The organism is Rhodanobacter sp. BL-MT-08 (assembly GCF_054161255.1).
Map to the genome: position 1 here is coordinate 965,668 of NZ_CP167872.1, position 57,671 is coordinate 1,023,338.

General features: G+C 58.9%; 44 protein-coding genes and 1 pseudogene (2 of these 45 only partly in view). 27 read left to right on the forward strand and 18 right to left on the reverse strand.

The window, feature by feature from the left end; all coding sequences use genetic code 11:
* The 3 genes from pyk to ACDK93_RS04070 all read left to right on the forward strand — a co-directional run.
* Positions 1–857, forward strand: the 3' portion of a protein-coding gene (gene pyk, locus ACDK93_RS04060; protein WP_458071311.1) for a pyruvate kinase. It extends 622 nt beyond the left edge of the window; only the last 857 of its 1,479 coding nucleotides appear in the window; the start codon falls outside the window, past its left edge; its stop codon occupies positions 855–857.
* 103 nt (positions 858–960) lie between these two features.
* Entirely contained in the window at positions 961–1,401 is a 441-nt protein-coding gene (locus ACDK93_RS04065) for an energy transducer TonB (protein ID WP_458071312.1), read from the forward strand.
* A 167-nt stretch (positions 1,402–1,568) separates the two neighbouring features.
* Complete coding sequence (locus ACDK93_RS04070) at positions 1,569–2,576, forward strand: class I fructose-bisphosphate aldolase (protein WP_458071313.1); 1,008 nt, start codon at positions 1,569–1,571, stop codon at positions 2,574–2,576.
* Positions 2,577–2,690: 114 nt separating this feature from the next.
* Here the strand turns inward: ACDK93_RS04070 and ACDK93_RS04075 are convergent, their stop codons facing one another.
* The gene (locus tag ACDK93_RS04075) at positions 2,691–3,371 is read right to left on the reverse strand and encodes an outer membrane protein (protein ID WP_458071314.1); all 681 of its coding nucleotides are present in this window, start codon (positions 3,369–3,371) and stop codon (positions 2,691–2,693) included.
* Positions 3,372–3,703: 332 nt separating this feature from the next.
* Entirely contained in the window at positions 3,704–4,426 is a 723-nt protein-coding gene (locus ACDK93_RS04080) for an outer membrane protein (protein ID WP_458071315.1), read from the reverse strand.
* A gap of 331 nt (positions 4,427–4,757) precedes the next feature.
* Here ACDK93_RS04080 and tkt point away from each other — a divergent pair, with 331 nt between their 5' ends.
* Together tkt and ACDK93_RS04090 are read left to right on the forward strand one after the other, a co-directional pair.
* A complete protein-coding gene (gene tkt / locus ACDK93_RS04085) occupies positions 4,758–6,752 on the forward strand; it encodes a transketolase (RefSeq protein ID WP_458071316.1) in 1,995 nt (664 codons plus the stop codon).
* A 5-nt stretch (positions 6,753–6,757) separates the two neighbouring features.
* Positions 6,758–7,924, forward strand: coding sequence for a DegT/DnrJ/EryC1/StrS family aminotransferase (locus tag ACDK93_RS04090; RefSeq protein WP_458071317.1), 1,167 nt, complete (start codon positions 6,758–6,760; stop codon positions 7,922–7,924).
* 82 nt (positions 7,925–8,006) lie between these two features.
* Here the strand turns inward: ACDK93_RS04090 and ACDK93_RS04095 are convergent, their stop codons facing one another.
* On the reverse strand, positions 8,007–9,185 hold the full coding sequence (locus ACDK93_RS04095) for a phosphoglycerate kinase (RefSeq protein ID WP_458071318.1): 1,179 nt from the start codon (positions 9,183–9,185) through the stop codon (positions 8,007–8,009).
* Positions 9,186–9,365: 180 nt separating this feature from the next.
* Here ACDK93_RS04095 and maiA point away from each other — a divergent pair, with 180 nt between their 5' ends.
* Positions 9,366–10,040, forward strand: a complete 675-nt coding sequence (gene maiA / locus ACDK93_RS04100; RefSeq protein ID WP_458071319.1) for a maleylacetoacetate isomerase — start codon at positions 9,366–9,368, stop codon at positions 10,038–10,040.
* Between the two features lie 75 nt (positions 10,041–10,115).
* On the opposite strand, the gene ACDK93_RS04105 is transcribed toward maiA, so the two are convergent.
* On the reverse strand, positions 10,116–11,228 hold the full coding sequence (locus tag ACDK93_RS04105; protein ID WP_458071320.1) for a PilT/PilU family type 4a pilus ATPase: 1,113 nt from the start codon (positions 11,226–11,228) through the stop codon (positions 10,116–10,118).
* Positions 11,229–11,529: 301 nt separating this feature from the next.
* Here ACDK93_RS04105 and ACDK93_RS04110 point away from each other — a divergent pair, with 301 nt between their 5' ends.
* The 6 genes from ACDK93_RS04110 to ACDK93_RS04135 all read left to right on the forward strand — a co-directional run bounded on the left by ACDK93_RS04110 (position 11,530) and on the right by ACDK93_RS04135 (position 17,795).
* Positions 11,530–12,108 carry a DUF4398 domain-containing protein gene (locus ACDK93_RS04110; RefSeq protein WP_458071321.1) on the forward strand — a complete coding sequence of 193 codons (579 nt, stop codon included), beginning with the start codon at positions 11,530–11,532 and terminating at the stop codon, positions 12,106–12,108.
* Positions 12,105–12,770, forward strand: a complete 666-nt coding sequence (locus ACDK93_RS04115; RefSeq protein ID WP_458071322.1) for a hypothetical protein — start codon at positions 12,105–12,107, stop codon at positions 12,768–12,770. The genes ACDK93_RS04110 and ACDK93_RS04115 overlap by 4 nt, the downstream gene beginning before the upstream one ends.
* Before the next feature lie 349 nt (positions 12,771–13,119).
* A complete protein-coding gene (locus ACDK93_RS04120; protein ID WP_458071323.1) occupies positions 13,120–13,347 on the forward strand; it encodes a YdcH family protein in 228 nt (75 codons plus the stop codon).
* Positions 13,348–13,531: 184 nt separating this feature from the next.
* Positions 13,532–14,902 carry a pyridoxal-phosphate dependent enzyme gene (locus ACDK93_RS04125; protein ID WP_458071324.1) on the forward strand — a complete coding sequence of 457 codons (1,371 nt, stop codon included), beginning with the start codon at positions 13,532–13,534 and terminating at the stop codon, positions 14,900–14,902.
* 105 nt (positions 14,903–15,007) lie between these two features.
* Positions 15,008–16,840, forward strand: a complete 1,833-nt coding sequence (gene glmS, locus ACDK93_RS04130; RefSeq protein ID WP_458071325.1) for a glutamine--fructose-6-phosphate transaminase (isomerizing) — start codon at positions 15,008–15,010, stop codon at positions 16,838–16,840.
* Positions 16,841–16,940: 100 nt separating this feature from the next.
* A complete protein-coding gene (locus tag ACDK93_RS04135) occupies positions 16,941–17,795 on the forward strand; it encodes a class I SAM-dependent methyltransferase (RefSeq protein ID WP_458071326.1) in 855 nt (284 codons plus the stop codon).
* A 54-nt stretch (positions 17,796–17,849) separates the two neighbouring features.
* Here the strand turns inward: ACDK93_RS04135 and ACDK93_RS04140 are convergent, their stop codons facing one another.
* The 5 genes from ACDK93_RS04140 to rfbB are packed head-to-tail and all read right to left on the reverse strand — an operon-like array spanning position 17,850 to position 22,706.
* Complete coding sequence (locus ACDK93_RS04140) at positions 17,850–19,262, reverse strand: mannose-1-phosphate guanylyltransferase/mannose-6-phosphate isomerase (protein ID WP_458071327.1); 1,413 nt, start codon at positions 19,260–19,262, stop codon at positions 17,850–17,852.
* 15 nt (positions 19,263–19,277) lie between these two features.
* Positions 19,278–20,204 (reverse strand): dTDP-4-dehydrorhamnose reductase, encoded by a 927-nt coding sequence (rfbD, locus tag ACDK93_RS04145; RefSeq protein WP_458071328.1) that lies wholly within the window; start codon positions 20,202–20,204, stop codon positions 19,278–19,280.
* Positions 20,201–20,758, reverse strand: coding sequence for a dTDP-4-dehydrorhamnose 3,5-epimerase (gene rfbC / locus ACDK93_RS04150; RefSeq protein WP_458071329.1), 558 nt, complete (start codon positions 20,756–20,758; stop codon positions 20,201–20,203). Before rfbC ends, rfbD begins: the two co-directional genes overlap by 4 nt.
* Positions 20,755–21,660, reverse strand: coding sequence for a glucose-1-phosphate thymidylyltransferase RfbA (rfbA, locus tag ACDK93_RS04155; protein ID WP_458071330.1), 906 nt, complete (start codon positions 21,658–21,660; stop codon positions 20,755–20,757). Before rfbA ends, rfbC begins: the two co-directional genes overlap by 4 nt.
* Positions 21,657–22,706 carry a dTDP-glucose 4,6-dehydratase gene (gene rfbB, locus ACDK93_RS04160; RefSeq protein WP_458072335.1) on the reverse strand — a complete coding sequence of 350 codons (1,050 nt, stop codon included), beginning with the start codon at positions 22,704–22,706 and terminating at the stop codon, positions 21,657–21,659. The genes rfbA and rfbB overlap by 4 nt, the downstream gene beginning before the upstream one ends.
* A gap of 227 nt (positions 22,707–22,933) precedes the next feature.
* Between rfbB and ACDK93_RS04165 the strand changes: the two genes are divergently transcribed.
* The 5 genes from ACDK93_RS04165 (at position 22,934) to ACDK93_RS04185 (ending at position 30,744) form a co-directional block, all read left to right on the forward strand.
* Positions 22,934–24,304 (forward strand): glycosyltransferase family 4 protein, encoded by a 1,371-nt coding sequence (locus tag ACDK93_RS04165; RefSeq protein WP_458071332.1) that lies wholly within the window; start codon positions 22,934–22,936, stop codon positions 24,302–24,304.
* A gap of 109 nt (positions 24,305–24,413) precedes the next feature.
* Complete coding sequence (locus ACDK93_RS04170) at positions 24,414–24,878, forward strand: hypothetical protein (protein WP_458071333.1); 465 nt, start codon at positions 24,414–24,416, stop codon at positions 24,876–24,878.
* A 21-nt stretch (positions 24,879–24,899) separates the two neighbouring features.
* Positions 24,900–28,700: a glycosyltransferase gene (locus ACDK93_RS04175; RefSeq protein WP_458071334.1), complete on the forward strand. Its 3,801-nt coding sequence runs from the start codon at positions 24,900–24,902 to the stop codon at positions 28,698–28,700.
* A gap of 105 nt (positions 28,701–28,805) precedes the next feature.
* Entirely contained in the window at positions 28,806–29,840 is a 1,035-nt protein-coding gene (gene gmd, locus ACDK93_RS04180; protein WP_458071335.1) for a GDP-mannose 4,6-dehydratase, read from the forward strand.
* A complete protein-coding gene (locus tag ACDK93_RS04185; protein WP_458071336.1) occupies positions 29,824–30,744 on the forward strand; it encodes a GDP-mannose 4,6-dehydratase in 921 nt (306 codons plus the stop codon). Before gmd ends, ACDK93_RS04185 begins: the two co-directional genes overlap by 17 nt.
* Here the strand turns inward: ACDK93_RS04185 and ACDK93_RS04190 are convergent.
* The 5 genes from ACDK93_RS04190 to ACDK93_RS04210 form a co-directional block, all read right to left on the reverse strand.
* Positions 30,698–31,954: an ABC transporter ATP-binding protein gene (locus tag ACDK93_RS04190; protein ID WP_458071337.1), complete on the reverse strand. Its 1,257-nt coding sequence runs from the start codon at positions 31,952–31,954 to the stop codon at positions 30,698–30,700. The genes ACDK93_RS04185 and ACDK93_RS04190 overlap by 47 nt on opposite strands.
* Positions 31,954–32,751, reverse strand: coding sequence for an ABC transporter permease (locus tag ACDK93_RS04195; RefSeq protein ID WP_458071338.1), 798 nt, complete (start codon positions 32,749–32,751; stop codon positions 31,954–31,956). Before ACDK93_RS04195 ends, ACDK93_RS04190 begins: the two co-directional genes overlap by 1 nt.
* A gap of 106 nt (positions 32,752–32,857) precedes the next feature.
* Positions 32,858–34,030, reverse strand: a complete 1,173-nt coding sequence (locus tag ACDK93_RS04200; protein ID WP_458071339.1) for an acyltransferase family protein — start codon at positions 34,028–34,030, stop codon at positions 32,858–32,860.
* Entirely contained in the window at positions 34,027–35,340 is a 1,314-nt protein-coding gene (locus tag ACDK93_RS04205; RefSeq protein ID WP_458071340.1) for a glycosyltransferase, read from the reverse strand. The genes ACDK93_RS04200 and ACDK93_RS04205 overlap by 4 nt, the downstream gene beginning before the upstream one ends.
* Positions 35,337–36,707 carry a glycosyltransferase gene (locus ACDK93_RS04210; protein WP_458071341.1) on the reverse strand — a complete coding sequence of 457 codons (1,371 nt, stop codon included), beginning with the start codon at positions 36,705–36,707 and terminating at the stop codon, positions 35,337–35,339. Before ACDK93_RS04210 ends, ACDK93_RS04205 begins: the two co-directional genes overlap by 4 nt.
* 254 nt (positions 36,708–36,961) lie before the next feature.
* Between ACDK93_RS04210 and ACDK93_RS04215 the strand changes: the two genes are divergently transcribed.
* The 8 genes from ACDK93_RS04215 to ACDK93_RS04250 all read left to right on the forward strand — a co-directional run bounded on the left by ACDK93_RS04215 (position 36,962) and on the right by ACDK93_RS04250 (position 50,076).
* Positions 36,962–38,671, forward strand: coding sequence for a DUF6311 domain-containing protein (locus ACDK93_RS04215; protein ID WP_458071342.1), 1,710 nt, complete (start codon positions 36,962–36,964; stop codon positions 38,669–38,671).
* A gap of 105 nt (positions 38,672–38,776) precedes the next feature.
* Positions 38,777–39,865, forward strand: coding sequence for an acyltransferase family protein (locus ACDK93_RS04220; RefSeq protein WP_458071343.1), 1,089 nt, complete (start codon positions 38,777–38,779; stop codon positions 39,863–39,865).
* Positions 39,866–40,109: 244 nt separating this feature from the next.
* Positions 40,110–41,276: a trans-sulfuration enzyme family protein gene (locus tag ACDK93_RS04225; protein WP_458071344.1), complete on the forward strand. Its 1,167-nt coding sequence runs from the start codon at positions 40,110–40,112 to the stop codon at positions 41,274–41,276.
* A 41-nt stretch (positions 41,277–41,317) separates the two neighbouring features.
* Positions 41,318–42,130 (forward strand): ABC transporter permease, encoded by an 813-nt coding sequence (locus ACDK93_RS04230; protein ID WP_458072336.1) that lies wholly within the window; start codon positions 41,318–41,320, stop codon positions 42,128–42,130.
* A complete protein-coding gene (locus ACDK93_RS04235; RefSeq protein WP_458071345.1) occupies positions 42,120–43,505 on the forward strand; it encodes an ABC transporter ATP-binding protein in 1,386 nt (461 codons plus the stop codon). The genes ACDK93_RS04230 and ACDK93_RS04235 overlap by 11 nt, the downstream gene beginning before the upstream one ends.
* The gene (locus tag ACDK93_RS04240; protein ID WP_458071346.1) at positions 43,502–47,410 is read left to right on the forward strand and encodes a glycosyltransferase; all 3,909 of its coding nucleotides are present in this window, start codon (positions 43,502–43,504) and stop codon (positions 47,408–47,410) included. The genes ACDK93_RS04235 and ACDK93_RS04240 overlap by 4 nt, the downstream gene beginning before the upstream one ends.
* Before the next feature lie 38 nt (positions 47,411–47,448).
* Positions 47,449–49,227 carry an HAD family hydrolase gene (locus tag ACDK93_RS04245; protein WP_458071347.1) on the forward strand — a complete coding sequence of 593 codons (1,779 nt, stop codon included), beginning with the start codon at positions 47,449–47,451 and terminating at the stop codon, positions 49,225–49,227.
* A 285-nt stretch (positions 49,228–49,512) separates the two neighbouring features.
* Complete coding sequence (locus ACDK93_RS04250) at positions 49,513–50,076, forward strand: hypothetical protein (protein WP_458071348.1); 564 nt, start codon at positions 49,513–49,515, stop codon at positions 50,074–50,076.
* Between the two features lie 573 nt (positions 50,077–50,649).
* Here ACDK93_RS04250 and ACDK93_RS04255 read toward each other — a convergent pair.
* The 4 genes and pseudogenes from ACDK93_RS04255 to ACDK93_RS04270 form a co-directional block, all read right to left on the reverse strand.
* Positions 50,650–51,786 carry an acyltransferase family protein gene (locus ACDK93_RS04255; protein WP_458071349.1) on the reverse strand — a complete coding sequence of 379 codons (1,137 nt, stop codon included), beginning with the start codon at positions 51,784–51,786 and terminating at the stop codon, positions 50,650–50,652.
* Between the two features lie 231 nt (positions 51,787–52,017).
* A complete protein-coding gene (locus ACDK93_RS04260) occupies positions 52,018–53,082 on the reverse strand; it encodes an NAD-dependent epimerase/dehydratase family protein (protein WP_458071350.1) in 1,065 nt (354 codons plus the stop codon).
* Positions 53,083–53,315: 233 nt separating this feature from the next.
* Positions 53,316–55,250, reverse strand: coding sequence for a rhamnan synthesis F family protein (locus tag ACDK93_RS04265; RefSeq protein ID WP_458071351.1), 1,935 nt, complete (start codon positions 55,248–55,250; stop codon positions 53,316–53,318).
* 206 nt (positions 55,251–55,456) lie between these two features.
* Positions 55,457–55,648: pseudogene (locus ACDK93_RS04270) on the reverse strand (IS3 family transposase); the annotation flags it as partial.
* A gap of 101 nt (positions 55,649–55,749) precedes the next feature.
* On the opposite strand from ACDK93_RS04270, the gene ACDK93_RS04275 reads away from it, so the two are divergent.
* Both ACDK93_RS04275 and ACDK93_RS04280 read left to right on the forward strand, forming a co-directional pair.
* Positions 55,750–56,703, forward strand: coding sequence for an IS481 family transposase (locus tag ACDK93_RS04275; protein WP_458071352.1), 954 nt, complete (start codon positions 55,750–55,752; stop codon positions 56,701–56,703).
* A gap of 438 nt (positions 56,704–57,141) precedes the next feature.
* On the forward strand, positions 57,142–57,671 hold the 5' portion of the coding sequence (locus ACDK93_RS04280) for an ABC transporter permease (protein WP_458071353.1). It continues 289 nt past the right edge of the window; only the first 530 of its 819 coding nucleotides appear in the window; its start codon is at positions 57,142–57,144; its stop codon lies off the right edge, out of view.

A 57,671-nucleotide genomic window follows, 5' to 3' on the forward strand; every position in this document is an offset into this window, starting at 1 on the left:
ATCAGGCCCGTCAGCTGCTGCATGAAGCTGGCGGTAACGCTGCCCTAGTGGCAAAAATCGAGCGGGCCGACGCGATTCCCGTGCTCGGCGAAATCATCGACGCCTCCGATGTGGTGATGGTGGCGCGCGGCGATCTGGGCGTGGAAATCGGCGATGCCGAGTTGCCCGGTCTGCAGAAAAAAATCATTCGTGAATCGGTGGAGCGCAATCGTGCGGTGATCACGGCCACGCAGATGCTGCAATCGATGGTGCGTTCGCCGATCCCCACGCGTGCCGAGGTGCTCGACGTGGCCAACGCGGTCATCGACGGTACCGACGCCGTGATGCTGTCGGAGGAGACGGCCGCGGGCGCGCATCCGGACAAGGCCGTGGCGGCCATGCGCCGCATCTGCCTCGGTGCCGAACGCCAGTTCGAGCCGAAAGACGACCTGACCGATCGCCAGCATCGCCAGATCGAGCGCACCGATCAGGCGATCGCCCTGGCGGCAATGCTGCTGGCCAGCGAGCTGGGCGTGCGCGCCATCGTGGCGCTGACCGAAACCGGCGCGACGGCGCAGTGGCTGTCGCGCTACCGCAGCGCGGTGCCGATCTACGCGCTGTCGCCGTTCGATGACGCGCGCCGCCGCATGCTGATGCTGCGCGACGTGCAGCCCGTCGCGTTCAACCATGTCGGTCTCACCAGCGCTTCGGCGGCGCGCGCCGCCGTGCAGCAGCTGTTCGTCGAGGGCAAGCTCAGCGAGGGCGATCGGGTGGTGCTTACCCATGGCGACCACGTCGGTCGTGGCGGCGGTACCAACACGCTGAAGCTGCTCTCGGTGGGTGCCGAGGGCATGGTGGAGAGCCTGCGCGATCTTTGATGAATGGTGCGTGCGATCTGTTTTCGGCGGCTGCGCCAGCCGTCGAAGACGCGACTACACTTCTGACATACGCTTGCCTTGCGCCCAATCAGGAGAGATCGCCATGAAATCGATAGTCCGCCCCTTTTGCCAGGCTCTTTTGTTGGCGCTTGCGATCGGCTGCGTCGCACCCGCGATGGCGCAGGCGCGCAGGCTGGATCCGGATCACCTCGCGCACGACTGGATTCTGCTCAACACCAACGTGCAGATGAATACGCCCAACAGCGGCCTGAATCTGGACAAGCCAGGCTGCGTCGCGGTGACCTACACCGTCGGTTCGGGTGGCGTGCCGATGAATGTGAAGGTGGCCAAGGTCGTGCCGAAGAGCGACCTCGGTCCGGCAGCAGCCAGCGCGGTGACCAATTTCCGCTACGGCCCGTCGCTGACCAACCGCCAGGGCGATCCGGTCGATACCTACTATGTCGTGGCGTTCAATTCGCCCGAGGACAAGGCCAAGCGCCAGGCCCTGACGGACGCCTGCAAGCTGCCCGGTTACGGCCAGTAATCGACCCATCGGTCTGCCCGAGAGCCGTTCCCGGCGCTGCGGACGGGCCGTCGCCGGCCCGTTTCGCCAATCTGGCCTATAATTGACGTTTTGAATCACGCCGCTTCGATTCCGAGGCGGCTGTCTTTTTTTGCGGTCCCGCATCGCCTTCGCACTACGGAGTCAGCATGAGTATTGAAGATCTCGAAAGCATCGCCCTGGCAATGGTCGCGCCCGGCAAGGGCATTATCGCCATCGACGAGTCGACCAACACGATCGCCAAACGCTTCGACGCCGTGGGCATCGAAAATACTGAGGAAAATCGTCGCGCTTACCGCGAGCTTCTGCTCACCACGCCCGGCCTTTCCGAGCATATTTCCGGCGCGATCCTGTACGACGAAACGATCCGCCAGTCGACCAAGGACGGCGTGCCGTTCACCCAGATCATGAAGAAGGCCGGCATCATTCCCGGCATCAAGGTCGACAAGGGCCCGCAGCCGCTGGCCGGTTTCCCGGGTGATGTGGTGACCGAAGGCATCGATGGCCTGCGCGAGCGCCTGCAGGAATACGCCAAGCTGGGCGCGCAGTTTGCCAAGTGGCGCGCCGTGATCAACATCAGCGAAGACAACCCCAGCTCCACCGCGATCGAGGCCAACTGCCACGTGCTGGCGCGCTACGCGGCGCTGTGCCAGGAAGCCGGCATCGTGCCGATGGTCGAGCCCGAAGTGATCATGGATGGCGACCACAGCATCGAAGTGAGCTACGAAGTGCACGAGGCGGTGCTGCGTAGCCTGTTCAACGCGCTGTACGAGCAGAACGTGATGCTGGAAGGCACCATTCTGAAAGTCAGCATGGTCATCCCGGGCAAGGCATCGGACGAGCAGGTCGATGTCGAGGAAGTGGCCGAAGCCACCGTGCGCGTGCTGAAAACCACCGTGCCAGCCTCGCTGCCGGGCATCGTGTTTCTCTCCGGCGGTCAGACCGACGAGCAGTCTACGGCGCACCTCAATGCGATGAACCGCATCGGTCCGCACCCGTGGCCGCTGTCGTTCTCGTACGGTCGCGCCATGCAGCAGGCGGCGCTGAAGCTGTGGGCCAAGGACATGAAGGCGAATTACGCCGAAGCGCAGAAGACCGTGCATGCACGTGCGCGCGATAACGGCCAGGCCGCGCTGGGCCAGTGGCACGCCAGGTAAGGGCGGTTTCTTGTAGAACGGCACAAAAAACGGGCGCCCTGGGCGCCCGTTTTTCTTTACTGCCCTATCGAAAAGCGCGTCGACGGATATTCGACGCGCAGCTGCGGGGTTTCTTCAGAAACGATACTCGGCACTCGCCGTCAGCGTGTTGGTGTCTAGGCCTACGCGCGTGCCGGCGAACTGGCCATGGGTCAGGCTGGGATCGCGGTTGACGCCGTAGTAGGTGTAGTTGACGCCTACCGACCAGTGCTGGTTGATGTCCCAGCCCGTGCCTAGGCCGGCGTAGTAGCCGATGTTGTTGGAAAAGCTGCGACGTACCGGGAACTGCGTATCTTCCGACAACGCCGAACCGTGCGCGTCGAACACGCCGCCACGAAGGTTGATGTACCACGCCTGCGTGAGGTTCAGACGCATCGCGCCACCCAGCGTGGCGCCACGCAGGTTGGAGCGCGCGTCACCGATGCTGCCACCGTTGGCCAGATAGTTCTGGTTGACGCCGGACTTGGCGTCGAACTTGCCGAGATACACATAGCCCAGTTCGGCACCGATCGACATGTCGGGGCTCACGGCCCAGCGATAGCCGCCGGTCAGTGCGCCCGCATAATTGGCCTTGCGGTAAGTCTGATTGTCGTTGGCGCGACTGGCGCCGAGGTCACCGTCGATATACCAGCCGGAATGCGACTTCCAGCCAGCCTGTGTGCTGCTGCTGTCGGTGGAAGCGTCTTGTGCAAAGGCGGCAGGGATGGCGAGAACGCCGGCTGTGGCGAGTGCAATAGCAAACAGTGTTTTTTTCATGGGGGCGTACTCCTAACTTTTTTTAGTTCATCTGCGATGCCGGGGGTTCGGTTGAGCACAGACGTCGCACCTGCTCGGGGCGGTGCTGGTGCATTAGATGGGAATGCACCAGATGAGTTTCAATACCGTTAAGTACAGAATTAAGCAGGCGTTAATGTCAATATTTTTTAAGGCCTTGCCACGCCTTTTTTGTGTGCCCTGTGTGGTGTGTCAAAACCGGGCCAGCCCTGTGCACGGGCCTGCTTCGCCATGACGGGCCCCGGCAAAACCGGGCCAAAAAAACGGGCGCCAGAGGCGCCCGTTGTGTCGTTCCGTCGATTTAGACGTGCAGATCAGAATCGGTATTCAGCATCCAGCGACACGATGCCGGTGCTGCGACGGACCGCGAAATCCGAGTTGGTTGGCGTATCGTGAACGTTGCCGGCCGACACGTGGTAATAGTCATACTTCACGCCAATACCGAAGTGCTCGTTGACATCCCAGCCCGTGCCCAGACCAGCGTAGAAGCCGCCGCGGTCGCCGCCATGGAAAAGATCCTGGCTGACCGTGTCGTTATAGGCGCCGCCGTCGTTGTTGGCATGGAAGTAACCGCCATGAGCGCTGATGTACCACTGCGGCAGCAAGTTGATGCGACCGTTTGCGCCAACCAGCCAACCACGCAGCGCATTTTCGCGGTGGCTCTGGTTGACCGCACCATTGTTGTCGCCGATGTTGCTCAGCTTGTAATTGCCCAGATCGGTGTAGCCGGCTTCCAGGCCCAGACCGAGGTCCGGTCCAACCTTCCAGCGGTAACCGCCAAGCGCGCCGTAACCGGTGCGGCGACCGTTCTTGTTGCTGAACAGGCTGCCCGAGCCGTTGCTGAAGCCGCTGCCGAAGTCGCTGTTCTTGCTGTAGCCATCGGTGCGACCGGCGCTGAGGTCGATGAACCAGTTGCCGGTGCCGACTGCCTGGCTTGACTGGTAGTTGCCGGTAGCCGGTGCGGCGTCCTGTGCAAAGGCCGGAGCAGCAACCATGCCGGTCGTAACGAGGGCGAGGGCGAGTAGGGTCTTTTTCATGGGGAACTCCTTTCTTGAATTCTTATATTTGGTTTTGGGCAACAGTCCGTCGGGCGCCTGGGGATGCGATCGACAGCGGTGCGCGGGAATCGCACAACACGCATTTAACACTTGGAAGTCTGAAGCCAAGCGGTATTCGATTTTGAGAAATTAAGGGCGAGTTAATTCGCGGATTTTTTGCTGTTACGCAACAATGGCGTTGTGCAGCGGGCGTGACGAGGGGATTGGGGCGCCTTCAAAACGAGGAAACTCCCCGGCGGAGGGGGTTGGCGACAGCGAATGGCTGATCGGCGACAATTCGTTTTTTGCCGAGCCCTCTGGAGACCTGCCGATGACTACCCGACGCGAACTGGCCAATGCCGTGCGTGCCCTTGCCATGGATGCCGTGGAGGCCGCCAATTCCGGCCATCCAGGTATGCCGATGGGTATGGCCGATATCGCCGAGGTGCTCTGGAACGATTTCCTGCAGTTCAATCCCGGCAACCCGAAGTGGGCCAATCGCGATCGCTTCGTGCTCTCCAACGGCCATGGCTCGATGTTGCAGTACGCGCTCCTGCACCTGACCGGGTTCGATCTGCCGATCGATCAGCTCAAGCGGTTTCGTCAGCTGCATTCGCACACGGCTGGTCATCCCGAGTACAACGAGACACCCGGCGTGGAAACCACGACCGGGCCGCTCGGACAGGGCCTGGCCAACGCGGTGGGTTTCGCCCTGGCGGAGAAAGCGCTGGCCGCGCACTTCAACCGTCCGGAGCATCCGGTCGTTGACCATCACACCTATGTGTTCCTCGGCGATGGCTGCCTGATGGAAGGTATTTCCCACGAGGCGGCATCTCTGGCCGGCACCTGGAAACTCGGCAAGCTGGTGGCGGTGTATGACGACAACGGCATCTCGATCGATGGCGAGGTGCACGGCTGGTTTACTGACGACACGGCGGCGCGCTTCGAGTCCTATGGCTGGAACGTGATCCGCCACGTCGATGGTCACGACGCCGAGGCGATCAGGCAAGCGCTGGCCCAGGCCACCGCCCAGCACGACAAGCCCACCCTGATCTGCTGCAAGACGATCATCGGCTTCGGCGCCCCGAACAAACAGGGCAAGGAAGAGAGCCACGGCGCCGCGCTGGGCAAGAGCGAGATCGCCGCGGCCCGCGAGCAGCTCGACTGGCATTACGCGCCGTTCGAGATTCCCGCCGACATTTATGCCGGCTGGAACGCGAAAGAGGCTGGCGCCAAGCGCGAGCAGGAATGGAGCGCGATGTTCGACGCCTATGCCGCGGCGTATCCCGAGCTGGCCACCGAGCTGAAACGCCGCCTCGCCGGCACGCTGCCAGCCGACTGGGCAAAAAAATCGACGGCCTATGTCGCCAAGATGCAGAGCGAAGGCCCGGAAGTTGCCTCGCGCAAGGCCTCGCAGATGGCGCTGGATGCGTTCGGTCCGCTGCTGCCGGAGCTGCTTGGCGGTTCGGCCGACCTGGCCGGCTCCAACCTGACCAAGTGGAAGGGCAGCATCGACATCAGCGAAAAGGACGGCAACTACGTGCACTATGGCGTGCGCGAGTTCGGCATGACGGCGATCGCCAACGGCGTGGCGCTGCACGGCGGCTTCATTCCGTACGACGCCACGTTCCTGGTGTTTTCCGACTATGCGCGCAACGCCGTGCGCATGAGCGCGCTGATTCCGGCGCACAACATCCATGTCTACACGCACGACTCGATCGGTTTGGGTGAAGACGGCCCGACCCATCAGCCGATCGAGCACATGGCCAGCCTGCGCTACATCCCCAACAACCACCTGTGGCGCCCTTGCGACGCGGTGGAATCGGCGATGTGCTGGAAGCTGGCGATCGAGCGCGCCGGTGCGCCGAGCTGCCTAGTTTTTTCGCGGCAGACGCTCAAGCATCAGCAGCGCAGCGAGCAGCAGGTCGCCGACATTGCGCGCGGCGGCTATGTGCTGTCCGATCCGCTGGATACCAAGTTCAAGGCGATCATCATCGCCACGGGTTCCGAGGTGGAGCTGGCGATGGAAGCGATGCGCTCGCTGGCGCAGCAGGGCGTGCCCGTGCGCGTGGTGTCGATGCCGTGCGCCGAAGTCTTCGACGCACAGCCGCTGGAATACCGCGAAGGCGTGCTGCCCGGCTGGTGCCGCGCGCGCGTCGCTGTGGAAGCGGGCATCACCGACTACTGGCGCAAGTACGTCGGCCTCGACGGCGACGTCATCGGCATGACCACGTTCGGCGCCTCCGCACCCGCCGCACAGCTCTATGAGTACTTCGGCATCACCACGCCCAAGGTCATTGACGCGGTGAAGCGGGTCCTCGGCTGAGCTCGATGAGCCAACCGGCCAACGAGCCTTTCCTGATCTTCGGCGCGCCGAAGATCGGTGAAGAGGAAATCGCCGAGGTCGAGGCCTGCATGCGCTCGGGCTGGCTCGGCACCGGGCCGCGCGTCGCCCGGCTGGAAAAGGATTTCGCGGCCTACCGGCGCGTGCAGCCCAGCCGGGTCGCCGCGGTCAATTCGTGTACGGCAGCCCTGCACGTGAGCATGGTGGCCGCGTCGCTCGAGCCCGGCGCCGAGGTCATCACGACACCGTTGACCTTTTGCGCCACGGTGAACGCAATTCTGCATGCAGGCCTGTCGCCGGTGATGGCCGATGTCGCCCCGCTTACGCAAAACATCGATCCGGCCGCGATCGAGGCGGCGATCACGCCGCGCACGCGGGCGATCGTGCCGGTGCATTTCGCCGGCCGGCCGTGCGACATGGACGCGATCATGGCGATTGCCGCCAAGCACGATCTGGTGGTGATCGAGGACTGCGCGCACGCGATCGAGAGCGAGTATCACGGTCAACCCACGGGCACCTTCGGCGACTTCGGCTGCTTCAGTTTTTACGTCACCAAGAACGTGACCACCGGCGAAGGCGGCATGATTCTGGGGCGTGACGAGGAGCGCATTGCGCGCGCCCGCATTCTCGCCCTGCACGGCATGAGCAAGGACGCGTGGCACCGTTTCGGCGATGCCGGCTACAAGCATTACCAGGTCGTCGAGTGCGGCTTCAAATACAACATGATGGATCTGCAGGCGGCGATTGGCCTGCATCAGATGGCCAAGGTCGATACGCACTGGCAGCGTCGGCGCGAGATATGGGCGTTCTATCAGAAGGCGCTGGCGGACCTTCCGCTGGAACTGCCGGTCGAGCCCGAGGTCGACACGCGCCACGGTTTCCATCTGTACACCGTGATGATCGACGCCGTACGCTGCGGGGTGACGCGCGATGCCTTTCTCGATGCGATGAACGACGCAGGCATCGGCACCGGCGTGCACTATCTGTCGGTGCCGGAGCATCCTTATTACCAGCAGCGTTTCGGCTGGCGCCCCGAACAGTGGCCGCATGCGATGCGGCTGGGTCGGCAGACGGTCAGCCTTCCGCTATCGCCGGCGTTGACTGATGACGACCTCGAGCGCGTGGTGGCTGCAGTGCGGAGCATCGTCGGCTGACACTTTCTTTTAATTGGAGTTGCCGCACAGCCGCTGCGGGGAACTCAAAGGCACGCCCCGCTGCTGGTGAGTCGCATTGCTTTTAGTTCGCCCGCGCCTTCAGCGCCGTGACCGCCGGCAATTCCTTGCCTTCGAGAAATTCCAGGAACGCGCCGCCGCCGGTCGAGATATACGACACATCCTTGGCGATGCCGTATTTCTCCACGGCAGCCAGCGTGTCGCCACCGCCGGCAATCGAAAACGCCTTGGACGCGGCGATCGCACGCGCCAGCATTTCGGTGCCCTTGCCGAAGGCGTCGTACTCGAACACGCCGACCGGGCCATTCCAGACCACCGTACCGGCCTTCGCGATCAATTCGGCGTAGCTCGCTGCGGTTTCCGGCCCGATATCGAGGATCATCTCGTCGTCCTTGACCTCATGAATCGCCCTGACGGTGGCCGTGGCGTTGGCCGAAAACTCCGTCGCCACGACCACGTCGACCGGCATCGGCAGATCGACCTTGCGGCGCTTCGCATCGGCGATGACTTTCTTGGCTGCATCGATCAGCGCCGGTTCGCACAGCGAATTGCCGATCGAGTGGCCCAGCGCGGCGATGAAAGTGTTGGCGATGCCGCCGCCGACGATCAGCTGATCGACCTTGCCGATCAGGTTTTCCAGCAAGGTCAGCTTGGTCGACACCTTGGAGCCGGCGACGATCGCCAGCAGCGGGTGCGCCGGATGTTCCAGCGCCTTGCCCAGTGCGTCGAGCTCGGCGCACAGCAGCGGGCCGGCGGCCGCGACGGGCGCGAACCTGATCACGCCGTGTGTGGAGGCCTGCGCGCGATGCGCGGTGCCAAAGGCGTCCATGACGAAAATGTCGCACAGGGCTGCGTAGCGTTTGGCCAGCGCCTCGTCGTCCTTTCCTTCGCCGACATTCATACGGCAATTTTCCAGCAGCACCACTTCGCCGGCGGCGACCTCGACGCCGTCGAGATAATCGGCGACCAGCCTTACCTCGCTGCCGAGCTTCTTGCCGAGCCATTCGGCGACGGGGGCGAGCGAGGATTCGGCATCGAAGCGGCCTTCCTTCGGTCGTCCCAGATGCGACAGCACCATCACGCGCGCGCCGGCATCGCGCGCCGCCACGATCGTCGGCAGCGAGCTTTCCAGGCGCTGGGTGGAGGTCATATGGCCGTGGTCGTCGATCGGCACATTCAGATCTTCGCGAATCAGCACGCGCTGGTCGCGCAAATCAAGGTCGCTCATGCGAATAACGGACACGGCGTCACTCCGGTGAAGTTGAGGGCAGGTTGGAAAGTCGGCACTGAACGGCCGTTCAGCCGGCTATTGTCGGCCGCCGCGGAAGTCGATGCAAACCGGCACCACGCCCGCCTTGCCCGAAACAGCGCTTTATGGTTGCCCGCGCCTCGCTAAACTGGGATTTTCGACGGACGGACAGCTATGACGACGATGGGTTTCGTGCTTTACGACTACTGGCGCTCCAGCGCGGCCTATCGCGTGCGTATTGCGCTGAACCTGAAAGGGCTGAGCTACGCGTCGCGTCCGGTGCATCTGGTCCGTGACGGCGGTGAGCAGCATGCGGCCGAATACCAGGCGATCAATCCCGCCCGGCTGGTTCCGTCGCTGATCGACGGCGAGCGGGTCATCACGCAGTCGCTCGCGATCATGGAATACCTGGACGAGACCCATCCCGAGCCGGCGCTGTTGCCGGCCGATGCGCGGGGTAGGGCGCGGGTGCGCTCGCTGGCCATGACGGTGGCCAGCGACGCCCATCCGATCGGTAACCTGCGCGTTCTGCAGTACCTGCAGTCGACCTTTGAGGCCGACGAGCTGCAGCGGGCGGAGTGGTCGCGGCACTGGATCGCCGTGAGCTTCAGCGCGCTCGAGGCCATGCTGGCGGACAACGCGGCGACCGGTCGTTATTGCCATGGCGATGTGCCCGGCATGGCCGACGCCTGCCTGGTGCCGCAGTTCTACAACGCGCTGCGCTGGAAGCTGTCGCTGGAACCGTACCCGACGCTGCGGCGAATCTGCGAGGAGTGCAGCGCGCTGGAGGCGTTTCAGCTGGCGGCACCGGAAGCGCAGCCGGATGCGCCGGCGACGTCACCTGTCTAACGGGTGCGGGCGACGGCGCCCACCTACCGGTGCGCCGTCGACGCGGTAAACCGTGCCCTGCGGCCAAGCGCTCTCTCAGAAGCCCATGCCGTACGGATCGTTGCCGGCCAGCTCCTGGTTGTCCGTGCCGCCCTCGGCCAGGCGAATCTTCAGCGACAGGCCGTCGCGCGAATCGGACTTGTTGAGCGCTTCTTCCAGCGACACGCGCCCGTCTTTGTACAGCCGGTACAGCGACTGGTCGAAGGTCTGCATGCCTTCCTGCAGGCTGCGATCCATCGCTTCTTTGATCTCGTGGGTCTGGCCGCGACGGATCATGTCGCGGATCAGCGGGGTATTCAGCAGCACCTCGGCGGCGGGAATGCGCCGGCCGTCCTTGCCCACCACCAGGCGCTGGCTGATCACGGCGCGCAGGTTCAGCGCCAGGTTCATCAGCACGTTCTTGTGCGAGGCCTCGGGGAAAAAGTTGAGGATGCGCTCCAGCGTCTGGTCGGCGTTATTCGAGTGCAGCGTGGCCAGGCACAGGTGGCCGGTTTCGGAGAACGCGATGGCCGCTTCCATGGTTTCGGTATCGCGGATCTCGCCGATCATGATGACGTCGGGCGCCTCGCGCATCGCGTTCTTCAGCGCTTCGTTGTAGCTGTGCGTGTCCAGGCCGACTTCGCGCTGGTTGACGATGGATTTCTTGTGCCGGTGCAGATACTCGATCGGATCCTCGATGGTCAGGATGTGCCCGGGCGAATGGATATTCCGGTGATCGATCATCGCCGCCAGCGTGGTCGACTTGCCCGAGCCGGTGGCGCCTACCACCAGGATCAGGCCGCGCGGCTCCATGATCAGGTCGCGGAAGATGGTCGGCAGCTGCAGCTGATCGATGCTGGGGATTTCGCTCTTGATCGCGCGGATCACCATGCCCACTTCGCCGCGCTGCTTGAACACGTTGATGCGGAAGCGGCCCGCCTCTTTTACGGCCAGCGCCATGTTCAGCTCCAGCGTGCGTTCGAACTGCGGCACCTGGCCCTCGTCCATCAGAGAGTAGGCGATCTTCTTGACCATGCCGGCCGGCAACCCGGTATTGCCCAGCGGGTAAAGCCGGCCTTCGACCTTGATATTCACCGGTGCGCCGGTGGTCAGGAACATGTCCGACGCACCTTTGTCTACCATTAACTTGAGGAAGTAACCGATGTCCACGTGTAGCCCCTGTTAGGAATGCGCCGGTTACGATGGTCATCTGATTGACCTTGCGTAATCTCACGCCATGTAGCCATTGTGCGTGCAATTGATGCTTCAACGCGACGCGTCGAGAAATTGCGCGTTGCAATCATGGATTATGCCCGCCCACAATACGTCGCGACACTCTACGAGGAATGTGATGGTGCACATCTTTTTCCGAACGGCTCGTTCCAGGAGCCGCCTTCCTGCCGCCATGGCGCTGTTTGCGCTGGTCCTGGCGCTGGGCGGATGCGCTTCCACGCCGCCGCCGAATGACTCAATGAATCAGGCGCAGGCCCGTCTGCAGGCGGCGCGCGACGCCGGCGCGGCGGATTATGCGCCGGTCGATCTGGGTTTTGCCCAGGACAAGTTCCAGCAGGCGCAGTCGGCGTTTTCTGATCGCAAGTATGCCGATGCGGAGAATCTGGCCGAAGAATCCCGCGCCGATGCAGAGCTGGCTGCCGCCAAGGCGCGCCTCGCCGCGGCGCGTGCACAGATCCAGAACAAGACGCAGCAAAACGACAGCCTTCGCGCCGAAGGCCGGCAAGTGGTGGCGGCGGCAGCCCAGCGCGAGCAGCAGGAACAGGCGCAGTTGCAGCAACAGCAGCAGCAACTCCAGCAACAGGCCGACCCGGCCAGTGCGACATCCAGCAGCATCCCGACACCGCCGCCACCGGATATGCCTGCGCCGTCCTCGTCAGCGCTTTCGCAGCCGACACAGGGTGGCTTCCAGACGATGCCCGACGAACAGCAGACCCTGCCCGACCAGACGCTGCCGCAACCCGGTTCGCAGCCGGCCAGCGGTCAGCCGGTCGACCCGAACAACCCCGATGCCGGCAATCAGGGAGGCCACCCATGAGGCGTTTCACGGTTACCTTTGTCGCCGCAGCCATGGCGCTGGCAGCCGCTGGCGCGCATGCCAAGAACGACGACATCGACATCAATCGCCTGAACGGCAATCTTGACCAGCTGGCCAGCGACCCCGTGCTGGGCAGCTACGCGCAGGCCGAGCAGGCGCGTGCGCGCGACGCCATCAACCGGCTGGCCCAGGCCAAATCGCGCGATCGCGAGCACGATCTGTATCTGGCCGAACGTCGCGTCGATCTGGCAAGGGCGGCCGCGCAGTTGCAGGATGCCCAGGCCAAATTGAACCAGCTGGACCGCGAGCACGACCAGATCCTGCTCGAGAACAGCCGCAACGAGGCGGATATCGCGCAGCGCGAGCTGGAGCGCCAGCGCATGCAGTACCAGCTCGCGCAGGAGGAGGCCGCCCGCCTGCAGCAGCAGGGTGAGGCCGCCTCGCAAGCGGCCGAACAGGCGCGCGCGGAAGCGGATCAGGCAAAAAAGCTCGCCGCGGCACAGAGCAAGGTTGCCGGCGCCGCGAAGCGTGAAGCCGCGCTGGCCGCCCAGGCCGCCAAGGCGATGCGCTCGCAGATGCAGGGCGGCTCATCGTCGTCCGACACGCCGGCTCCGACGACGCATAAGAAAGCCAGGAAGCCGCCGGTAGACGATCAGCAGTAAACGAACGCGTGACGGCCTCTGTGGCCGTCACGCCGCTCCGTCGTCGAACCTCTTCAGGCCGTGGCGTCTGGGCGAAGGATGCGCTGCGTTGTAACGGCAAGGCGTTTTCAGCGCGGTTGATTACCGTGCCTAACCGACGGCCTCGGTGATCTCGGCCGTTTATTTGCGCGCTCCCAGCCCGCGGAGTACGTTCGAGCGACGCGTGCATACGGCCATGGCGTGCGCCGACGTTCAGGGTCTGTCGGCTCAGGCAGTTCGTTGCTGAACATGCCGAGCAGTATAGATTCACGTATCGGCGGATGCTCCGGTTTCAGTGCATCTGCTCATCCACTCCCGAGCAGGTCGGATCATGTTCGAAAACCAGCGCCGTGACGATGTTGAAGCATTGCTGAAAAAAGACGCCGAGTTTCGCCGGCTCTACCAGCATCACCAGCGTCTGCACAGCAAGGTGCACGACGCGGATATCGGCGTGCTTCCCATCGACGACGCGACCCTCAGCAGCATGAAGAAAGAGAAGCTGCAGGCGAAGGTGCGACTGGAACGCATGTGGGCTGCAAGGGTGCCCGTCATCCACTGAGCTGTCATGCGCGCCATTCGAATACGGCGCCTTCCCGTACACGCCGGCCTCGGCTCCCCGCGACAGCAGAGACCGGGGCCGCTGCACGATGCGCTGCCAGCGGGCATTCGCGCGGCTCGGCTATCATGACGATCTTTTAGGGTTGCCGCCGCACGCGACGGCCCGGCCTTTTGCGGAGTTTTTCATGACGGTCCACCAGAGTGTTCTTGAACTGATCGGGCATACGCCGGTGGTGCGCGCGCAGCGGCTGGATACCGGGTTGTGCGAATTGTTTCTCAAGCTCGAAAGCACCAATCCAGGCGGCTCGATCAAGGACCGCATCGGCCTGTCGATGGTCGAAGGCGCCGAGAAGGCCGGCAGGATCAAACCCGGCGATACCCTGGTCGAGGGCACGGCGGGCAACACCGGGCTCGGCCTGGCGCTGGTCGCACAGCAGAAGGGCTACCGGCTGATCCTGGTGGTGCCGGACAAGATGAGCCGGGAAAAGATCTTCAACCTCAAGGCGATGGGCGCCGAAGTGGTGCTGACGCGATCGGATGTAGCCAAAGGCCATCCCGAGTATTACCAGGACATGGCCGAACGCATCGCGCAGGAAACGCCTGGCGCGTATTTCATCAACCAGTTCGGCAACCCGGACAACCCGGCCGCGCACATCCAGACCACCGGCCCGGAAATGCTCGAGCAGATGGACGGCAACGTGGATGCGGTCGTGGTCGGCTGCGGCTCGTCCGGAACCATCACCGGCCTGTCGCGCTACTTCGCCGAGCACTCGCCGCACACCGAGCTGATCCTGGCCGACCCGGTCGGCTCGATCCTGACCCAGTACATCAACGAGGGCACGCTCTCGACCAAATCGGCCAGCTGGATGGTTGAGGGCATCGGTGAGGATTTCCTGCCTTCGATCAGCGACTTCAGCCGGGTCACCAAGGCGTTTGCCATTACCGACAAGGAAAGCTTCCTGATGGCGCGCGAGCTGCTGGCGAAAGAGGGTTTGCTTGGCGGCTCATCGACCGGCACGCTGGTGGCGGCGGCGCTGAAATATTGCCGGGAACAGACCCGGCACAAGCGCGTGCTGACCCTGGTCTGCGATACCGGCAACAAGTATCTCTCCAAGATGTACAACGATTACTGGATGCTGGACAACGGCTTCCTCGAGCGCGAGCCGCAGGGCGATCTGCGCGACCTGCTGCTGCGGCCGTTCGCGCAGCGCGACACCGTGGTTATTGGTCCGCACGAGCTTTTGATTACGGCATACAACCGCATGAAGCTGTACGACGTGTCGCAGCTGCCGGTGATGGATGGGCACAAGCTGGTGGGCATCGTCGACGAGTCGGACGTGCTGATGCACGTGCACGCCGACGAGACGCGTTTCCGCGATCCGGTATCCACCGCCATGATGAGCAACCTGCAGATGCTGCCCGTCAGCGAACCGATCGAGTCGCTGCTGCCGGTGTTCGAGCGCGGGCATGTGGCTATCGTAGTGGACGGCGATCAGTTTCTCGGCCTGATCACCCGCATCGACCTGTTGAACTATCTGCGGCGCAAGGTGAACTAGCGCCGCAGTCGGCCAGCCAATGAAAGCTGGTCGCAATGCGCGCTCGCCAAACTCGGTGCCTGAAAGGAGCTGCTTGCTCCGCCATAACCTGAAGGGAATACGCCGATGTGTGGAATTGTTGCTGCCGCCGCCCAGAGAGACGTGGCGCCGCTATTGATCGTAGGCCTGAAGGCGCTGGAATACCGCGGCTACGATTCTTCCGGCATTGCCGTGCTCGACCGCGGCGCGCTTCAACGAGTGCGTGCTAAGGGCAAGGTGCGCGAGATGGAAGCGCTGTATCTGGCCGATCCGTTTCCCGGCGGCACCGGTATTGCGCACACGCGATGGGCCACGCACGGCGTGCCCAATGAGGCCAACGCGCATCCGCACGTCGCCGGTGGCCGCGTGGCCATCGTGCACAACGGCATCATCGAGAACTACGTCAGCCTGCGCAGCGAGCTGCAGGCCGGCGGCCACGTATTCACCTCCGAAACCGACACTGAAGTGATGGCGGCTCTGATCGAGCGGCATATCGTTCAGGGCATGAATCTGCGCGAAGCCGTACTTGCCACGGTGCGCAGTCTCGAAGGCGCGTATGCGATTGCCGTGATCAGCCGCGACGAGCCTGGCCACGTCGTCGGCGCTCGCCGCGGAGCACCGCTCTTGGTCGGTCTGGGTATCGGCGAGAACTTCCTCGGCTCCGATGCGCAGGCGCTGATCCAGGTGACCAACAAGATGCTTTACCTTGACGAAGACGACGTTGTCGAAATCACCCGCGACAGCGTGCAGGTCTACGGTCTGGATGGCATGCCGGTCGAGCGCGCGGTGCACGAGAGCGAGCTATCGTCCGATGCGGTGGAGCGCGGCGAATATCGCCACTACATGCAGAAGGAGATTTTCGAGCAGCCGCGCGCCGTGGCCGATACGCTGGAGGCGCGCATCGGACCGAAGGGCGTGCTGCCGAATATTTTCGGCATCGACAGCGACGCGCTGCTGCAGAAGGCCCGCGCCCTGCACATCATCGCCTGCGGCACCAGCTATCACGCCGGCCTGGTCGCCAAGTACTGGATCGAGGAATACGCCAGGCTGCCCGTCAGCGTGGAAGTGGCCAGCGAATATCGCTACCGTGACGCGGTGGTGCCAACCGACACGCTTTTTGTCGCCATCTCCCAGTCGGGCGAAACCGCCGACACGCTGGCCGCGCTGCGCGAGTCACGCCGGCGCGGTTATCTGGGTACGTTGGCGATCTGCAACGTGCCCGAATCCTCGTTGGTGCGCGAGGCGGACCTGAAACTGATGACGCGCGCCGGCCCGGAAATCGGTGTGGCGTCGACCAAGGCCTTCACTACCCAGCTTGCAGGGCTTGCGCTTTTGACGCTCGAACTGGCGCGCCGTAACGGCCTTGATGCCGATCGTTACGCGACGCTGTACGCCGAGCTGCAGCACTTGCCGCGCGCGATCGAGAACGCGCTGAAGCTCGAGCCGGCGATCATGACGCTGGCCGGTGAGTTCATCCATCACGAGCACGCGCTGTTCCTTGGTCGCGGCGCGCAGTATCCGGTGGCGCTCGAGGGCTCGCTCAAGCTCAAGGAGATCTCCTATATCCACGCCGAGGCCTATCCCGCCGGCGAGCTCAAGCACGGGCCACTGGCCCTGGTCGACGAAAACATGCCGGTGGTCGCCGTGGCGCCGAACGGTCCGCTGCTCGACAAGCTCAAGTCCAACCTGCAGGAAGTTCGCGCACGCGGCGGCCGACTGATCGTCTTCGCCGACGGAGCGGCAGGCATGGATGATATGGCGAGCCACGGCGTGATGTTGCGCGTGGAATCGGGCGGAAGTTTCATTGCTCCGGCGGTGTTTACGGTGCCGCTGCAATTGCTGGCCTATCATGTGGCCGTACTGCGCGGTACCGACGTCGATCAGCCAAGGAACCTCGCCAAGTCCGTGACCGTGGAATGATGCGATCGACTTCGATTTGCCGATTGGTCAGCCGTGATCGAGAGGTTTTCATGAGTAACACACGCGGCAGTTCGACGGGTGGCGAGAGGCGGACGGTATTTTGAAAGAGATCACCGATCGCCCTGAGGATGAGCGTGTCTTCTCGCCGGATCAGCAAGCTGGGTCAGCAAACTCCGAAAACGGCGTGCCCGAATTCGACATCAGCTGGCTGGGTCTGGTGGATGCCGGGCTGAGTGGCTGGTACCTCAGCGACAGCGATGAAGTGTTCCAGGGCGTGCCCATCAGCGCTGGTGATGTGGTGGTCGACGTGGGCTGTGGCGACGGTGGCGCTGTCCTTTTTTGTGCCGAACGAGGCGCCGAAGTCATCGCGGTGGATATCGATGCTGATGTCATTGCGGACATTGCGGCCCGGCTGGCGAATTCCTCCGCAAGCGCCTATGCAACGCACGTGAGCGACTCGGATCCTTTACCGCTGGCTGACGGCATCGCGACGCGCGTGATTTGCTCGGAGGTGCTGGAGCACGTGGACGACCCAGCTCGGGTATTGTCTGAACTGGTCAGGATCGGCAAGCCGGGAGCGATCTATTTGCTGACGGTGCCCGATCCCTTGCATGAGACCATGCAAAAACACGTTGCTCCCGATGCTTATTTCGAAAAGCCCAACCACATCCGAATTATCGAAAGGCAGCAGTTCGCCGACATGGTTCGCCAAACCGGACTGATCGTCCGGGAACAGCGTTATTACGGATTCTATTGGGGCATGTGGTGGGCACTGTTCTGGGCGTGCGGCGTCGAGCTGGGGGAGAGCCACCCCGTTCTGGATAACTGGAGCGCGACGTGGAAGGCGGTGCTCAAGACGCGGCGCGGGGTTGAGCTTAAACGGAAGCTTGACCAGTTCATGCCCAAGAGTCAGCTGATCGTTGCGCACAAGCCGCAGACCGATTCACCCGACTGATTCTTCGGCTGCCGACGGGCGTTCTTACGGCGGGCCTCCGTCGGGCAAGTCTTTTTACGAACGACCGTAAACGTCGTCGTAGCGCACGATGTCGTCTTCCCCCAGATAGCTGCCTGACTGTACTTCGATCAGTTCGACGGCAACTTTTCCGGGATTGCGCAGACGATGAACGCTACCCAGCGGGATATAGGTGCTCTGGTTTTCGCCGAGCAGAAAGACCTTTTCGTCGCAGGTCACCTCCGCGGTCCCAGACACAACGATCCAGTGTTCGGCGCGATGATGATGCTTTTGCAGGCTGAGCGAGGCGCCTGGTTTGACCACGATGCGCTTGACCTGGAAGCGTTCGCGCGATTCCAGCGAGTCGTAGCTACCCCAGGGACGATGCACGACGCGATGCAGCGAGTGCTCGGTGCGACTGCAGGCCTTTAACTGTTCCACGATGCGCTTGACGTCCTGCGCCGCATCGCGATGAGCGACGAGCGTGGCGTCGGGCGTAGTCACCACGATCAGGTCGTCGATGCCGACGGTGGCGAGCAGATGGCGATCATGCGAGCGGAGCAGCGAATTGTGGCTGTCGATACTCAGCGTGTCGCCTTCGCTCAGGTTGCCGTCTGCGTCCTTTTCCCCGGTCAGCCACAGCGCGGACCACGAGCCAATGTCACTCCAGCCACAACTCACCGGGATAACGGCTGCACGCAGGGTTTTTTCCATGACGGCATAGTCGATCGAGCGATCCGGCACGTGAGAAAAAGCCTCCTGATCGATCCGCACAAAATCCAGATCGGCTGTTGCGTTCGCGTCTGCGGCGCGCACCGCGGCAAGCATCTCCGGTGCGTGTTCGGCCAGTTCTTCGAGGTAACGTGACGCCCTGAACAGGAACATGCCGGAGTTCCAGTCATAGCGACCGTCTGCCAGATAGGACTCTGCCATCGCCAGATCAGGCTTCTCAACAAATTGCTGCACCTGGAAGCCGCCAGCACCTATCGCCTGCGCGCGTCGGATATAACCGAAGCCGGTCTCCGGTCGATCCGGGCGGATGCCAAACGTTACCAGCCAACCCTGCTCGGCCAGAGGCGTTGCCTGCTGCACCACGTCTAGAAAAGCGTCCGTGTCACTGATCAAATGGTCCGCCGGCAGCACCAGCAGCAATGGATCACCACCACGCCGCAACGCCTGCAGTGCGCCGAGCGCTATCGCCGGGGCCGTGTTTCTAGCCAGTGGCTCCAGCACGATCGTCGCATTCTCGATGCCAAGCTCGAGCAACTGATCTGCGGCAAGAAAGCGGTGGTCGTCGCTGGCCACGACGATCGGCTCAGCCACGTTCGGCAGTCGTCTCGTCCGCTGCAGCGTTTGCTGGAACAGGGTGCCTTTTCCGGCCAGGGCGAGGAATTGCTTGGGCAGGTTTTTCCGCGACACCGGCCACAACCGCGTGCCGCTACCGCCGCTGAGTATCAGTGGAATCAACATGGGACATGTCCTGAATCAAGCGCTGGAAGTGGCAAGCGTCGACATGACTTCCTGTAAGCCCTGCCGCCAATCCGGCAAGTTGAAGTCGAAGCGCTCCCGAAAGTCGCGGTTGTCCAGCAGCGACCAGGCCGGCCGCGCCGCTGGCGTTGGAAACTCGGTACTTGGAATCGGCCTGACCGTCGGCCTACGGGCCAACAAGCCAAGACTCACGGCGCTGTCGAAGATCGCTTCGGCAAAGCCATGCCAGGTGGTCTCGCCGCTCGCAACCAGATGGTAGATACCGCCATGGTCGCGGCTATCGTCCGATAACCACCTGTCAAGCGCGGCGAGGCTGCCATTGACGATGAGAGAGGTGTCCGTAGGAGATCCGTGCTGATCGGAAACAACGCGCAGCTCATCGCGCTCGCTGCCCAAACGGAGCATGGTGCGTAAAAAGTTTTGTCCGTGCGCCGCGTAGACCCACGCGGTGCGGAAGATCATGTGATCGGCGCCACTTTCGCGCAGCAACCGCTCACCCAGTTGCTTGCTGCGCCCATAGGCCCCGAGGGGGGCTGTATTCGCGTTCACGTCGTACGGTTGCGATTGCCGCCCGTCGAATACGTAATCGGTGGAATAGTGAATGACCCTGGCCGAATGGGCGGCAGCCCATTGCCCGAGTTCGCCAACGGCGTGACCATTCACCCGATCGGCAAGTTCCTGCTCCTGCTCGGCGCGATCCACCGCCGTGTAGGCGGCAGTGTTGACGATGATCTGGGGCTGTACCCGATCAAGCAAGGCCGCGAGCGCGTTCGGTGCGGAAAGATCGCCCATCTCGGCATGGCCGCCGTCGATCAGGGTGCCGTCGCGGCTGGCTGGCCACAGTTCACCGCGAGCGGCCAGGCCGCCATGGTCGATAAAGCGGCGCCCCAGCTGTCCGTTGCCGCCCAGCAGCAGAATTCTCACGACCGGAATATCGGCAGTCGATCGGTGGCAATATCTTTCAATAGCGGCGTCTTGCGATCTTTGTCTGACAGCAGGGGCTCACTCAATGGCCAGTCGATACCGATCTCGGCATCGTTCCAGCGCACTCCAGCGTCTGCCGAAGCGTCATACAAGGCGGTGCACTGATAGGTGAATGTGGCGAATTCAGATAATACGCAGAACCCATGTGCAAAACCTTCCGGGATCCAGAAATGGCGGTGATTGTCGGCGGTCAACATCACGCCGACCCACTGCCCGAAATTTGGCGAGCCGCGGCGAATGTCGACGGCCACATCGTAAACCTCTCCTTCGAGAACGCTGACCAGCTTGCCCTGTGGTTTGGGCCACTGGTAGTGCAAACCGCGCAAAACGCTCTTGGCGGAGCGTGAGACGTTGGTCTGGACGAAATCGCCGGTAATGCCGGCATCTCGATAACGGGCCTGATGGTAGCTCTCGTAAAAAAAGCCGCGGCTGTCGCCGAACACCTGGGGTTCCAGAATCAGGGCGCCGGGCAGCGTGGTTTCAATCACTTTCATCGGGCATGCTCTTGACGGGTCAACTGTTGTAGATACTGGCCATAGCCTGTCTTGGCCAGAGGCGCCGCCAATTTCAGCAGCTGCTCGGCGCCTATCCAGCCGTTGTTGTAAGCAATTTCCTCGGGGCAGCAGACTTTAAGCCCCTGCCGATTCTCGATGGTCTGAATATAATTACCCGCTTCCATCAATGAATCATGGGTGCCGGTATCCAGCCAAGCAAAGCCGCGGCCCAGTTGTTCCAGATGCAGCGACCCGTCGTCGAGATAACAGCGGTTCAGATCGGTGATTTCGAGCTCTCCGCGATGTGAAGGCTTGAGATCAGCAGCGTAATCGCACACGCGGCCATCATAAAAATACAGGCCGGTGACAGCATAATGGGATTTAGGCTGGGCTGGCTTTTCCTCCAGACCAATAACCCTGCCCATTGCGTCAAATTCGGCGACGCCATAGCGCTCCGGATCTTTCACCCAGTAACCAAACACGGTGGCTCCGCGTTCGCGCGAGGCAGCACGATGGAGTTGCTCACTCAAGCCGACGCCGTAAAAGATATTGTCGCCAAGTACCAGGCAACTGGATTTGCCATTGACGAAATCCCGGCCGATAGTGAAGGCTTGCGCCAGACCGTCCGGTGAGGGCTGTACCGCATATTGAATATCGATACCCCACTGCGAGCCATCTCCTAGCAGGCGCTGGAACATCTCCTGCTCATGCGGCGTGTTGATCATCAGCACTTCGCGAATGCCGGCCAGCATCAGAGTTGCAAGCGGGTAATAAATCATCGGCTTGTCGTAAACCGGCAGCAGCTGCTTGCTCACCGCGCGGGTGATCGGGTAGAGCCTCGTACCGGAACCACCCGCAAGGATGATTCCTTTCTCCGTCGGATTGAAGGCGGGGGTTTTCATGAGCCCAGGCGCTCCATCCGGTAGCTGCCGTCGAGCACACGCTGAATCCACTGCTGATTCGACAGATACCACTGAACGGTCTGGCGGATTCCCGTTTCGAACGTCTGCGAAGGTTTCCAGCCGAGTTCCCTTTGCAGCTTGCTCGAATCGATCGCGTAACGACGGTCATGTCCCGGGCGATCCTTGACGTAGGTGATCAGCGATTCGCGCGCGCGTCCGTCGGCCAGCCGCTGTACTTCGTCCAGGAGTGCGCAAATGACCTTGACGACGACAATGTTTTCCCGCTCGGCGTTGCCACCGACATTATAGGTCTCTCCCACACGACCGGAGTCCAGCACACAACGGATTGCGCTGCAGTGGTCGCCGACGTATAGCCAGTCGCGGATATTCAGGCCATCGCCGTACACGGGCAACGGCTCGCCTGCCAGCGCCTTCTGAATGATCAGCGGTATAAGCTTTTCGGGGAACTGGTATGGACCGTAATTGTTCGAGCAGTTCGTTGTAAGCGTGGGCAGGCCGTACGTGTGATGAAAGGCACGCACCAGGTGGTCGGAGGCGGCTTTGGATGCGGAGTACGGCGAGTTGGGTGCGTAGGCGGTCTCTTCGGTGAAACTGCCTTCGGCGCCCAGCGAGCCATAGACCTCGTCAGTTGATACGTGCAGAAAGCGGAATGCGCCCCTTTTCGCGTCATCAAGGCCGCGCCAGTAGTCGCGCGCACTTTCCAGCAGCGCAAGCGTGCCGACGACGTTCGTATGCACGAATTCGGAAGGGCCGTCGATCGAACGGTCGACGTGCGACTCGGCTGCAAAATTGACCACCGCTTCCGGTTGATGCTTTGCGAGAAGCCTGTCGACAAGCTCACGATCGCCGATATCGCCCTGCACAAAGATATGCCGGGCGTTATGCTGCAGCGACGAGAGCGTGTCGGGATTTCCCGCGTAGGTAAGCTTGTCGAGATTGATGACCGTCAGCCCGTCGCCGACAGCCTGCAGGACAAAATTTGCCCCAATGAACCCGGCTCCGCCGGTCACCAGCAATGTCTTCATGTATAACTCCAATGTTAGCCCGATCATTTTGACATAGTAGGACTGCGCCGTGTCGCGCTCGACTTTGTTTCCGGGCTTGCGGTGTATGTTCACGCCGGATAATTTGAGGGCGTAACAAGTTCCGAAATTCGGCGAATATTGGGTCAAGCCGTTCTTTCGTGGTCATCATGCGGCTTCACTTGGAGTAATGCGTGCAGTGCTCCAATTTTCAATTTTGCTGAGGTAGCGTGCCTTTCACACGAAGCCAATCGATAGTTTCCGCATTGGTAGCGCTGCTAATTCGCGCGGCGTCAAGCGCTTTGATTGCGCCATTACGCCGGATGTTGCCTTTTTCCTTCAAAGACTGGGTGCGGCAGGCGCTGGAGCGACCGGCGGGGAATACGCTCCGATTCCGGCGGACCGGCGATTGGATTGAATGCTCAACATTGGCGCGAGCACCGATTTCAGCAGGTTCGCCCAACCAATGGAGTTATGAAAGTGGGGCAGGTATTAACCTGTACGGTTATTTTTCCCGCTGGCTTGGCCTTGGAGAATGCGCAAGGCTTTATGCCAATGCCATGCTTGCATCGGGATATCCCGTAGCCATCCACGATGTCGATATCGACATACCGCATGAGCGCAATGACCACACGCTAGCCACCCACCTCGGCAGAACGGCGCGGTTTACGCGCGATCTTATCTTTGTCAATCCCGATCATTGGGAAGATACCCAGGCCAGCATCGGGCGCAATGCTGAGTCGAAGCACCATGTCATCGGGTTTTGGTTCTGGGAACTGGAGAATTTCCCTGACGGTTGGCTGCACGCGCTGGATGATGTTGACGAAGTGATGGTGTCTTCGGCGTTTGTGGAGCAGTCCATTCGCCGGGTTTGCAACAAGCCGGTGACGCGCGTGCCTTTGCCCGTCGTGCCCGGCCCGGATAGTGGCCTGCAGCGGCGTCACTTTGGCCTTCGAGAGGACAACTACATCTATTTTTGCGCATTTGATTTCAATTCAACCATTGCGCGAAAGAATCCCCACGCGGTGATCGAGGCCTTTTGCCGCGCTTTTCCCCGTGGGAACGAACAAGTAACGCTGTTGATCAAATCCAGCAACGGACACCGTCATGCGCCGCAGCTGATGCAGTTGTTGGCGGCGGCATCGGTGGATCGGCGTATCGTCGTCCGCGATGACATGCTGGAGCGCGCTGATCTCCAGGCGCTGCACCGCTGTGTCGATGTCTACGTCTCGCTCCATCGCAGCGAAGGTTTTGGACTGGGCATTGCCGAGGCCATGTGCATGGGAAAGCCGGTGGTGGCAACGGCTTACTCGGGCAACATGGAGTTCATGACAAAATCAAACAGCTGCCTTGTGAATTATCAGATGATTCCCGTCGAGCCAGGTGACTACCCTCACGCGCAGGGTCAACAGTGGGCTGATCCGGATCCGATTCACGCGGCACATCATTTCGAATGCCTGCATTATGATCGAGTGCTGGCAAAGCGCCTTGGCGCACAGGCCGCACTAGATATGGCGCGCGACTTTTCTGTCGATGCCTGCATGGGCGTCATGGCCGAGCGACTGCGATGCGCTGGTGTTGGGCGCGACGTGATGGCATGAGCCGAAGGCAGTTTCGTTGCTTGGCAGGTTGCAGCCGTCTGGTGTTGTCCGATGGCTTGTGCGGACGCCGATGCGACGTTGTTTTGCCCCACACATAATGGATCGAATCATGAGTGAAGAGCATGCCGCGATATCCGGGAGCGCAACGTCAGGGGCGGACTTGGCGTACGTCTTGGATTGGAGGGCGCTCGCCAACCAGAGGCTCAGCCGTCTGGTGCAGGTGGAGCATGACTGCACTGTCATGCAAGGGCGCCTTGAACGGCTTGCCCACCAGCACGATGCATTGCTGCTGGTCAACGATAGCCGTCTGGAGCGCCTGCATGCGCTCCAGACGTCGCTGCAATGTCAAAATCATACGGTGATCGAACTTGCCGCGAGATGCGCTTTCATGGAAGCCAGTCGCTCCTGGCGCATTACCGCCCCGCTGCGCAACTTTTCGACGTTGGTTCGGCGCGTCAAACCCGCCATCTTTGCCGTTTTGCGCTGGCCGATACGTCGCATGCGTTTGGGCCCCGTATTTTTGCGCATTTCGCCAGTCCTCCATGCGCGTGTCCGCTCCAGGCTTTATCCGTAAATTGACCTTCAGGCGGCCAACATGGTTGCCACCGTGCAGCGCAGTCATTCTCGACAAGACGTCGCCGATCGTTCCATGGACTTCCAAAGGGTACCGATGAAAATCGTGCTGGACCTCCAGGGCGCACAATCAAACAGCCGGCACCGTGGCATTGGACGCTACACGGTATCAATGGCCAAAGCTTTTGCCGAAGAGGCCGCTCATCACCAGCTGTGGCTGCTGCTCAATGGACGCGATGACGAAACGTCGCTCGGATTGATCGAGCAGTTCGAGGCGTTTATCCCGCGTCAGCGCATGGTAATCAACGAGCTGCCCGCTGGCATAGCGGGGTTCCATCCCGGGAGCCGGCCAGCTCAGCAGATCGCCGCTGCCGCACACGCTGCCGCCCTGGACAGCTTGCAGGCAGACTGCATTTGGCACAGCAGCCTGTTCGAGGGCTGGGGTGACGATTCAACGGCGGCGCTGGGCTCGGGTAGGCTGGGTGTCAAACAGATTGCCACGCTCTACGACCTGATTCCGCTGCTGCATTCGCATCGTTATCTGCACAATCCATCATACCGAGACTGGTATTTTCGACGACTGGGTCTGCTGAAGCGGTGCGATCTGCTGCTGGCGATCTCCGAATCGTCCCGCCGTGAGGCCGTCGAGCATTTGCATATTCGGGCAGACAACATCGCCGTCGTGTCGGGTGCCGCTGATCCAGCTTTTTTCCGTTGTCCAGCCGATGCGGTGACCTGGGCTCGATGGAAGCAGAAGTGGCGATTGCAACCTCGTTTCCTGCTCTATACCGGTGGCTTCGACAGCCACAAGAATGTAGATGCTTTGATTGCAGCGTTCGCCGATCTTCCAGCGTCCTTGAGGTCGAGTCATCAGCTTGTGCTGGCCGGACGATGCAGCGATGAGGACAGAAAAAGGCTGTCCCAGGGAGGCCGTCGCAGCCGCTTGCCAACGGAAAGCCTTGTATTCACCGGCGCGCTGGATGACGCCGACCTGGCCAGTCTGTATTCGAGCTGCGAGCTTTTCATCTCGCCTTCGTTGCATGAAGGATTGGGGCTTCCGCTGCTCGAGGCGATGGCCTGCGGAGCTGCCGTCATCTGTTCGGATGCCGCCAGTCTGCCGGAAGTAGTGGGTCGACCAGATGCGCTGTTCGATCCACGCAGCCAGAGCGCGATAGCGAGCAAGCTTCAACAGACGCTCTCGGACAGTGGCTTCATCAATAGTCTGAGAGCGCATTCCGAATTACAGACGCTTCAATTCACCTGGTCCGCCAGCGCGCGCAAGGCATTGGTGGCGATTGAACAGTCTGCAAGTCGTTCAACGCGAACAGCCGTTCAGGCCAGTTCGCGCCCACGGCTGATCTATGTTTCGCCGCTGCCGCCAGCGCGCTCCGGGATCGCCGACTATAGCGCCCGTCTGCTGCGTGAACTGGCCAGTCACTATGCGATTGAGGTGGTGGTTGATCAGGCGGAAGTTCTCGATCCGTGGATCCAGGCCAACTTTCCGGTCCGTTCGGCGCTCTGGTTTGCCCAGCAGGCAGATCCCTGCGCACGGGTTTTGTACCACTTCGGCAATTCGCCGTTCCATGCGCATATGTTCGGTTTGCTTGAGCAACATCCGGGCGTGGTGGTGTTGCATGATTCTTGGTTGGGCGCTGCGCGCAACTGGATGGCGAATGCGGCGGGAGAGCCAGCCGCCTTTTTAAGAATGCTCTACGAGAGCCACGGCTATGCAGGGCTGTCGCATGACCTGCAATACGGACGTTCGTCGACTCTGGATGCATACCCGATCAATCGGGATGTCATTGAAGGCTCTCTGGGTGTAATCGTGCACTCGCGTTATTCGGTAAAGCAGGCTGACCGTTTCTTTGGGCCAGAAGCCGCGGATAAATTCAGGATCGTCCCTTTCCCTCAAGGACGAACCTTTTCCCCGCAGCCAGCAGCACGCCGGCTGCTGGGTCTTGCAGATGATGCGTTTGTCGTATGCAGTTTCGGAATGCTTGCACCGACCAAGTTGAACGATCGCCTGCTGCAGGCGTGGCTGCAGTCGTCGCTCGCCAGCGATGTTCGCTGCCATCTGGTTTTTGTCGGTGAAAACCACGGAGGTGGCTACGGCGAAGCGCTGACCGCGGCCATCCGGTCCGGCGGTGGCGGACGTATCCGCGTTACGGGTTTTGCCAGTGCCGATACCTATGCCGACTACCTGGCGGCTGCCGACCTCGCGGTGCAGTTGCGCACGGACTCTCGCGGAGAGACGTCGGCGGCCATTTTCGACGTGCTTGGCCACCGGCTTCCTGTCATCGTCAATGCGCATGGTTCTGCGGCCGAATTGCCTGACACCGTTGCCCTGAAGATCAGCGATCGCTTCAGCGATGCAGAGCTGGTGGCGGCATTGCAGTCACTGCGCGCAGATGCGTCTCGTCGCGTGGAATTGGCGGCAGAGGCGGCACACTGGATCGACTGCCAGCATCATCCCGCCGATGTGGGCTTGTGCTATCGCGATGCCATTGAGCATTTCATGTTTGATGCGCCAGCGGCTTCCGGGCAGCGTTTGCTGGCCGATGCAATGCGAACGTCCGACGCATTCGCCTTTGGCAGTGGCGAATGGCACCGGATGCGTCGGAGCCTTGTGGAGAACCTGCCACGCGTGGATTTGCCGAGCTTGTACGTCGACGTCACGGCCACCGCGTCCAGCGTTCTGCATACCGGCATAGAGCGGGTCGTGCGCGGCGTACTGCTGTCGCTGCTGCAGATCGAGCAAAAGCACTACAGGGTCCAGCCGGTGCGGATGGAAGGCGGGCGCTTTCTTCAGGCCAATAGCTACGGCCCGAAGCTGCTCGACTACCCCGCGCTCCAATTGCCGGACGATGAAGTGATGCCGCGATCAGGGGACCTGTTGTTGGGGCTGGACTGGGTGGCCGATATCCTGCCAACCCAGACGGCCTTGCTTGATGCCTGGCGCGTCCGCGGTGTCCGGATCTTTTTTGTGGTCTATGACCTTCTGCCTGTGCGCATGCCGGCGCGCTTTCCAGACGGCATTGCCGAAATGCACGCCCGCTGGCTTCAGTGTATTGGCGCATATGCCGATGCACTCATCGGCATATCCAGGTCGGTCACTGATGATCTGCGTCGATGGTTCGACGCGCATCCGCCGAATCGTCGATGCGATCTGCGTTTGGGCTATTTCTATCCCGGCAGCGACCCATCCTCGACGCGCCCCAGTTTGGGTGTGCCTGTCGACGCAACAGAGCTTCTGAACCGGCTGCGTGCGGTTCCAACCTTTCTGATGGTCGGTACCGTCGAGCCGCGGAAAGGCCACGCGCTGGTGCTGGACGCCTTCGAAGAGCTGTGGCGAGAGGATTCTGCCGTGCACCTGGTCGTCGTAGGGCGCCAAGGCTGGATGGCCGAGGAGGTGGCAGCGAGGATGCGCTCGCACAGCCTGGCAGGGAACCGGCTCGTGTGGCTGGAACAGGCCAGCGACGACTATCTCGCCAAGCTCTATGATGTCGCGCGGGCGCTTGTCGCTGCTTCGGAAGGCGAAGGCTTCGGGCTGCCGCTGGTCGAAGCCGCGCAGAGAGGGTTACCTGTCATTGCACGCGATATTCCCGTGTTTCGCGAAGTGTCCTCCTCGTTTGCCGTGTACTTTGACGCAGAAATACCGGGCACCCTCGTTGACGCCCTTCGATCGGCAGCCGCCACGGCGCGCCCCGTCATGCAGACTCAGGCTGACGCCGTACTCAGCTGGAGAGAGACGACGGATCAGCTGCTGAGCCTGCTTCTCCAGCGCAGCCATCCGCAATGGCAGGATCCGTGGAAGCTCAATTGAGGCACTGGGCAGCTGCCTCGTTGTCCGATGCGGTCTTAACGCGTGATTGGACACCGTCCGCCATCCCCGTAACATGTCGGGACTGAGAAGGTGCGGGAGCGCTAGATGAAGTCGGCTTTGATCACAGGTATTACGGGGCAGGATGGCGCCTACTTGGCTGAGTTTCTCATCGGCAAGGGATACAGCGTGGTGGGTGCGTATCGTCGCACCAGTTCCACCAATTTCTGGCGGGTTGAAGCATTGGGCATTGCGGATCACCCGCAGCTTCAGCTGGTGGAATTCGATGTCAATGACATGGGCTCCGCCATCCGGTTGTTGGACAAATACGCGATCCGCGAGGTGTACAACCTCGCCGCGCAGAGCTTTGTCGGCGTGTCGTTCGACCAGCCGGTCACGACGGCGCAGATCACGGGCGTGGGGGCGCTGAACCTTCTCGAGGCCATTCGCGTCGTCGATCCGACCATACGTTTTTATCAGGCCTCGACGTCCGAGATGTTCGGCAAGGTTCACGCCGTACCGCAAAACGAGGAAACGCCCTTCCATCCGCGTAGTCCTTACGGTGTCGCCAAGTTGTACGCCCACTGGATCACCGTCAACTACCGCGAGTCTTACGGAATCTTCGGCGCCAGCGGCATTCTTTTCAATCACGAATCCCCGCTGCGTGGGCGGGAGTTCGTGACGCGAAAGATCACCGATTCGGTGGCCAAGATTCGGCTCGGCAAGCTTGGTGTTCTGGAGTTGGGCAATCTCGATGCCCGGCGCGACTGGGGTTACGCCAAAGAATATGTCGATGGCATGTGGCGGATGCTGCAGGCCGCCGCGCCGGACACCTTCGTGCTGGCGACCCAGCGCACGGAAACGGTGCGCGATTTTGCCAGTATGGCTTTCGCCGCGGCGGATATCGAGATCGCCTGGGAAGGTCAGAACCTCGCGGAAATCGGGGTAGATACAAAAACCGGCCGCACCTTGGTGCAGATCAACCCCCGTTTCTACCGGCCCGCCGAGGTGGATCTCCTGATTGGCGATGCGCGAAAGGTGAAGGAGGAGCTGGGCTGGGCATCACAGACCTCGCTGGAGTCGCTTTGCCGGATGATGGTGGACGCCGACTTGCACAGGAACGAGCATGGCTTCTCGTTCTGAGGGATATCCTGCACGAGTACTGGTGACGGGCCTCGAAGGGTTTACGGGGCATTATGTCGGCGCCGAGCTGAGGGATGCAGGCTATGAGGTGTTTGGCCTGTCCTCCTCCGCGGGCGGCAACACGAACGACCTGGTTGATCTGCTTGACGCAGACGCCTTGGTGCAGGTCGTGGAAAAGATCCGCCCACAGGCCGTCGTTCATCTGGCGGCCATCGCTTCTGTCGCCCACGGCGATACGGCAGCGATCTACCGCACCAACATCATGGGAACGCGCAACCTGCTCGCTGCGCTGGCGGGTTTGTCGGTGCGTCCGTCGCGGGTCTTGCTGGCCAGCAGTGCGAATGTCTACGGCAATGCCAAGGGATGTGCAGGGCCGCTGGACGAGCTCACCGCGCTGGCCCCGGTCAACGATTACGCCGTCAGCAAGCTGGCCATGGAATACATGGCGAGGACCTGGGCCGAGCGTCTGCCGGTGCTGTTCAGTCGACCATTCAATTACACCGGCGTGGGGCAGAGCCCGCAGTTTCTCATCCCGAAAATCGTGGATCATTTTCGTCGCGGCGAGCGGCATATCGAGCTTGGCAACCTGGACGTCTGGCGGGAGTTCACCGATGTGCGCGCGGTAGCCTGGGCTTATCGCCGCCTGCTTGAAACCGACAATGACGTCGACACGTTCAATATCTGTACCGGCGCCACCTATTCACTGCGCGAAGTGATCGCGCTAATGGAGGAAATAGCCGGCTATTCGATCGAGGTCAGCGTCAATCCGGCGTTTGTTCGCCGCAACGAGGTACGGCGGCTGCAGGGCAGCAGTGTTCGCCTGCGGAATCGCATCGGAACGCTTCCCTCTTATTCGCTCAAGGAAACGTTGAGCTGGATGTATCGGGCCCCGCTGCACGGCTGATATCGACCTTGGCATCGAGCCAGCTGGCGCCGACAAAATTTTCCTGGCGTGTATTGAATACGTGGAACATGCAGGCGTTGTCGCGCCACTCGTAGTTCATGTCCAGGTGGGAGTCCTCGCGTGACAGTGACAATGACACGGAGTAGCTGCCCTTTCCGAGGTTCGCCGGAAAGCGATAGCGATAGAGAATTTCCTCACCGGGCGAAAGGTCGGTCAGCGGCTGCTCAAGGCGATGCGTATTGATGCCATACATGCACTGGCCAAGACGGTCGGTAATCATGAAGCCCAGGACCAGCCGCGGTATCGGCGCCCTGATCGCAACCCTCACCTGAAGTTCCAGCGCATCACCCACTTCGACGCTGTCGGCGGCCTCGCCCTTGTCATTCAGCAAACGGACCTCGGCAACGGTTGCCTCGCCGCTGCCGGAGATGGTTTTCATGCGACCATCTGCCAGTTTCTCCTGACGCACAAGCAGCTGGTCGCGTTCCGCCATCATGGCGTTGTAAAAATCGAGCACGTCGACCGGCAGACCTTCCTTGACCAGCCGCCCTGCCTGCAGAAGTATCGCGCGATCGCAGATCGTCTGAATCGCGTAGCGATCGTGCGAAACGATAATCAGCGTGGTGCCGGCCCGGCGAAACTCGCGAATGCGTTCGAAGCTTTTGTGCTGAAAATACGAGTCGCCGACGGAGAGCGCCTCGTCCACGATGAGGACATCCGGCCTGCGCGCGGTAGCCACGCTGAAAGCCAGGCGCATCTGCATGCCGCTGGAGTAGGTGCGTACGGGCTGGTCGATGTACTCGCTGATCTCCGCAAAAGCCTCGATAGAAGGCATCAATCGAAGGATTTCTTCCACGGAGAGGCCGAGCAGTTGGCCCCCCATCATGGCGTTCTGCCGGCCCGTAAAGTCAGGGTGAAAGCCCATGCCCAGTTCAAGCAGCGCAGCGACGCGGCCGCTGACCGAAATCTGGCCGCTTGTCGGCCGCGTCGTGCCGGTCAACAATTTCAGCAGCGTGCTTTTGCCCGCGCCATTGGCTCCGACAATTCCCACGGCCTCGCCGGCACGCAGGTGGAAATTGATGTCCCGCAGCACCCAGTGCAGCCGATGTCTTGGCTTGCCCGAGGGATTGATCCACTCGGCCAGGCGTGACCATTGACTGGGATAACTCTTGTAGGCCTTGCCCAGATCGCTGACGACAATATCGCCCATTACAGTTCATCCACCATTTCAGCCGAACGCGTGCGGAACAGGCTCAGCGCCAGCGCACACAGCACCAGGGCCAACACAATGCTTGGCCACAACGTCGACCACTGTGGCCACGATCCATTAACGAAAATGCCTTGATAGGCCTGCGCAAATGGCGTCAGCGGATTCAGCCGGATCCAGGGCCTGACGCCGGCGGGAAGCGTCGTGGTGGAATACACGATCGGCGTGAACCAGAACCAGAACTGCAGCAAAATGTTGATGAACTGTCCGACATCCCTGAAAAATACGTTGAGAACCCCCACCGCAATGCCCAGTCCCGCGGCGAACATGACATGGAACAGCAGCAACGGAATCATGCTCAGCACCACCCAGTGGGGGAAATGGCCGGTGATCAGCAGAAACACGAGAAACACGGCAAAGGTGATCGCAAAATTGACCAGTGCGCTGCTCACCACGATGGTCGGCAGGCAAATGCGCGGAAAGCTGAGCTTCTTGATCATGTTGCCGTTGTCCAGAAAAACGGTCTGGCAGCGCTGCACGATTTCCGCGAAAAGGCCCCAGGTCAGCAGCCCTGCGCACAAGTAGATGCTGTAGGCAAAAGGGTCGTTGACGCCCGGCAATCGCGCCTGCATCAGCTGGGAAAAAACCACCGTATAGACGGTGATCATGGCCAACGGTTGCAATACCGTCCACGCGGCGCCCATCAGTGAGTTGCGGTAGCGTGCCTGGAACTCGCGCTTGACGCTGCCCAGAACAAACCCACGATAACGCCAAAGGGCACGGCCCAGGCTCAGGGACATTCGAGCACCTCGCGCAGCAGGCTCATTTCATTTTTTACCGGGCAATTCATGGATGCAAGCCGCCCCAGGTGAGGATCGGATCACGCATCGTACAGGCTGGGCCCGGTCACGCCACGTCACCAGCCGGTTTGGCGATGCGGGCGGCCATGCGCCGGCCCACTCGGCGTAGCGGCCGTTCAACTGTTCGGAAGTTGCACTCCGCGAGCAACGCGATGAGCGCCGCCGCCGCCATGGTAAACAGCGCGGTCGGTATCCATCCACCCTGCGCTGGCGCTCCGGTCAAGCGAAACCAGCATTCTCTGACGAAAAAGAAGGCGGGCACATGGATAAGATAAATCGCATAGGAGCGTTGGCCGGTCCAGATCATGAAGCGTTTGATCGAACTGTCGGGTCCGCTGAGAAAGTTGCGGTTGTAGGCGGCCAGCCAGACAAGCATGACCGCCAGCACGGCGATCAGCGAGACACGTTGCCCTATCGCGAGGGATTCGCGCGCGGAAACGGCAGCAATGGCCACCACCAGCGCAAGCGCTAGCGCACGCTGTAGCCAACGTCGACTATGCAGCCAGCGCGGTTCGAGGCGGGCGAATACCGGAAGGTGGCTGGCCAGCGCCAGCAGCACGCCCCAGGCCAGGGCATCGGTGCGCAGCGACATCGTCAACAAGGTACGCGGCACGATCGCCTGCACCACAATGACAAGTACCAGCAACCAGGCAATATGGCGTCGCAGCAACAGGGCGACCAGCGGCAGCACCAGATAAAACTGCTCCTCCAGTGACAGGCTCCAGTAGGCGAAGCTGGCTCCATAGGGATAGTTGGCGAAGGCGTCGGCGAAACGAAAATTGGCCACCTGAAAAACGCCCGCCAGCGCGGCCATGGCGTTGGTATGCACGCTGCCGAAGGCGCCTAGCCGGTTGAACTGCCAGGCGCCGATAAGGATCAGCCCCAGCCACAGCCACGCCGAGGGCAGCAGCCGGAACGCGCGCGCCACCCAGAATGCGCCGACTTGCCGACTCGCCCTTCCCATCCCGCTCGGGCACGCGCGCAGTTTCGGCAGCAGACTCCGCGCGATGACGAAGCCCGAGATCGCAAAAAAAATGTCGACGCCGGACCACATGTCGACAACGCTCAGCAACTTCCTGAGCCACGCTGGATTCCAGCTGAGCAGGTTGCCCTGGGCGTGGTGCACCACCACGCCCAGTACCGCGACGGCGCGGAGCCATTCGATGTCGTCGATACGACGGTTGTCCTTCTCCACGGCGGGCGCCACTGGCGTAGTCACAAGGCCGACTGGCTCCCTGCCTGCTGTGGATCCCCGGCAATGACTGTCTGCAGAAATTCGGCGAGACGAGGTCCGACAACGGCGTGCGAACAATGGGCTCGCAACGACTCCTGCGCGGCCGCGGCCATTGCCCGATAGGTCTGCGGCTCCCGTGTGGCGACGTAATGGCTCGATCGATAGGCCTGGATCAGTGAGTGGACCTGAACGTGTTCACGCAAGGTTCGAAAGGCTTGCCGCATATCGTGGGGCCAGGTGCCCGGTTCGAGGAAACTGTCGACGATAAACGCGTTGGATTCGTCGATGTAATCAAGCATCGCCGTATGTCGAGGCGAAACGGCCGGCTTGCCGCGGGACATGTATTCCATCAACGGCAGGCATTGACCTTCGCCGTGCGAGGTGTTGACCGCATACGTGGTGGCATCGACCATCCGGTCATAGTCGTCCTGGCGAAGATAGCCGTGAACAATGACAATCCGGCAGGCGAAGCGGCCGCCCTTGTGTATGCACTCGAGCATCTTCGGTACGACTTCGCTGATGTCGTGGTGACTGAGCTTCAACAGCAGCGTTGCATCAGCCGTGTGGGCGAAGGCGACGCAGAACGCGCTGATCATGTCGACCCAGTTTTTTCGGCCGTCTCCGGGGTTGAATACCGAGGTATAGACGATGCCATCGAGCTCGAGCTCCGAGATACCTTCGCTTCGTTCGTCGGGCAGCGGAAGAGGCTCGGGCGCGCAGGCGAGTTCCTTAGCCTTCGAATAGTTGCTGAGGTCGGTAAGCCGGCTGTCGATGACCATCCCATCGACGCGCAGGCGCGAGGTACGCGAGCCCGGCGGCAAGCCACGGTTCCTGCCCGCGACAAGCCGGTCCCACAGCGGCGCAGGCGCAGCGATGATGGGGAACGCGCCATCCATTGCACGTTTCACTGTTTCCACGGTGAAGGTCGAATGGGTGATGGCGGCGCCAACCTGCTTGAGCACGCGCCGCCAGTCATTACGCATTTTGCCGCTGAAACCCTCGTCCGGAAGCTCGGCATATTCCCAGGCGAACACGGGGATGGTCGGGCAGGCGAGTCCCAAGGGGGTCTTGTTCGGCGGCAGGAAGGACAAAAACACGCAGGGCACGCCACGCTTCAGGCAGTTCCGGTAGATAACGTCCACGTCGCGCTCAGGGGCGTGGATATCGATCACGATACCTAGCTGTTCGAGCATCGGGCGGAACTCGCGCAGCACGAAATAGTAGCTGTACTCCGGTTGCCCGAGATTGTTCGCGACATTGCCGCCGTGAAATGCCGTGTGCACGAGGATGATCATGACGCCAATGCCGTCGAGCGCATCCGGTCTTCTTGGAGGCTGAAATCATGCAGACGCGCCACAAGAAACTGCTGAAGCTGCAGCGCGATGGCATCGGTGGCGCAGTAAGCCTGCATCGCGGCCATGGCATGTTCAGACATGGCGGTGTAAGCCGCTGCGTCAGTCTTGGCCACGAGGTAACTCTGCCGGTAGGCGAGCATCAGCGAGTGCCAGTTGATCTGGTGGCGACTGGTTTTATAGACCTGGTGATCGCCGTGGGGCCACACCGTGGGAAGATTCGGGGCACTTTCAACCGCGAAGGTAAATTCAGGGCTGATGTAATCGGCCATCGAGGTGTGGTCCGGTGCAATGGCCGGCACGCCGCAGCAGAGAAACTCCAGCAGCGGCATGCACAGTCCTTCGCACAGGGATGCGTTGACGTAATAGGTGCTGGCTCCGATCAACTGGTGGTAATCATCCTCTTCGAGATAGCCATGCAGCGCAACGATCCGGCACTTCATGGGCGACAGTTTGGATAGCAACATCAGCATTTGATGATGATGCTTTAATCGATCCGGTCCGCCCAGTTTGAGCACCAGCGTCGCGTCATCGACGTCGCGGAAGGCCCAGCCAAATGCGGTGATGATGTCTTCCCAGTTCTTGCGGCCATCCGACGGCGTGAGCACGGCGGTATACACCACCCCCGATAGTCGTGTGCTGACCTCGAACGGTGGCGGAATATCCCAGCCGGCATCGACCGGAGGGCTGCCTGTGCGCAAGCTCGTGTCCACCACTTCATGGTTTTTTCGCCATCCACTCAGCGGCGCGCGCCAGCTGTCCTGCGCAGGCGCGGGCAGCGCGGGCAGGAGCGCATCCACTGCAGGGTCGACGGGTGTGCCATCGTCAGGATGATCGGTCACCAGGCCATCGGCGGAGAGGCCGAGCAGGCTACTGTCGACCAGCTGCGTATTGAGACACACGTCGACAGCTTCGCGATCGGGGGCCAGCACGCCACGGCGGCGCAAGAGCGCGAATTTTTCCCACAAGGGCGTGGGCACGGCTTCGATCGGGTACGCATCGCCCAGGCTGTCCCTTACTGCCTGCTTTGTATGCGTGGAGAGTGTGATTGCCGCGCGGCACTTCAATAAAACCATCCGCCAATCATGCCGAGGATCGTCCTGCCAGCTTTCTTCATCGTCGGCGGCGGGCAGGTTGGGATATTCCCACGCGAACACGGGAATGGTCGGGCACTGCACACCCGGCAAGGTCTTGTTTGGCGGAGCGAACGACAAGAGCAGGCAGTCTTCGTGACGAGCCCTGGATTCAACCCATACGGCGTTGGCTTCCGCGGGCGAGTGGATGGGCTGCACGTCGGCAAATTTCGCCAAGGCAGCGTGAAACGATTCGAGCACGAAGTAATAGCTGTACTCCGGCGTGCCAAGGCGTCGGCCAATATCGCCGTCCTCGACATCGCAGTAAGTAAGAATCCGCATCGATAAAAGTCTCTCGCGTGGCCATCGGCGCGGGCCGTCTGCCAGTATAGTGGCTGAGGCCAAAAGCGTTTACAGCGTGCGATAGCGTGCCCCGCCGTTTCAGCGCATGTGTTTCTACAACTGAGGTGCAGGGACGTAGTGGACGGACGATGAATTTTCCGAAAACGGGCTATGACTGGACACCCTGGCTAAGCTTGCTGATGGGGCTTGTGGCCTTCTGGATTTGGGGAGGTGCTTACACCTTCGCGCCTGGCCACCTGGGTTGGATCATGTCGGGCCTTGATACGCCGTCCCACTACCAAGGATGGCAATTCTTTCGCCATTCGACCTGGTGGCAGTGGCCGATTGGCAACAATCCCGCCAATGGCAGTGACGCTCCCGGAACAATCGTCTTGTCCGACAGCATTCCGCTGGTCGCGATTCCACTCAAGCTCCTGTCGCCTCTGCTACCCGATGATTTTCAATACTTCGGTCTGTGGGCGCTTTCGTGTTTTTTCCTGCAGGGGTGGTTTGCTGGAAAGTTGATGGGCAGGCTCAGCAGTGACCCCGTAGTAAAACTTTTGGGCACCGCTTTTTTTCTTGGCGCTTCCATCTTCCTGATGCGCGTCTATTTGCATCCGGCACTCTCGGCGCAATGGGTTTTGCTCGCTGCCTTCTATCTGCTTTTTGACAGCCGGTTCCGCGCGAATCCATGGTGCGTTCTTCTATGTGCAGCCGTTCTTGTGCACGCCTATCTCTTTGCGATGCTTTCGGTATTGTGGCTAGCCGATATGGTTCAGCGTCTATGGCGACGCGAATACCCTATCGCCAAAACTTTTTTTCACGGCCTTGTTACCACCCTCATGGTGTTGGCACTGATGTGGGCGGCCGGTTACCTCGTGCACAGTTCCACGATAACCGCGAGCATTCGCTCGCATCTGGACTTATTTTTTCCGCTATGGACAGGCATTCGGGTATGGGGTGAATGGTCGAGGTTCCTTCCCGCGTCGGACATGGATTTGCTCGCCTATGACGGATTTGGTTATTTCGGGCTCGGCTTTATTCTCATGCTGATCTTCGCATTGGCCATTTGCGTGGCGCGCGCCGCAGGGAAAATCGATCGGGAGGGTGTCGAAAAACAGCCTTTATCGCGGTGGATAGCTGTCTGGGTCGCGTGTGGTTTGCTGCTTTTCTACGCGTTAGGCAACAAGATTTATTTTGCTCAGCGGCTTCTTTTTTCCTACCCGCTGGCAACGTGGCTTGACCATGTTTACGACATATTTCGCGCCTCCGCACGCATGATGTGGCCGACCTGGTATCTCCTGCTATTTGTGGCTCTCTATGTTTTGCTGCGAAGCATCCCCGTGCGTTACGTGCGCTATCTGCTGGCGTTTTGTTTGCTTGTCCAGTTCGCCGATCTGTCGAAACCAGTGATGGATATGCGTAGCAAACTCGCCGCTGATCATCGATGGCATTCGGCGATGACGTCTACGGTCTGGGTTGACCTTGCCTCGCGCTACAAACATGTCGGTTACCTGCAACCCGTCGCCATTCCCGTCGAATGGGTGGCCTTTGTACCCAGTTATCACAGCGTGGCTGATTTTGCGGCGATCAACGGCATGACGATAAACATCGCCTATCTTGCGCGTGAAGATCAGGATCAGATGGCCAAAGCCCGTGCCGCGCGCATCGGTCTGCTGAAGCGTGGCCTGGCCGAGCCTGAAACGTTTTATGTCGTCGAGGACCAGCCGCTGTGGAAACAGTTTATCTGCGTTCCCGGCTCGAGATTATGGTACGGGACGATCGACGGTCTGCACATTGTCGTGCCCGATCGTCTTCCCGACCTGTCCGCGAGGCCTCGAGCGGTATGCGGCGCCTAGCGATGCCTGCGGCTACCCTTACTCGTTTAACGCCGTCGCTGAACCAGGGTCATGGGCTGCTGCGCGTTTTTCCTCTTTGCTGCTCCGAATTCGGGGAAAGGTGACATGAAAACGCTCTCCGAAACGCTTGAGCGCGGTAACAACAATTTCGACCTTATTCGTCTCGTCGCGGCGTTGGCCGTGATGCTCGGACATTCGTACGGGCTGCAGGCTGGCAGCAAGATGGAGTCGATGTTGGTATTCACCCATCGGGAATCGTTTGGAAGCCTGGCGGTTTATGGCTTCTTCCTCATCAGCGGCATGCTCGTTTCTGCGAGCTTTTTCAAACAGCCATCAGCGGTACGTTTCATCTGCCTGCGCGCTTTGCGAATCTGGCCCGGAGCGATTGTTTGCGCGTTGTTCATCGGCCTGCTCATCGGTCCGCTCTTTTCGGACATGACAGTTTCTGCCTATTTCTCCAGCCCGCAAACGCTGCCTTGGCTGCTGCACAACACGTCGCTGATCGGACACGTGGGGGGCGTATTGCCGGGACTGTTCGAGTCCAACGTTCTCAAGGGTTTTGCCAATGCAACCGTCTGGACGTTACCCGTTGAATTGAACTGTTATGTCATCGTTCTGCTCGCGGGACTGGCGGGCGTGATCGGCTCAAAGCGCGGGACACTGATATGGGTCGGCGCGGCGGCAGCGATCTTCGCGATGTTCGCCAATCATCCGCCAGCCTTTGTGCCCACCGGCAATTTTTTTGTGCTCCCACTGGCGTATTCATTTTACCCAGTGCCATTTTTCCTGCTCGGCATGCTGTTGTACGCGTACAGGGAAAATGTACGACTGAGCTGGATCCCTGCTGTTCTACTGGCTCTGGCCTACGTACTTCTCCGGTTTTCGGTGTTCAGTACAATTCTGCTTTATCCCGCCTTCGCTTATGGGCTGCTGTGGGTGGCATCAGCCGGGTTTCTCCGAAGGTTCGCGCCAAGACATGATTATTCGTACGGCATTTATCTGTACGGGTTTGTTGTCCAGCAGATCGTTGCGAGCATAACTCCCTCGTTAAACAACTATCTAGCGTTCCTCATTTCCGTGCCGGTAACGGTTGCACTGGCCGCGGCGTCGTGGCATCGGGTCGAGCGTCCTTGTCTCTCCGTGTACAGGCGTCAGGCGATGAAGGTGGACGTGAGAGCAGTGCCCCCCCCTTAAGCGCGCCAAAGCTGATGCGACGGGCGAGTTTGTTCGCGATTCAGCTGGTTTGTATGGGAGCGGCGCCCCGTGGCTGCTTACGGGCTTACAACCGTTTGAGAAATTTCCCGTTCCGCAGTGAACCTGGACGGTATGGCAGCGTGCTGCGTGGCCGGCGTTACCCTGAAAGCAGGTAATATATGCAACCCTTTACGGTAGCTGCCTGCGGACGTTTGCCGCGGTGGCGCAACACGGCTGATAACTCATGACACCAAGAAAAACCGCCGATAAACTCGGTTTGGGCACCCGTGCGATCCACGCAGGCCAGCACCCAGATCCCAGCACTGGCGCCATCATGACGCCTATCTATGCTACTTCGACCTATGTGCAGGAAAGTCCGGGCAAGCACAAGGGCTACGAGTATTCGCGCACACAAAATCCCACGCGTATGGCGTACGAGCGCTGCGTGGCCGACCTGGAAGGCGGCGTGGCGGGTTTCGCCTTTGCTTCGGGGCTGGCAGCCGCCGCCACTGTACTGGACTTGCTCGACTCCGGAAGCCACGTCATTGCGATGGACGACCTCTACGGCGGTACTTACCGTTTGTTTGAAAAGGTGCGCCGCCGCTCCGCCGGGCTGGACTTCAGTTTCATCGATCTGAACGATGCGGCGGCGTTGGAGGCGGCGCTGAAGCCCAACACACGGATGATCTGGGCTGAAACCCCGACCAACCCGATGCTGAAGCTGGTCGATCTGGCCAAGGTTGCTGCGTTCGCCAAAAAACACGAACTCACCTTAGTGGTTGACAACACCTTCTGTTCGCCGATGTTACAGCGACCGATCGAGTTCGGCGCGGATCTGGTAGTGCACTCGGCTACCAAATATCTCAACGGTCATTCGGATATGGTCGGTGGCATGGTGGTTGCTCGTGATGGAAAGCTTGCCGGTCAGATGGGTTTTCTGCAGAACTCTGTAGGTGCAGTAGCAGGTCCGTTTGATTCGTTTCTTGCGATGCGTGGATTGAAGACCCTGCACCTGCGCATGCAGGCGCATTGCGCCAGCGCCTTAGAGCTCGCAAGTTGGTTGGAGAAACATCCTGCGATTGAGCGCGTGATCTATCCAGGTTTAAAGAGTCATCCGCAGCATGCCCTCGCCAAACGTCAGATGGACGGTTTCGGCGGCGTCATTTCTGCTGAAATAAAGGGTGGCTTGAAAAAGGCAACGCGGATGCTTGAGCGTTGCAAGCTATTCGCACTGGCTGAATCGCTCGGCGGTGTCGAAAGCCTTATCGAGCACCCGGCAATTATGACGCACGCATCAGTCCCCCCTTCTGCACGTAAACGGCTGGGCATAAGCGCTGGCCTTATTCGACTTTCTGTCGGAGTGGAGGATGTCCGAGACCTGCAAGCGGAGCTGCATGAGGTATTGAAGTGAGTTCGCAGCGAAGACAGGGTAACAACGACGCGACTAAGCTTTTGCGACGTCGACGCTGGGAAGCACCCTTTGCGTCACTGACCCGAAATCGGTCGCTGGTCTGGGAGCTGAGCAAGCGAGACGTACTTGGGCGCTACCGCGGAGCGAGCTTTGGCTTGGCATGGTCCGTGATTAGTCCGTTCCTAATGCTAGGCGTATATGCATTTGCATTCGGTGAGCTAATGAAAAGCCGTTGGCCGCACGACGTAGGCGGAGACCATCCTTATGCCGTTATTCTCTTTGCGGGCCTGATCATTCACGGGTTCTTTGCCGAGTGTCTAACACGCGCATCCACACTAATTGTTTCTAATCCAAATTTCGTTAAACGCGTAATTTTTCCGCTCGACATCTTGCCATGGCCTATGGTGCTCTCTGCGTTGTTTCATACTTGTGTGAATGTCTGTGTGTTGGCAATCCTCATGCTGGTCGTCGAAGGACATCTGCATGCCACCATTCTCTTCCTCCCCTTTGTACTGCTGCCGCTTGTGCTGCTGACGTTAGGGGTATCCTGGTTTCTGGCCGCGTTTGGAGTCTATTTCCGTGACATCAACCAGGTCATGCCTGTCGTGGCGACCGCTCTTCTCTTCCTATCCTCGGCGATTATTCCGGTCAGCACTTTGAACCCTAATTTGCAGACCATTTTTTACTTAAATCCGCTCACGTTCTTTATTGACCAGGCTCGCGCCGTTGTTTTGGTTGGCCAGGCTCCTAACTGGGGTGCGCTAATACTTGCCTGTGTCGGGGGATTGCTGGTCGCATGGATTGGTCACGCATGGTTCATGGCGACGCAGAGAGGCTTTGCCGATGTCCTCTGATGCCATTGTCGAGGTCAATGGGCTGACCAAAATATTTCCGGTTTATGACAAGCCGCATTACCGGCTAATGCAGATGCTGTTTGGTAGCAATCGTCGCTGGCACCGTGAATTCACCGCTTTGTCTGATATAAACCTCGTCGTCCGGCGCGGTGAGACAGTGGGTATCGTCGGGCGCAACGGCTCTGGCAAGTCGACTTTGCTGCAAATCATTTGCGGCACGCTCGCGCCCACAGAGGGCGAGGTGCACGTAAGAGGGAGGGTGGCGGCCTTGCTTGAGTTGGGTGCCGGCTTCAATCCGGAATTCACGGGCCGGGAGAACGTATATCTTAACGGTACAGTGCTAGGCCTTACTCGCGCTGAGATTGAGGACAAGCTTGATAACATTCTGGCGTTTGCAGAGATAGGTGACTTCATCGATCGGCCGGTGAAAACGTATTCCAGCGGCATGTATGTGCGGCTTGCCTTCGCCGTCGCTATCCATGTGGAACCGGATCTGCTGGTCGTCGACGAAGCGCTCTCTGTCGGAGATGAGGCATTCCAACGAAAATGTTTCGCGCGTATCGAGCGTTTGCGCGAGGACGGCTGTACCGTGTTGTTTGTGTCGCATGCTGCGTCGACAGTAGTCGAGTTGTGCGACCGCGCCATCCTGATCGATCACGGAGACTTGCTAGCTGATGGGTTGCCAAAGGCGGTGATTTCTCGCTATCAAAGAATGTTGTATGCGCCGCAGGAGCGGCTCGCTGAGTTACGCGATCAGATGAAGCATGAGCGCGCCAACGGAAAATTGGTTGCTCAGGCGTTTTTGGCGGAAGGTTCGTCACATCAGGATGCTGCATCTCATTTAAATAAAGAATCCTCGATCGAAGCCTACTTCGACGAGGGCCTGCGTTCGCAAAGCGAAGTGATGTATCCAAGGCTAGGTGTGACGATAGATGATCCTCATCTTGAATTACCCGACGGCCGTCGGGTCAACGTAATTAATGCTGGGAAGAAATACGTTTATACATACAGCGTAAAGTTTGATCAGGGCGTTGCCGGCGCGCGCTTCGGGATGATGATCAAAACTTTGACTGGTGTGGAGATTGCCGGGGCAGTAAGTGCGCTTGCCCATCAGTCGGTTGAATGGATTGACATGGGCACTCAACTGACAATCCGCTTTGAATTTACATGTGCACTTGCTGGTGGCACTTATTTCATGAATGCGGGAGTGCTGGGACGTTTGGGCGAGGAGGAGAGTTATCTGGATCGGCGTGTTGATGCTTTCATGTTCCGTGTGATGCCGTCTGTTAGTCGCCTTTCAACCGGTTTTGTTGACATGGTGGAAAATGTGGATGTATCTGCAACCACCCGTACTCAAATGACAAGCGAATTATGAATTCGGATTTTTCACCGACTAAATCGACGTGTGTGTTGGTGCTGGGGGTACACCGAAGTGGTACGTCAGCGCTGACCCGATGCCTCAATCTCGTAGGCATGGATCTGGGATCGAACTTACTCAGTCCCGCAAAAATGAACGCAAAGGGTTTTTGGGAGCACGGGGACGCTGTTCGAATTAACGATCAGTTGCTGGAGGCGCTCGGACTATACTGGTACGACCTCAGCCCTCTTCCGGACAGATGGCAGGCTACTGTTGCGGCAGATGCGGCGCGAGACGAAATCCGCGCGATCGTAAAACGTGATTTCGATGGCGTACCACTTTGGGGAATCAAAGATCCTCGCCTATGCCGCCTCGCTCCTTTGTGGATCGAAGTTCTCCAAGAAATGGGGATTAGGGTCGTATCCGTATTCATGATCCGCTCTCCGATAGAGGTGGCCGAATCCCTGTCCCGTTTTCCCGACTATCGTCTTGCATATCCACTTGGCATTCCGCATGGCGTATTACTGTGGGCCCAGGACTTAGCGGAGTCGGTATTATCGGCGTGTTCCATTCCAAGAGTTATGGTTGATTACGAGCACCTTTTATCTGAACCTGTTCCAGTGGTGTCGAAGATTGGCAACGCACTGGGGCTCGTGTGGCCCATTTCGCCAGCCGAGCGATGCGAGACCATTTTGGCTTTTCTCGACGCAGGTATGCGTACTCATCGCGAGAGTGCTTCGTTAGATAACGTTCCGCCCATGGTGACGGAGCTTGTTGAGGCATGCGCTTCCATTGTGCATGACCCATCGCCTGCCAAATGGTCGCACTTGACCAAGATATCGGCTCATGTGGTGGCACAGTTTCCAACGTTATCCTACATAGGGTCTGCAACAGGATTTAAGGATCGCGGTTATGCGGAGTTACGTGCTGTATCCGCGGGTTGGGTTCCGAATGCGGCGCTCTATTACGCAACAAATGACGAGCCGAAATTCTCGGAGGACCGCTGCTTGGTGAGAGCCGTTCCCTGGGGGCGAAGTCAGTTGGACCTGCCTCTGCCTACAAATGCCGACCTCCCCGCACGTCTTCGCTTTGACCCGCTTGATCGGCGGGGTGCCTATGTGCTCCATTCACTTCTCTTGCTGGATAGCATGGGGCGAGTAGTGTGGGACTGGTCGGATGCAGGTAACGATGATGATGTTGAGCTGGTGGGAATCAGCTTGGCGCCGAGCTTGGCTAGTGCTGGTCGCTTAGTGGCATATACCGGGGATGATCCGCAGATTTGCATCGAATTACCGCACAACATTGTGGAACGGCGTGTGGCGATCGTTCGCGTAGATATGGAGTGTCTCGACGCCGGGGCATTATCTGCCGAAATTTCGGCCCAGAGCGCGCGCGCTGATTTAGAGTCCGCGCGTGCCGTGGGGCGTGAAGAAGCACTGAGAGGGCAGGCGGAAGCTCTCATCGAAGAGCGTCGACGCGAGGTCGAATTGCTGGCCGAAGAGCATCGCCGTCAGGCCGAAGCGCAAGCGGAGGAGCGCCGGCAGTTCGAATTGCTGGCCAAAGAGCATCGCCGTCAGGCCGAGGCGCAAGCGGAGGAGCGCCGGCAGTTCGAATTGCTGGCCGAAGAGCATCGCCGTCAGGCCGAGGCGCAAGCGGAGGAGCGCCGGCAGTTCGAATTGCTGGCCGAAGAGCATCGCCGTCAGGTCGAAGCGCAAGCGCGGGAGCGTTCCCAGTTTGAAGCATTCAAGGATTCGGAGCTGTCAGCTTACAAACAGGCTTCAGAAGCTGAGCGTGAGCACTTTCGTATTCGAATGGATAAGTTGGCAGAGCAGCTGCGCATGGCAATGGAATCCAGCCGGCGAGAAGTTGAGCGATTGATGGCGATTCAGGCGACCCAGGCCCGGGAGCTTCAAGCTATTTACGCGAGTACGTGGTGGCACGTAATGCTTCGCTTGCGCCGTGTAACTTCTCGCATTCCGCTTGGAGTGAGAGCGCACTTGCGCCGAGTGCTTAAGTCCGCGTGGTGGTTCGTCACACCGTGGCGGATGCCGGGACGCCTGCGGTTTTTGCGAGAGCGCAAAGCTATGCACGCATGGCGGAAAGCAGAAACTGTGCATGTGGCACCGGATGGTTGGCAATCAGAAACAGATGCGTCCGATGCCGCGTATTCAGTTCCAGTTAGCCGCTGCTCAATTTCATTCACTCCGGCAAGCGATGGCGCTGTCGACACAGTACATGGGTATTACCAGTTGAGCCACGGTGCTCAGCGCTATACCTATATCCAGCCTCGCAAACCAGCGAATTTTGAACATGAGCTATCGGCTATGCCGCATGCACCGAGGTTCTCCATCGTAGTGCCTGTCTACAACACGCCTTCCGGTCTGTTGAATAAATTGGTTCAGTCGGTACTTTCCCAGTGGTATCCCCATTGGGAGTTGATATTGGTCAACGATAATAGTTCGCTGGCACACGTCAGGAATGATCTTGATCGATTGAACGATCCTCGGATCATGGTCGTCCATCTTGCCGAAAATAAACGCATCGCTTTGGCGACCAATGAGGGTATTGCAAGGGCCAGCGGTGACTTTATCGTGTTTACAGATCACGACGACGAGTTAACTCCGGACTGCCTTTTCGAGCTGGCGCGCTGCGCCGAACGCGAGAATGCTGACTTCATATACAGCGATGAGGACAAGATTGACGAGGGTGGCCACTTCGTCCAGCCCTTCTTCAAACCAGGTTGGTCGCCCGATACCATGATGAGCACTATGTATACATGCCACATCTCGTGCGTGCGCCGTAGACTGGTAAACGAGCTTGGTGGGTTGCGCGCGGAATACGACGGATGTCAGGACTGGGATTTCATCCTCCGCGTGGTGGAGAGGACTGACCGGATTGCCCATATTCCCAAGGTGCTCTACCACTGGAGGATCATTCCCGCATCAGTGGCATCTGGTCTTGATGCCAAGCCCCATGTGATTGAGGCTAGCAAAGCAGCACGTGAAGATGCTCTGATGCGACGTGGCATGAAAGGGGTGATGGAGCCGGTTGAAGAAATCCCTGGTTATTTCCGGGCAGTTTATCAGCTTCAAGGCAAACCCTATTTCTCCATCATTATTTCCAGCAAAAACAACCATCGGTTATTGAAACAGTGCATTGACTCCATCAATGTAAAGACAAGTTATCGCAACTTTGAAATTGTGGTAGTCGATCACGGATCGACCGATTCCGCGACTATGCAGTATCTTGAAAGCCTGCGCGGGAATGCACGAATCAAGATCATGTCGTATGACCAGCCGTTCAACATCGCGGCTATCAACAACTTTGGCGCGCAGGCGACGAATGGCGATCTGCTGATCTTTCTCAGTGACAGCGTTGAGGTGCTTGGCAACGACTGGCTGGAACGTATGGGTGCTTACGCGCAGCTGCCTCATGTGGGCGCCGTTGGCGCCAAGCTCCTCTATTCCGATGGAATGCTCGTGCAGCATGCAGGTATCGTCAACCTTTTTGAGGGGCCTGCCTATGGATTCGCTGGTCTTTCCGCCCAGGGCCATGGATATTTCGCTCGCGCAGTGCTCGAGTACAACTGGTTGGCAGTAAGCGGCGCGTGCCTGGTAATTGAGCGTTCGAAGTTTGAGCGTTTAGGTGGTTTTGATGATGACTTCTCCGCCAGTTGCCAAGATATCGATCTCTGTTTCCGTCTTGTTGAGGCGGGCTACTACAACTTGGTCAGTCCTGTAGTAAAGCTTCTCAATCATGGGCCATATGGACTTGGATCAGAAAAGGCTGCTTTTGAGCAACGGGTCGAGTTCAAGCTGGCGACCCCCGTTTTGTTCCAGAAGCACCCGTGGTTCTATCAATACGATCCATTTCATAGTCCGAATTTGGCGCCTAATGATGGGTGCTTCGGCCTGCCGCAATAAAGTCGCTCAATGCATCCATGTCCAATGACGGGCTTTACATGAATCAATCTGAACTTCTGCATTGCATTGATGCAGCTGAAGTGATCTCGTTCGATGTCTTCGATACGCTCTTTGTCCGCCCGCTGTCTGATCCCGAAGACGCTTTCGACATGTTGGGCGAGCGCTTCGGTATCGCTGACTTTCGTCGAATCCGTTGCGAGGCGCAGATAGAGGCCTTTCGTCAAATGCACCTCGCCGGGCGGGGAGAGATTACGCTTGATGACATTTACGCATGCATGAGGGAATTGCCCGCCGGAGTGACCCCTTCATCGCTGCACCAGGCAGAAATTGAACTTGAGTTGGCGCTTACGGTGCCAAACGCCGAACTTATCGAGGTGTTCAAGGACGTTGTTGGTCGCAAACGCGTGGTTGTCGTTTCCGATATGTACATGCCGCAATCATTCTTCGAGGCGCTATTTGACAAGTACGTCTTGCCCCGAGTGCCTATGTACATTTCCTCTGACCGAGGCGCGACCAAGCGCGACCATGGCGAGTTGTTCGATCGCGTGGTGGCAGAACTTGGCGTAGCGCCAAACGAAGTGCTACACATTGGTGATAACCCTCATGGGGATGTTTTGCGCGCGCGAGAGCATGGCCTCCAGGCTTTCCATTATGTCAATTCGGCAGCGGCGGTGTACACGGTTTCCCCATCGTTAGGAGCGTCGATTGCGGCGGCGATGCCCAAGCTGCATGACCGGCGCGATGAGATAAATACGTTCTATGGCCTTGGTTACCGTTTTGGTGGACCTGCAGCACTCGGCTTGCTTGAATGGGTGCGTGATCAGGCCATTATTGATGCGGTTGATGTGGTGCTTTTCGTGGCGCGCGATGGTTACGTGCTTGATCAGCTTGTGCAACGAGGGCACGCCCCTGGGTTGCCGCGACATGCCTATTTCCCGGGTTCACGGGTGTCGTTTGCGCTATCGACGATCAACGAACATAACTTCGATCGGCACATAGACTTTCTTGTTTCGGGGTGCCACGGTCTAAGCCCCGACGAAGTTCTTGAGCGTATCGGTGTTGCGGCTCCCGACCGAAACGTAATGGAGGACATGGGCCTTGGCGATACAGTCATCATTCATGCGGAGAACCTAGGACGCATGCGTGAATTTTTGTCGGCGTACCGGGCGGAAATCATTCGGATCGCCGCCCGCAATCGTCGCGGACTGTTCAACCTTCTGCATTCGCTTGGAATACGGGCGGGCATGCGCATAGCGATGGTCGATGTCGGATGGAACGGTACTACGCAGGAAACCATGCGCAATGCGCTGGTCGACTTACTCGATGTGGAACTGGTGGGTTACTACCTCGGGCTGGCCGATTCCGCGGAGTGTCATCGACGTCGCGCTGAAATGCCCATGAAGGCACTACTTGATAGTAGCTCAATAGGTACAGGGCCCATGGCGAAGCTCCATGAGCGAAGGGTCGGTGTGGAGATGATGTTTTGCGCTCCGCATGAAGCGACCATCGGGTATGAACTTGAGCGCGACGGGAAGGTTCGTGCTATCGAGGATGCTGGGAGGGGTGCCGATCACCTGGAACTTCGCGAAGTTGTTCGAGAGCTCATGCGCGGCATGCTGGACTTCGCCGACAGTTACAACGCGGTGAGTGATCGTCTGCAGTACCGTGCCCGCGCAGGCGAACTAGCTCACGCCGTAGTCGATTTCGCCCATATGCCTGTTGAATATTGCGATGTTCTTTATACATTGAAGAACTCCGATGCATGGGGAAGTTCGCGAAATTTCGGCATGACTATTGGACATTACGGTCAGCCATGAGCAAGTCTTATAAGTGTTTGGTCAATCAATCACACTCCCGACAGCCAGCGTATCCACAACTCAAGAAGCAGTGCTTTGCGTGCTACGTGAATTCATACTTGAACATCGTGCTCGGAGTTGGCCCATGATTTTGAGTACAACTCGAACCTGGTTCTATAAGGAGTCCTTCAACAGGTTTTTGTCGCGTTTTGATGAAGAACGGTCGTAACACAACACATCGTGCTACTCGAAGTTACTTGATTTGCAGGCGCACTAGCCCTGATTTAGTTACCAACGGAGACTTCTATGAAAGCATTTCAGAATCACGCGCGGAGCATAGCTATTGCAGTTATCGCCTCCGTGTTTGCTTTGTCCATTACAGCCTGTTCGCCATCCAGTAACGAGGGCGCGCAGCCAAGCGAGGGCCCCGCTGTAACCAGCACGCAATCCACTGCAGCGGGTCCCGCGAACGCGACATTTGCGGCATACACGGGTACTATCCCGGCGACCATGATTAAAAATCAGTGCGCGCTCGACAACATCAGCGGTCAGTTTGGCGGAAGCCCAGCACAGTTGCACACAGGAGCTAGCGCGCTGTTTGTCGGTTGGGCGGGTAACGGCAAAGGTCAGGCAGCCAATGGCTTTCTTTTGGTCTTGAAGGGCTCTCAGTCGTATTCTGTCCCGCTCTCGATGAACGTCGAGCGCCCCGATGTCGCCAAGGCCACATCGAGCGACGGTATGGTTAACTCCGGCTATCAAGTGAATGCATCATTGACCGGTGTAGCCGCTGGGTCTTATCACATCGTTATCGTGGACCCTGCGAATGCTTCCAATATATGCGATACGGAGCGAGACATTGTGGTGCAATAAATGGGGTGCGACGTTTAAATTCGGAATGCGGTTGTTACCGGAGGGCGACCAATTGCTAGCCATGGAAGCAAATCGCCTCCTTGCTCTTTCGAAATAACATGGATGCGGATCCTTGGCTGAGTTGGCGTTTCGTTGTCGTGCTATTCGCAGGCTAATTGCCGCCGTCTGGAAAGTTAGGCGGCTGGCACATTCGTCCATCCGTTATCTTTCGGATGGATTATCGCTTGTTGTGAAATCCGTGTTTCTAGAAACTCACTCGCTATCGAGACGTATTCGACGCTAAGTGCTTCGCGTGCGCGTAAAAGCAGCATGGTGTGATCGAACAATTTCTGGATGATCCCTAATAGAATTCGTGTTCGATATTGAAGGAGAAAGTCGAGTTATCAAGCATCCGTGTAATGACCCAGCACTTCCTGTAGCGGCCTGATCTGTGCAGGAAGTGCTGTGTCATTACACCAATTCGTACACGCTTAGTCCGACGAAACAGTCGGGGGTTGTCTGATTCAGCGGCTCCACTTTCTGGAGTATCTTCGATAATTCTGACTGGATCAGTTTATCGAAGAAACTTCATAATTAGCTAACTCGAGGGCGCCTGATCAGCATCCACTCGTTAAGTTTCTTTTGCAAGGGAATTTCGATGTACTTATAGCTAGCGGTTCCAATGAAGAATCCAGGGACCATCCAGCCCGCTATAAGTATTAACCCGGGTACGCGGCCGATAAGTCCCGCCAAAACAAAAAATTTCAATAACGAATAAAAAATGAACTGATGCCAGATGTAAATCGAATACGATGCATCTCCAAGGTGCACCCAAAAACGTGAAAACGTCCAGATTCTTCGATACTCGATGGCTACTGCGGAATAAATGATAAAGGTGCTCGGAATTCCCGCGTAAAAGGTTCGCCACCATGGATTTAGTGAGTACCAACCCCTAAGGCGCATGATCTCCATTCCAGCCATCAGGGCGACAACGCCAATGACGCCGGCGGTCACAGCAAAGCTAGTAATACGCTTATCTATTAGATATGCCACCATCATCCCGAAGATGAACTCCAATACGAGCGGAGACATAGGAACAAGTCCAATCCACCCGTGGTGCCCGACGTAGTAGTCGAACGTAATGATCGCGATAATGCCGAGCGCCCAACCGGTTAGTACGCGGCCAACAAATCTTGGTGAAACCAACATTGCGGCCACGACGATCGAGTAGAAGTAAATTTCAAAGCACAATGACCATGCTGCCATGATGTGACTATTGACGTGTGTCAATAGCAGCGCTTGCTGCAATATGGGCATGCGAACGACGAAGTCGGGTGAATATTGCACCACAGGTGCCATTAAACAAGTCAAGGCAAACACTATCCAATACACCGGATAGATACGTGTCAACCGCTTGATTCCGAAATTCCACGCCGTCACTACATTGTTCAGGGCCGAATTTTTGCCACCTTTCATGGCAACTGTGGTGATGATGAAACCCGATATCACGAAGAAAAGATCGACGCCTGTCGAAGCGGTGACTCCAAAGACCGAAGAGAAACGATCCAAGCCAATTCCAGGCTGCAAAAGACAGGCGTGACCGATAAGTACGACTATCGAAGCAATCCCACGCAACGCCTGGATATTAGTAATAACCGACAACTCGGTCCAATCTGGCTTCAACGACGATGCCGGTTCGCGAGTTCCTGTTTCATTGGGTTCGGATTTCAACAGTCATATCCCTCTGATATTTTTATCTGAAATAAATCTGGGTAAATCGCGCCGCACATTTACCGGCAGCTGTTAGTATTCAATAATGGCAACTCAAATGAACTAATTATTTATATATCTTCATCTGACCGAGCCGTCGAGAATGGTGCTTAAAGAATGGGGCATTGCAAGGGCTTGTATGTGACCAAGCCCCTATACGCTGAACTTAGCGTCTTCGGCCCCGATGCCACGTCAGAGCGGTGGCAGTTCCTGTTGATCGATCCACTGGCACAAAGCTTCCACGCCCGATTGAATATTCCACTCGGGGTGCCAGCTAAGCTCTGTTCGAGCGCGTGTGATGTCGGCTGACGCAGCGCGTACGTCGCCGTTGCGAAAGGCGCCATTGACCTTGGGCTCTGGCGCGCCGTATATCTTAGAGATGATGAGTGCAAGGCGAGCGATCGTTGTGGCTTCGCCGGAGCCGATGTCATAGGCCACGTTCGAAGGCACCAAGCCGGTGGCTAACTGCGCGACGGCTCGTGCTACGTCGTCGATGAAAACGAAGTCACGTACGATCTCGCCATCCTCGTAGATCGGGATGCTTTTGCCGGCTTTTGCCATTCGCGAGAACAGCGACACGATACCGGTGTAAGGGTTGGTCAGTGACTGGCCTGGGCCGTATACATTCTGCAATCGCAGCAGCGCTACTTCTACGCCGAAGGAAAGTGCCCAGGCATTTAGAATCAACTCCTGCGTTAGTTTGGTTGCACCGTAGATGCTCGTTGGTCTGGGCTCCGTGCGTGTACTTTCAAATGGTAAGCACTTGAGCCCTGGGAAATCCCAGATGCCAGCTTCGAGTTGCGCGCGCGCGCGCTGGCCGGGATAGGTGATATGGCCCTGATCATCGACCCAGGCGCCTTCGCCGTAGACTGCACGGCTTGACGTGAGCACTACGCGCTTGGGGATGCATTCGTGTGAAACCAGCGCGTCGAGCATTCGCGTGGTGCCTACGACATTCACCGTGGCATGGCGCGTTCCTTCGGTGAGGGACTGTCCTGTCCCTGTCTCAGCGGCAAGGTGAATGATGACATCGGGCCTGAAGCCAGCAAGCAAAGTGTCCCATGTGGCTGCGTCGGTGACGTCGCCCACCACCAGTTCGACTGCCGCATCCAGTCTATCTGGACGTTGGCTGGCCGGATGTACTTGCGGGTGCATGTTGTCCAGAGCGACCACGCGGTCGAACTGATCCTTGATCAGCGACGAAATCGCGCAGCCGATAAAGCCAGCGCCCCCGGTTACAAGGCAGTTTCTAGCCACTGTTGATACTCCCAAAATTTATCGGTCGGTTTTATATTTATGCTTCATCGTGCAGGTGATTCTGGAGCGTTCGTGAAAAGGTTTAGGACCTACGAAGGCTCACGGTCACTTTGAGACTTGTGGCGCGTATAGCTCGAAACACGCGAGCGAAGACTACGACACAAGTATTCTCTACGTGTTGAAAAAGATGACATGGCTCTGCGCCGCAACTCGAGCGTGTGGCTTGCTGACATTCATTGAGTGTGTTTGTCAGGTTTGTGCGAAAAAAGAGCGCGATATACAGGACGCAGGGCTTTATAAAGCCCTGGAAAACGATGGGCCGTCGAGCGCCGCGCCGACTCCAACAGGTTGTTTAAGGCATCTCCCGTTGTCAATGGCAATGCGCTTGTAGGGTATCCAAGGCGGCGCCAGTGGTCCAGGAAGTAAAACTGACCTGTGAAGTCCGCATTCGGAAGCGCCGCTGAAAACTTCTGCAACTTGTATTCCAGCATTGCGAAGTTCCGACCCGCAAGATGAGCGCTCAAGATTTGCTGAGTGGTGTAGCCTGCATCTTGCGCCACGTAGCAGATCATGCGCTCGAGCACATGGGCTAGGCCTCCATCGATATGGCGAGGTTCGGCGTTGAAGTCCGACCACTGCCAGGGATGGGCGAATAGCTTGCGAATCGCCTTCGGGCGAAACCAGAACATTGTTCCGAAGGCACCCACTGGCGTGTCCGGGTCGAAGTTGACCTTGAGATCAAGCGCTTTCTTGAGTTGTTCGGCCGCACCGCGATTGTTAAACCACACGTGGCCCATCGTCGGAAAAGCGATGTGCACGAGCGGCGGTACGGCTACCCCAATCCATGGCTGGTCGTGAAGCATGTCCAGAACATTGGCAGTGTAGCCAGGACTATTCAGGAGATTTTCAAACATGTGCCGCTTGAACATATTGGCAACACCGGCCGCTACCTGAGGCGACTTCTTGGTGTGCAGGCGGCACACCAAGTCGTAACGATCCTCAAGAAAAAGGTCACGGCAGGTGATGAACAGTGAGGACATATCGCGACCGCGGTTCTGTTCCACCACGCGAACAATCACATTGACGACGTTTTTCCGGCCCGTGACCGTCCTTTCAATGATCTCCTTCTTAGCTTGTAAGTCCGTTGTTGCGATGAAGTCGTAGCTGCACGGGATGTTGTCTGTGAGGGACAGTAATTCCTCGACCATATCCGTGTAGTAGACATGTGCGCAGACGGCCAATCGACCGTAATTAGGCAGCGGAGTTTGCTTGATGCGTACGTCAGGCAGGATGCTGGTCAGCGCTGCGTTGGTGTTTAGGGTGCGTAGTTCAGCTGTGCGAACGATATTGCGCCAAATCAATGCGGGATCGTACGCGGATGTCTTAGCCATTACCTGCAACGCGCGCGGAAGATCTGCCGCGTAGTACTCAAGGGAGAGCGGGTCGTGGAAAAATGCGCGTCGCTCTAATAACGGATTGCGGTCGATCAGCATCTCATCAATGTCGAGGAGAGCTGGATAATGCGTACTGTACTTGCGGCAATCGAGGTAAGTGTCTGCCTTGAAGCCGAGAGTTGTGAAATATTCCGTGAAGCCTGTTTCATGCTTTTTGATAGCTTCTTCACGCCCTGACAAGTTTGAAAGGGAATCCCAATATTCCCGGAATGCCGGCGAGCTGAGCATTTTGGAGCGCACTGCCGTGAAATTGGTATGGATGTGGTAAGGCAGGCGACTTGCTCCGGTCAGCGGATTCGGCCCAGTTTCCATGTGTGCCGTGATGCCCCAGAAATCGCAGTCGCGCTTCGCCATTGCATCGAACAATTCAACGAATGGGTATATAGGGCCATAGCAGGTGTGATTTACCATCAACACCTCATCATAAATCTGCACCCCGTCTAATGCGATGCGATCAAGCCCGTCCTTATACGAAAGCACATCGAGGCCGTCGCTAGGCAAGACTTTCACGTCATGCGTTACGCTTTGAAGTGCCTCTGCAGAAGCCCCGTCAAGCGGTCCATTGGAGTAGAAAAGGATGCGTTCAACATATGGAGCGATATTCGTTAGCAAATAGAATACGTAGTCGTCGACGATGCCCTGTTCATCATGAAATAGAAAAATACAAGCGCGGCGTTGCATGAGCTGTGATTGAGTATGATCGCTAGTCGACATATAGTTCCTAAGTTTTCTTCTGCTACTGAGCTGAAGCGTCAATAAATCACCAGCAGCGCAGTGGGTCCCTGCCGTGGAGGCCATTGTAATACCGCTTCAACTAGAATCGAAAACTGCTGCCGCGTGTGATGCATGAGAGGTATGCGCGGCTAACGATTTAGGCTCTCTGAATCGCCCCGGGTTTCGTGGAGGCTGTTGGGTTTAAGTCAGGCCTCCACTGCGGTGGCCTGACTGGCGAGTTGCCGGTAGTAGTTTGCCTCGGCCTCGGCTGGCGGGATATAGCCGATGGGTTCGAGTAGTCGGTGGTGGTTGAACCAGGCCACCCATTCCAGCGTGGCGAGCTCCACGGCCTCCTTGGTTTTCCATGGTGCCCGGCGGTGGATCAGTTCGGCTTTGTAGGATGTCACGTCCCGTGTGATCCTATCGAGCTGCGTCTCTGGCGTTTTGCCGCTGCCCGTGATGCGATGAGGCAACTGATCACCGAACTGAGAACCGAACGATGGCCCTGACGCTCCATCCTTTGGCCCGCACCACGCCACGTACACGCGCTGAGCTGCGGGCCGAGGATCACTCGCTCAGTGATGCAGCCCTGGCACGGAAGTACGGCGTGACCGCACCGACCGTGCGCAAGTGGCGCGAACGCGAGTCGACGCAGGACCGCTCGCACCGGCCGGACACACTGCACTGCACATTGAACCCGGCGCAGGAAGCGGTGGCCATGGAAATCCGCCGCACGCTGTGGCTACCGCTGGATGACTTGTTGGTGGTCGTGCGCGAGTTCTTGAACGCCAAGGTGTCTCGATCGGGACTGGCCCGATGTTTGACTCGCCACGGTTTGAACCGGCGCCCTGTGGAAGACAAGGACGCGCCGGCACCGGCTAAATCCTTCAAGGACTATGCACCCGGCTTCCTTCATATGGACATCAAATACCTGCCGCAGATGGCCGATGAAACGGCGCGGCGCTATCTGTTCGTTGCCATCGATCGCGCCACGCGCTGGGTTTTCTTACGCATCTATGCCGATCAGAGCGAGATCAGCAGCACGGACTTTCTGCGTCGCCTCCAGGCCGCCGCGCCGATGAAGATCGTCAAGCTGCTCACCGATAACGGCAGTCAGTTCACCGACCGTTTCACCAGAAAGACCAAGATGCCCTCCGGCGAGCACGCGTTTGATCGTGAGTGCGTCAAACTGGGCATCGAGCATCGCTTGATCAAACCGCGTCACCCGCAGACCAACGGCATGGTTGAGCGTTTCAATGGTCGCATCACCGAAGTGCTGGCCACCACCCGCTTTCGTTCACGCGATGATCTACAGACCACGTTGGAACGCTATGAGAAGCTTTACAACGACCATCTTCCGCAACGCGCACTCGGCCACAAGACACCGCTTCAAGCGATACGGACCTGGCAGACCGAGAGGCCGGAGCTATTCAATGGCAAATCAAAGAACTAGTCGGGACTGGACAGGCGTTGACGCCCCACCTGTTAGTACGCACCGCGCCAAGTACAAGCGCTGAACTGCAGGACGGAGTCACTCACTCAATGATGCCGACCCAGCACGGTTCTATGGCATGACTGCATCGACCGTACGCAAAGTGCCGCGCACGCAAATCCACGGTGGATCGTTCGCACCGACCGGACACGCTGTACTGCACACATATTGAACCCAGCGCTGGAAGCGGTGGCCAAGATCACTCGCTTCCATTCACGCGGTGATCCGTAGACCATGGTGAAACGCAACGGGAAGCTCTGCAACGATACTCAATGGCAAATCATTCAATGGAAAATCAAAAAACCAGGCGGAACTGGACACATAGCCACGATCATTTGCTACTGCAATACCACTGTAGAGCTGTTTTAAGTACTTTGAAACACATTGCAGGCTTCCTTGATGTTTAATCACTCTTCATCGCCCATTTCAATGGCTCGCAGCTTCTGGGTCAATCGCGAGCTGATATTTCAGCTTGCGCGCAAGGACGTGATCGGTCGCTACAAGGGGTCACTGCTAGGCCTCGCGTGGTCGTACGTGAGCCCGCTCTTCATGCTGGGGATCTATACCCTGTTTTTCACCGAGATCTTCCAAGCTCGCTGGGGCGGAACCAGCGGCGGCAGAGGGCAATACGCCACCGCGCTTTTTGCAGGTTTGATCATTTATACGTTTTTTTCCGAGTGCATTTCACGCGGCAGTCAGCTGATCACGAGCAACGCGAATTACGTGACCAAGGTCATTTTCCCTCTGGAAATACTCCCGTGGGTTTCCAGTTTGACCGCGATGTACCATGCCTTGGCAAGCCTGGTGGTGTTGGCGATTTTTTCGTTGATATTCAATGGCCATATCCCGCTGACTTTTCTGCTGTTTCCCGTCGTGCTGTTTCCACTCCTGCTGATCTCGACGGCGGCAGGTTGGCTGTTGGCTTCGCT

What these genes read in the sequence shown, in the direction of transcription:
- ACDK93_RS04065 (WP_458071312.1), top strand. Translation starts at nt 961, where the DNA reads ATGAAATCGATAGTCCGCCCCTTTTGCCAGGCTCTTTTGTTGGCGCTT.
- ACDK93_RS04235 (WP_458071345.1), top strand. Translation starts at nt 42,120, where the DNA reads ATGTCCTCTGATGCCATTGTCGAGGTCAATGGGCTGACCAAAATATTT.
- maiA (WP_458071319.1), top strand. Translation starts at nt 9,366, where the DNA reads ATGACGACGATGGGTTTCGTGCTTTACGACTACTGGCGCTCCAGCGCG.
- ACDK93_RS04190 (WP_458071337.1), bottom strand. Translation starts at nt 31,954, where the DNA reads ATGGGCGATATTGTCGTCAGCGATCTGGGCAAGGCCTACAAGAGTTAT.
- ACDK93_RS04225 (WP_458071344.1), top strand. Translation starts at nt 40,110, where the DNA reads ATGACACCAAGAAAAACCGCCGATAAACTCGGTTTGGGCACCCGTGCG.
- tkt (WP_458071316.1), top strand. Translation starts at nt 4,758, where the DNA reads ATGACTACCCGACGCGAACTGGCCAATGCCGTGCGTGCCCTTGCCATG.
- ACDK93_RS04125 (WP_458071324.1), top strand. Translation starts at nt 13,532, where the DNA reads ATGACGGTCCACCAGAGTGTTCTTGAACTGATCGGGCATACGCCGGTG.
- ACDK93_RS04275 (WP_458071352.1), top strand. Translation starts at nt 55,750, where the DNA reads ATGGCCCTGACGCTCCATCCTTTGGCCCGCACCACGCCACGTACACGC.
- ACDK93_RS04120 (WP_458071323.1), top strand. Translation starts at nt 13,120, where the DNA reads ATGTTCGAAAACCAGCGCCGTGACGATGTTGAAGCATTGCTGAAAAAA.
- ACDK93_RS04245 (WP_458071347.1), top strand. Translation starts at nt 47,449, where the DNA reads ATGAATCAATCTGAACTTCTGCATTGCATTGATGCAGCTGAAGTGATC.
- ACDK93_RS04220 (WP_458071343.1), top strand. Translation starts at nt 38,777, where the DNA reads ATGAAAACGCTCTCCGAAACGCTTGAGCGCGGTAACAACAATTTCGAC.
- ACDK93_RS04240 (WP_458071346.1), top strand. Translation starts at nt 43,502, where the DNA reads ATGAATTCGGATTTTTCACCGACTAAATCGACGTGTGTGTTGGTGCTG.
- ACDK93_RS04185 (WP_458071336.1), top strand. Translation starts at nt 29,824, where the DNA reads ATGGCTTCTCGTTCTGAGGGATATCCTGCACGAGTACTGGTGACGGGC.
- gmd (WP_458071335.1), top strand. Translation starts at nt 28,806, where the DNA reads ATGAAGTCGGCTTTGATCACAGGTATTACGGGGCAGGATGGCGCCTAC.
- ACDK93_RS04250 (WP_458071348.1), top strand. Translation starts at nt 49,513, where the DNA reads ATGAAAGCATTTCAGAATCACGCGCGGAGCATAGCTATTGCAGTTATC.
- ACDK93_RS04080 (WP_458071315.1), bottom strand. Translation starts at nt 4,426, where the DNA reads ATGAAAAAGACCCTACTCGCCCTCGCCCTCGTTACGACCGGCATGGTT.
- ACDK93_RS04110 (WP_458071321.1), top strand. Translation starts at nt 11,530, where the DNA reads ATGAATCAGGCGCAGGCCCGTCTGCAGGCGGCGCGCGACGCCGGCGCG.
- rfbC (WP_458071329.1), bottom strand. Translation starts at nt 20,758, where the DNA reads ATGAAAGTGATTGAAACCACGCTGCCCGGCGCCCTGATTCTGGAACCC.
- ACDK93_RS04115 (WP_458071322.1), top strand. Translation starts at nt 12,105, where the DNA reads ATGAGGCGTTTCACGGTTACCTTTGTCGCCGCAGCCATGGCGCTGGCA.
- ACDK93_RS04205 (WP_458071340.1), bottom strand. Translation starts at nt 35,340, where the DNA reads ATGATCATCCTCGTGCACACGGCATTTCACGGCGGCAATGTCGCGAAC.
- ACDK93_RS04140 (WP_458071327.1), bottom strand. Translation starts at nt 19,262, where the DNA reads ATGTTGATTCCACTGATACTCAGCGGCGGTAGCGGCACGCGGTTGTGG.
- ACDK93_RS04195 (WP_458071338.1), bottom strand. Translation starts at nt 32,751, where the DNA reads ATGTCCCTGAGCCTGGGCCGTGCCCTTTGGCGTTATCGTGGGTTTGTT.
- rfbA (WP_458071330.1), bottom strand. Translation starts at nt 21,660, where the DNA reads ATGAAAACCCCCGCCTTCAATCCGACGGAGAAAGGAATCATCCTTGCG.
- ACDK93_RS04175 (WP_458071334.1), top strand. Translation starts at nt 24,900, where the DNA reads ATGGTTGCCACCGTGCAGCGCAGTCATTCTCGACAAGACGTCGCCGAT.
- ACDK93_RS04090 (WP_458071317.1), top strand. Translation starts at nt 6,758, where the DNA reads ATGAGCCAACCGGCCAACGAGCCTTTCCTGATCTTCGGCGCGCCGAAG.
- ACDK93_RS04075 (WP_458071314.1), bottom strand. Translation starts at nt 3,371, where the DNA reads ATGAAAAAAACACTGTTTGCTATTGCACTCGCCACAGCCGGCGTTCTC.
- ACDK93_RS04265 (WP_458071351.1), bottom strand. Translation starts at nt 55,250, where the DNA reads ATGTCGACTAGCGATCATACTCAATCACAGCTCATGCAACGCCGCGCT.
- ACDK93_RS04215 (WP_458071342.1), top strand. Translation starts at nt 36,962, where the DNA reads ATGAATTTTCCGAAAACGGGCTATGACTGGACACCCTGGCTAAGCTTG.
- ACDK93_RS04070 (WP_458071313.1), top strand. Translation starts at nt 1,569, where the DNA reads ATGAGTATTGAAGATCTCGAAAGCATCGCCCTGGCAATGGTCGCGCCC.
- ACDK93_RS04170 (WP_458071333.1), top strand. Translation starts at nt 24,414, where the DNA reads ATGAGTGAAGAGCATGCCGCGATATCCGGGAGCGCAACGTCAGGGGCG.
- glmS (WP_458071325.1), top strand. Translation starts at nt 15,008, where the DNA reads ATGTGTGGAATTGTTGCTGCCGCCGCCCAGAGAGACGTGGCGCCGCTA.
- rfbB (WP_458072335.1), bottom strand. Translation starts at nt 22,706, where the DNA reads ATGAAGACATTGCTGGTGACCGGCGGAGCCGGGTTCATTGGGGCAAAT.